The organism is Clostridium sp. NSJ-49, assembly GCF_014287725.1.
Classification (GTDB): Bacteria; Bacillota; Clostridia; order Clostridiales; family Clostridiaceae; genus Clostridium; species Clostridium disporicum_B.
The window spans coordinates 1-40,994 of record NZ_JACOOP010000033.1 but is presented as its reverse complement, the minus strand read 5'-3'; the positions used below and the strand labels follow the sequence as shown (position 1 = coordinate 40,994).

General features: G+C 29.0%; 56 protein-coding genes, 1 tRNA gene and 1 pseudogene. 54 read left to right on the top strand and 4 right to left on the bottom strand.

The genetic code is table 11. The annotated features are described in order from the left end of the window. The 43 genes from H8S10_RS12110 to H8S10_RS11900 all read left to right on the top strand — a co-directional run. Positions 1-357 (top strand): single-stranded DNA-binding protein (locus H8S10_RS12110; RefSeq protein WP_186839043.1); only part of this gene is annotated, 357 nt, incomplete at its 5' end. Between the two features lie 24 nt (positions 358-381). Further along, positions 382-669, top strand: coding sequence for a hypothetical protein (locus H8S10_RS12105; RefSeq protein ID WP_186839042.1), 288 nt, complete (start codon positions 382-384; stop codon positions 667-669). A gap of 156 nt (positions 670-825) precedes the next feature. Continuing rightward, positions 826-2,433, top strand: a complete 1,608-nt coding sequence (locus tag H8S10_RS12100; RefSeq protein ID WP_186839041.1) for an oligosaccharide flippase family protein — start codon at positions 826-828, stop codon at positions 2,431-2,433. A 295-nt stretch (positions 2,434-2,728) separates the two neighbouring features. Continuing rightward, positions 2,729-3,244: a transcriptional regulator gene (locus H8S10_RS12095; RefSeq protein WP_186839040.1), complete on the top strand. Its 516-nt coding sequence runs from the start codon at positions 2,729-2,731 to the stop codon at positions 3,242-3,244. A gap of 145 nt (positions 3,245-3,389) precedes the next feature. Further along, positions 3,390-3,463: transfer RNA gene (locus H8S10_RS12090), tRNA-Asn, on the top strand. A gap of 340 nt (positions 3,464-3,803) precedes the next feature. After that, entirely contained in the window at positions 3,804-4,013 is a 210-nt protein-coding gene (locus H8S10_RS12085) for a hypothetical protein (RefSeq protein WP_186839039.1), read from the top strand. Between the two features lie 36 nt (positions 4,014-4,049). Next, positions 4,050-4,721 (top strand): phage terminase small subunit, encoded by a 672-nt coding sequence (gene terS / locus H8S10_RS12080; protein WP_186839038.1) that lies wholly within the window; start codon positions 4,050-4,052, stop codon positions 4,719-4,721. Positions 4,722-4,887: 166 nt separating this feature from the next. After that, positions 4,888-6,102 (top strand): PBSX family phage terminase large subunit, encoded by a 1,215-nt coding sequence (locus H8S10_RS12075; protein ID WP_186839037.1) that lies wholly within the window; start codon positions 4,888-4,890, stop codon positions 6,100-6,102. Positions 6,103-6,226: 124 nt separating this feature from the next. Next, complete coding sequence (locus H8S10_RS12070; protein WP_186839036.1) at positions 6,227-7,648, top strand: phage portal protein; 1,422 nt, start codon at positions 6,227-6,229, stop codon at positions 7,646-7,648. After that, complete coding sequence (locus H8S10_RS12065) at positions 7,638-8,663, top strand: minor capsid protein (protein ID WP_186839035.1); 1,026 nt, start codon at positions 7,638-7,640, stop codon at positions 8,661-8,663. Before H8S10_RS12070 ends, H8S10_RS12065 begins: the two co-directional genes overlap by 11 nt. 125 nt (positions 8,664-8,788) lie before the next feature. Continuing rightward, complete coding sequence (locus H8S10_RS12060; protein WP_186839034.1) at positions 8,789-9,328, top strand: phage scaffolding protein; 540 nt, start codon at positions 8,789-8,791, stop codon at positions 9,326-9,328. Between the two features lie 25 nt (positions 9,329-9,353). Beyond that, complete coding sequence (locus H8S10_RS12055; protein ID WP_186839033.1) at positions 9,354-10,343, top strand: major capsid protein; 990 nt, start codon at positions 9,354-9,356, stop codon at positions 10,341-10,343. Positions 10,344-10,355: 12 nt separating this feature from the next. Continuing rightward, entirely contained in the window at positions 10,356-10,682 is a 327-nt protein-coding gene (locus H8S10_RS12050; RefSeq protein ID WP_186839032.1) for a Rho termination factor N-terminal domain-containing protein, read from the top strand. Next, positions 10,682-11,008, top strand: coding sequence for a phage head-tail connector protein (locus H8S10_RS12045; RefSeq protein WP_186839031.1), 327 nt, complete (start codon positions 10,682-10,684; stop codon positions 11,006-11,008). Before H8S10_RS12050 ends, H8S10_RS12045 begins: the two co-directional genes overlap by 1 nt. Positions 11,009-11,019: 11 nt before the next feature. Further along, positions 11,020-11,355, top strand: coding sequence for an ABC transporter ATP-binding protein (locus H8S10_RS12040; protein ID WP_186839030.1), 336 nt, complete (start codon positions 11,020-11,022; stop codon positions 11,353-11,355). Beyond that, complete coding sequence (locus H8S10_RS12035) at positions 11,355-11,840, top strand: HK97 gp10 family phage protein (protein ID WP_186839029.1); 486 nt, start codon at positions 11,355-11,357, stop codon at positions 11,838-11,840. Before H8S10_RS12040 ends, H8S10_RS12035 begins: the two co-directional genes overlap by 1 nt. Continuing rightward, positions 11,830-12,237, top strand: a complete 408-nt coding sequence (locus tag H8S10_RS12030) for a DUF6838 family protein (protein ID WP_186839028.1) — start codon at positions 11,830-11,832, stop codon at positions 12,235-12,237. Before H8S10_RS12035 ends, H8S10_RS12030 begins: the two co-directional genes overlap by 11 nt. Before the next feature lie 5 nt (positions 12,238-12,242). After that, positions 12,243-13,535 carry a phage tail sheath family protein gene (locus H8S10_RS12025; protein WP_186839027.1) on the top strand — a complete coding sequence of 431 codons (1,293 nt, stop codon included), beginning with the start codon at positions 12,243-12,245 and terminating at the stop codon, positions 13,533-13,535. 13 nt (positions 13,536-13,548) lie between these two features. Beyond that, positions 13,549-14,025 carry a phage tail tube protein gene (locus tag H8S10_RS12020; RefSeq protein ID WP_186839026.1) on the top strand — a complete coding sequence of 159 codons (477 nt, stop codon included), beginning with the start codon at positions 13,549-13,551 and terminating at the stop codon, positions 14,023-14,025. 18 nt (positions 14,026-14,043) lie between these two features. Continuing rightward, the gene (locus H8S10_RS12015) at positions 14,044-14,451 is read left to right on the top strand and encodes a phage portal protein (protein WP_186839025.1); all 408 of its coding nucleotides are present in this window, start codon (positions 14,044-14,046) and stop codon (positions 14,449-14,451) included. Between the two features lie 200 nt (positions 14,452-14,651). Next, complete coding sequence (locus H8S10_RS12010; RefSeq protein ID WP_186839024.1) at positions 14,652-16,514, top strand: tape measure protein; 1,863 nt, start codon at positions 14,652-14,654, stop codon at positions 16,512-16,514. A 1-nt stretch (position 16,515) separates the two neighbouring features. After that, positions 16,516-17,181 (top strand): LysM peptidoglycan-binding domain-containing protein, encoded by a 666-nt coding sequence (locus H8S10_RS12005; RefSeq protein ID WP_207731877.1) that lies wholly within the window; start codon positions 16,516-16,518, stop codon positions 17,179-17,181. Between the two features lie 12 nt (positions 17,182-17,193). Further along, on the top strand, positions 17,194-18,153 hold the full coding sequence (locus tag H8S10_RS12000; RefSeq protein ID WP_186839023.1) for a hypothetical protein: 960 nt from the start codon (positions 17,194-17,196) through the stop codon (positions 18,151-18,153). After that, positions 18,150-18,404 carry a DUF2577 family protein gene (locus tag H8S10_RS11995; RefSeq protein ID WP_186839022.1) on the top strand — a complete coding sequence of 85 codons (255 nt, stop codon included), beginning with the start codon at positions 18,150-18,152 and terminating at the stop codon, positions 18,402-18,404. Before H8S10_RS12000 ends, H8S10_RS11995 begins: the two co-directional genes overlap by 4 nt. Positions 18,405-18,415: 11 nt before the next feature. Then, the gene (locus tag H8S10_RS11990; RefSeq protein ID WP_186839021.1) at positions 18,416-18,826 is read left to right on the top strand and encodes a DUF2634 domain-containing protein; all 411 of its coding nucleotides are present in this window, start codon (positions 18,416-18,418) and stop codon (positions 18,824-18,826) included. After that, on the top strand, positions 18,823-19,893 hold the full coding sequence (locus H8S10_RS11985) for a baseplate J/gp47 family protein (protein ID WP_186839020.1): 1,071 nt from the start codon (positions 18,823-18,825) through the stop codon (positions 19,891-19,893). Before H8S10_RS11990 ends, H8S10_RS11985 begins: the two co-directional genes overlap by 4 nt. Then, positions 19,890-20,693: a putative phage tail protein gene (locus tag H8S10_RS11980; protein ID WP_186839019.1), complete on the top strand. Its 804-nt coding sequence runs from the start codon at positions 19,890-19,892 to the stop codon at positions 20,691-20,693. Before H8S10_RS11985 ends, H8S10_RS11980 begins: the two co-directional genes overlap by 4 nt. Next, the gene (locus H8S10_RS11975; RefSeq protein WP_186839018.1) at positions 20,690-20,944 is read left to right on the top strand and encodes a hypothetical protein; all 255 of its coding nucleotides are present in this window, start codon (positions 20,690-20,692) and stop codon (positions 20,942-20,944) included. The genes H8S10_RS11980 and H8S10_RS11975 overlap by 4 nt, the downstream gene beginning before the upstream one ends. A 12-nt stretch (positions 20,945-20,956) precedes the next feature. Further along, the gene (locus tag H8S10_RS11970) at positions 20,957-21,883 is read left to right on the top strand and encodes an Ig-like domain-containing protein (protein WP_186839017.1); all 927 of its coding nucleotides are present in this window, start codon (positions 20,957-20,959) and stop codon (positions 21,881-21,883) included. 14 nt (positions 21,884-21,897) lie between these two features. Beyond that, complete coding sequence (locus tag H8S10_RS11965; protein ID WP_186839016.1) at positions 21,898-22,572, top strand: hypothetical protein; 675 nt, start codon at positions 21,898-21,900, stop codon at positions 22,570-22,572. Positions 22,573-22,585: 13 nt separating this feature from the next. Next, positions 22,586-22,963, top strand: a complete 378-nt coding sequence (locus H8S10_RS11960) for a hypothetical protein (RefSeq protein WP_186839015.1) — start codon at positions 22,586-22,588, stop codon at positions 22,961-22,963. Position 22,964: 1 nt separating this feature from the next. Next, positions 22,965-23,102 carry an XkdX family protein gene (locus H8S10_RS11955; protein ID WP_186839014.1) on the top strand — a complete coding sequence of 46 codons (138 nt, stop codon included), beginning with the start codon at positions 22,965-22,967 and terminating at the stop codon, positions 23,100-23,102. 79 nt (positions 23,103-23,181) lie between these two features. Continuing rightward, on the top strand, positions 23,182-23,601 hold the full coding sequence (locus H8S10_RS11950) for a phage holin family protein (protein WP_186839013.1): 420 nt from the start codon (positions 23,182-23,184) through the stop codon (positions 23,599-23,601). A gap of 64 nt (positions 23,602-23,665) precedes the next feature. Continuing rightward, a complete protein-coding gene (locus tag H8S10_RS11945) occupies positions 23,666-24,649 on the top strand; it encodes an N-acetylmuramoyl-L-alanine amidase (RefSeq protein ID WP_186839012.1) in 984 nt (327 codons plus the stop codon). A gap of 276 nt (positions 24,650-24,925) precedes the next feature. After that, complete coding sequence (locus H8S10_RS11940; protein WP_186839011.1) at positions 24,926-25,576, top strand: type II toxin-antitoxin system antitoxin SocA domain-containing protein; 651 nt, start codon at positions 24,926-24,928, stop codon at positions 25,574-25,576. After that, positions 25,573-26,043, top strand: a complete 471-nt coding sequence (locus tag H8S10_RS11935; protein WP_186839010.1) for a hypothetical protein — start codon at positions 25,573-25,575, stop codon at positions 26,041-26,043. Before H8S10_RS11940 ends, H8S10_RS11935 begins: the two co-directional genes overlap by 4 nt. 296 nt (positions 26,044-26,339) lie before the next feature. Beyond that, positions 26,340-26,459 carry an LPXTG cell wall anchor domain-containing protein gene (locus H8S10_RS11930; protein ID WP_186839009.1) on the top strand — a complete coding sequence of 40 codons (120 nt, stop codon included), beginning with the start codon at positions 26,340-26,342 and terminating at the stop codon, positions 26,457-26,459. A 58-nt stretch (positions 26,460-26,517) separates the two neighbouring features. Continuing rightward, positions 26,518-26,826: a hypothetical protein gene (locus tag H8S10_RS11925; protein ID WP_186839008.1), complete on the top strand. Its 309-nt coding sequence runs from the start codon at positions 26,518-26,520 to the stop codon at positions 26,824-26,826. Between the two features lie 90 nt (positions 26,827-26,916). Next, entirely contained in the window at positions 26,917-27,198 is a 282-nt protein-coding gene (locus tag H8S10_RS11920) for a 50S ribosomal protein L7/L12 (RefSeq protein WP_186839007.1), read from the top strand. Between the two features lie 98 nt (positions 27,199-27,296). Beyond that, on the top strand, positions 27,297-27,794 hold the full coding sequence (locus tag H8S10_RS11915; protein ID WP_186839006.1) for a YcxB family protein: 498 nt from the start codon (positions 27,297-27,299) through the stop codon (positions 27,792-27,794). 114 nt (positions 27,795-27,908) lie between these two features. Further along, positions 27,909-28,100: a hypothetical protein gene (locus tag H8S10_RS11910; RefSeq protein WP_186839005.1), complete on the top strand. Its 192-nt coding sequence runs from the start codon at positions 27,909-27,911 to the stop codon at positions 28,098-28,100. Positions 28,101-28,125: 25 nt separating this feature from the next. Beyond that, the gene (locus H8S10_RS11905) at positions 28,126-28,308 is read left to right on the top strand and encodes a hypothetical protein (protein WP_186839004.1); all 183 of its coding nucleotides are present in this window, start codon (positions 28,126-28,128) and stop codon (positions 28,306-28,308) included. An 86-nt stretch (positions 28,309-28,394) separates the two neighbouring features. After that, on the top strand, positions 28,395-28,781 hold the full coding sequence (locus tag H8S10_RS11900) for a hypothetical protein (RefSeq protein WP_186839003.1): 387 nt from the start codon (positions 28,395-28,397) through the stop codon (positions 28,779-28,781). A gap of 242 nt (positions 28,782-29,023) precedes the next feature. Here H8S10_RS11900 and H8S10_RS11895 read toward each other — a convergent pair whose 3' ends face one another. Then, complete coding sequence (locus tag H8S10_RS11895) at positions 29,024-29,182, bottom strand: hypothetical protein (protein WP_186839002.1); 159 nt, start codon at positions 29,180-29,182, stop codon at positions 29,024-29,026. A gap of 69 nt (positions 29,183-29,251) precedes the next feature. Between H8S10_RS11895 and H8S10_RS18130 the strand changes: the two are divergent. Then, positions 29,252-29,350: pseudogene (locus H8S10_RS18130) on the top strand (arsenate reductase ArsC); the annotation flags it as partial. A gap of 110 nt (positions 29,351-29,460) precedes the next feature. Here H8S10_RS18130 and H8S10_RS11890 read toward each other — a convergent pair. The 3 genes from H8S10_RS11890 to H8S10_RS11880 form a co-directional block, all read right to left on the bottom strand. Then, the gene (locus H8S10_RS11890) at positions 29,461-30,042 is read right to left on the bottom strand and encodes a histidine phosphatase family protein (protein WP_186839001.1); all 582 of its coding nucleotides are present in this window, start codon (positions 30,040-30,042) and stop codon (positions 29,461-29,463) included. 125 nt (positions 30,043-30,167) lie between these two features. Next, positions 30,168-30,788, bottom strand: coding sequence for a flavodoxin family protein (locus tag H8S10_RS11885; protein ID WP_055263783.1), 621 nt, complete (start codon positions 30,786-30,788; stop codon positions 30,168-30,170). A gap of 12 nt (positions 30,789-30,800) precedes the next feature. Next, positions 30,801-31,646, bottom strand: a complete 846-nt coding sequence (locus H8S10_RS11880) for an aldo/keto reductase (protein WP_186839000.1) — start codon at positions 31,644-31,646, stop codon at positions 30,801-30,803. Between the two features lie 119 nt (positions 31,647-31,765). Between H8S10_RS11880 and H8S10_RS11875 the strand changes: the two genes are divergently transcribed. From H8S10_RS11875 to H8S10_RS11830, 10 genes are all read left to right on the top strand, one after another. Beyond that, a complete protein-coding gene (locus tag H8S10_RS11875) occupies positions 31,766-32,164 on the top strand; it encodes a MerR family transcriptional regulator (RefSeq protein ID WP_055263779.1) in 399 nt (132 codons plus the stop codon). Positions 32,165-32,648: 484 nt separating this feature from the next. Beyond that, on the top strand, positions 32,649-33,011 hold the full coding sequence (locus H8S10_RS11870; protein ID WP_186838999.1) for a GntR family transcriptional regulator: 363 nt from the start codon (positions 32,649-32,651) through the stop codon (positions 33,009-33,011). Between the two features lie 3 nt (positions 33,012-33,014). Then, complete coding sequence (locus H8S10_RS11865; protein ID WP_186838998.1) at positions 33,015-33,896, top strand: ABC transporter ATP-binding protein; 882 nt, start codon at positions 33,015-33,017, stop codon at positions 33,894-33,896. Beyond that, complete coding sequence (locus tag H8S10_RS11860; RefSeq protein ID WP_186838997.1) at positions 33,886-34,653, top strand: hypothetical protein; 768 nt, start codon at positions 33,886-33,888, stop codon at positions 34,651-34,653. The genes H8S10_RS11865 and H8S10_RS11860 overlap by 11 nt, the downstream gene beginning before the upstream one ends. Before the next feature lie 3 nt (positions 34,654-34,656). Further along, positions 34,657-35,382, top strand: coding sequence for a hypothetical protein (locus tag H8S10_RS11855; protein ID WP_055263759.1), 726 nt, complete (start codon positions 34,657-34,659; stop codon positions 35,380-35,382). 227 nt (positions 35,383-35,609) lie between these two features. After that, on the top strand, positions 35,610-37,037 hold the full coding sequence (locus H8S10_RS11850) for a 6-phospho-beta-glucosidase (protein WP_186838996.1): 1,428 nt from the start codon (positions 35,610-35,612) through the stop codon (positions 37,035-37,037). Positions 37,038-37,316: 279 nt separating this feature from the next. Next, positions 37,317-37,886, top strand: coding sequence for an NAD(P)H-dependent oxidoreductase (locus H8S10_RS11845; protein WP_055263755.1), 570 nt, complete (start codon positions 37,317-37,319; stop codon positions 37,884-37,886). Between the two features lies 1 nt (position 37,887). Next, positions 37,888-38,547 (top strand): hypothetical protein, encoded by a 660-nt coding sequence (locus H8S10_RS11840; RefSeq protein WP_186838995.1) that lies wholly within the window; start codon positions 37,888-37,890, stop codon positions 38,545-38,547. Positions 38,548-38,765: 218 nt separating this feature from the next. Continuing rightward, positions 38,766-39,374 carry a TetR/AcrR family transcriptional regulator gene (locus H8S10_RS11835; RefSeq protein WP_055263751.1) on the top strand — a complete coding sequence of 203 codons (609 nt, stop codon included), beginning with the start codon at positions 38,766-38,768 and terminating at the stop codon, positions 39,372-39,374. Positions 39,375-39,388: 14 nt separating this feature from the next. Continuing rightward, positions 39,389-40,621 carry a cation:proton antiporter gene (locus H8S10_RS11830; protein ID WP_186838994.1) on the top strand — a complete coding sequence of 411 codons (1,233 nt, stop codon included), beginning with the start codon at positions 39,389-39,391 and terminating at the stop codon, positions 40,619-40,621. Positions 40,622-40,994: the final 373 nt, after the last annotated feature.

The window sequence follows — 40,994 nt, the reverse complement described above, 5'->3', positions numbered from 1 at the left end:
GCAGTTACAACAATAACTTTAGCAGTTGAAAATTATAACAGTAAAACTCAAGAAAAAACAGCAGATTTTATACCAGTAGTATTATGGGGAAAACAAGCGGAGAATACAGCTCAATATACACTTAAAGGTAGTCAAGTTGCAATAAGTGGGAGAATATCAGTTAGGACCTATGATGCAAAGGATGGAACTAAGAGATATGTCACAGAAGTAGTGGCTGATATGTTTAATGGAGTAAAGTTTCTTTCAAAAAATAATAATAGTAACTCAAATACTTCTGTTGAAAATAATGATGTTTTTGGGGGAATGAATTTTGATGAATATAATATGGCAGTAGATGATGGGGATATGCCATTTTAATTAATGAATAAAGAAGGGAATTAAATGAGCAATACTTTAAACACTGAATTAATATTAGATAGAGAAATTCTTGAACACGTAAGAAATAAAAAGTCAAAGAATAGTAGAGATTATGAAGCGATTGTTGATTTAACATACTTTATATCAATTATTAAATGGAATAAAGAAACTATAGCCAGTAAAGAGATATGCGAGAAGATACGAAGCGGTTATTATGATGAAGTTTACAAAATAAAGATAGAAAAAGTTACTGCAGATAATAAATGCAATTTAAAATTGAGCGAAGATAATATGCAATATAGTTTTTTCTAAGAGTAATTATTTGATGATATTGCGAACTAAATAATAAAGTTTGTTCTTTGAAAATTGAATAGTACGGTATTTGAAAAATATGCTATAATTAATTCAGAATTGTATTATTTTGTATAGAAAAATAATAAAATAACTATATTTAGTATCGAGGTATTTATGAAAGAAAATTCTGTTGGACGAGGCGTTATAATTCTAGCTATATCAAGTATTATATTGAAACTATTATCAGCCTTATATATGCCAATTCTATCTCAGATTCTAACTGATGATGGAATAGCAATATATACTGTTGGGTATGATGTTTTTGTATTTATATTTGCATTAACTAGTTTAGGTATTCAACCTGCAATAACAAAGTTAGTATCAGAGGAAAGGGCAATAGGCTCAGACAGGGATGTATTTAACATTCTTCTAATATCAAAAAAATTTTTATTACTTTATGGAGGTATAGCAAGTATAGTATTTGCTATATTAGCAAACCCACTTTCTAGATTATTTAATAGTAAAGATTCAATTATGGTATTTGTTTTCCTTTCTCCAGCAATTTTTTTAGCATCAATATTGGCTGCATATAGAGGTTTTTTTCAGGGATATAATGATATGATTACACTTAGTGTATCTAATATTATTGAACAGTTATTTAATGTTATATTTAGCTTGTTTTTTGCTTTTCAACTTATAAACATATCTACCTCATGGGGAAGTACAGGTGGAACGATTGGAACAACTTTAGGGGCTATTGGAGCTATAGAATATATTAGATATATATTGAATAAAAAATATAGATTTAAAGATATTTCTAGAAATAATATAGAGCAGAAATGTAAAAGAAAGTTACATCAGAATAAAATTTTTAAAAGGCTACTTATAAGTGCATTACCTTTTATATTAATTGCGGCTATACAAAATATATCTGCCATTATTGATGTATTTACAGTAAGGACTTTTATTAAAACTGATATAAATATAAAAACAGCTACACTAAAATATTATACAACTATAATAAATGTACCACTTGTTATAATTACTTCGTTAGGTGTAGGAATTTTTCCAAAGATAATTAAAAGTTTTATTGAAAAAAATAAAAGAGAATTAGCGGTTCAAACAGCTTATTGCTATAAATTAACATATATTATTACTATTCCTTCGGTATGTGGCTTAATGATTTTGGGTAAGGATATATTTAAACTAGTGTTTAATAGAGATTTTGGGTGTGAAATCTTAGTAGTAGGAGCAGTTGCATTAATTTTTATGGCATTATCAACAATTCAAAATATAGTTCTTCAAGGAATAAATAAATTTAAATTTATTATAAAATTAGGATTTGTATCATTAATTATAAAAACTTTAATTAATATATTTTTCATTAGAATAGATAACATAAATGTTATTGGAGCTGTTATTGGAAGTATAGTATCATTAGCTATTATTACAGCCTGTAACCATATTGGGCTACAAGAATATTTCAATATTAAAATACCTATTTTAAACCAAAGTAAAACTCCATTAATTGCATCAATAATAATGAGTATTACTTTATTAATATTAAGATATATATTTATAGCTGAATTTATTTCTAATAATTATACAAGAATAAATATATGCATAGTAACATTTAGTTTAATTGCTATAGCTGGTATCATATATCTTCTATCTCTCTTATTATTAGGAGGTATTAGTAAATATGAACTAGATACACTATCTCCAGTTATATATAGAAGACTTCCAGTTAAATTTAAAAATAGGATAGTTAAAACAATCTAATAAGACTATATTTATTTTAAAATTTAATTCGCAGCTTTAAACTATTACGAATTTAAAATTAAATATAAGTTTTAAAAAATACCGTATTATTCAAAAAGAATATGCGGTATTTTTTAGTGCGCAATTCAAATATATAACGTAATAAAGGAGATGTATATTGTGTCATATACTGAAAGAGCTACTTTGATATTTTTAGTGGCTGATATATTAGTAACTATACTTAGTATGTTTATTACAGTAACGATAGGGAAAAGGTTAGGTGGATTAAAATAAAAAACAATTAGTGAGGGATAATATGAGAAAAGATGAATTTAAGAAAACAGAAGGAAAGTTATATAGATATTATGAAAGTAAGAAACATCTATTTGGATTAAATGAAAAGATAGCGAGATTAGAATATCATAAGGAAGTTATTGAGTATGATATAAGAAATACTAACATAAGAATAGATCCTTATCAAAATGGAGCAGGAATAAATGAAAGAGTACAAACATCATCTAATGGGACAAGTTATGCAGAACAGGAAATGATAAAAGAAATAGAAAGATTGGAAAGAGAAAGAGTAAAGATAGTTAAGCAAATATTAAAAACTAAAGCTAAGAAAAGGGAGTTAGAAAGTTATATAAGCAATATGGATTTTAATATAAATATGCTCAATGAAGAAAGTAAGAGATTCCTAGAACTGAAGTATAGTGATAAGGCTAAAGTAATAGCAATAGCACAAAAGATGAATATGGCAGTAGCAACAGTATATAGAATCAGAGAAGAGATAGTAGAAAATGTAGCTAACTTTATGAATATCATAAAATAGTGAGAAGGTTTTGAGAAAAATATGAGAATTTTTTACTAGAAGCAAGGTTTATAATTATATTGTGAGAAACGTGGACAGGGTTTTTCATTGTGTCAAGACCTCCAATATTATATTGCACCTAGGGGTAAAAGCCTAGGTGTTACATGGAGATATAGTTCAGTGGTAGAACAATAGGCTGTTAACCTATATATGTAAGTTCAATTCTTACTATCTCCGCCATAAGCAAACTATGATCCTTATATGGCAGTAGGTAGTATAAGGGGAGTGAAGCAATAAAATTAATCTATTGGCAGGCGGTAAGACCTTACCTACAGGCACATAGTCGGATAGATGGATGAAAGAATATTAATCTTTCTGGGGCTTGTTTGTGCAAGCGAGGTTAAGTTAATTACCTTCGAGATTATGGGATTAACTTAATGAATAGGTGTTGAGTGTGATAACCGTTGCTGATGCAGAATACACTAAAATCTTATTTCATAAATTCTCAATACCCTTTTATGAAAAAGCACTTAGCAGAAATGTTAGGTGCTTTTTATTATACACAAAGTGAGGTGATAACATGAGTAATGTAAAGAAAAGACAATATGTATTCCTAAGCAACTGGGAAGGACAAGAACTAAAATGTGCTTGTTTATTTCATAATCCTTTATGCAAGAACCATAAGAAGTGCGAAGAGATAGAACTTACTCTATCACCTTATGAAGATTTAGAGAGTTGTATGAGGGAGAGAAAGTATCAAAGAGTAAATGGAGCTTTAAGACAGAAATAAATATAAATTTACAAAACGAATAAGTGAGGTGGTGGTATGGCAAGAGCACCTAATGAAAATTTAGAAAAGGCTTATAAATTATATAAAAAAGGGCTTAAATTGGTTGAGATATCTAAGGAACTCGATATTCCACCTGGGACCATTAGAAGATGGAAAAGCACTTACAAATGGAATAATGAACGTTCGGAAAAGGATAGAGAGCGTTCGAATAAAAAAGGTGGTCAACCAAATAATAAAAATGCTGAAAAGCATGGTTTTTTTTCTAAATATTTACCAGAAGATACTTTGGATATTATTCAAGATATAGAAATAAAAAATCCACTGGATATATTATGGGATAATATTAAATTGCAATATGCAGCAATAATAAGAGCTCAAAGAATAATGTATGTTAAATCTATTGATGATAAAACTATTGAAAAAATAGGGGAATGTAACGGAGATTCATCATATGGAGAGAAGTGGGAAGTACAACAAGCTTGGGATAAGCAAGCTAACTTCTTAAATGCACAATCAAGAGCGATGAAAACATTAGAAGGTATGATTAAGCAATATGATGAAATGATTAATAAGAATTGGAATCTGGTAACGGAAGAACAGAAAGCAAGAATTGAAGTATTGAAATCTAAAATAGTTAACAATGAAAAATCTAAAGAAGATAAGATTGATGAGTACTTTGCTAAATTAGAAAATACAATTAAAGAATAAACACGAATTACGTTAAATTTTCATTTTACGAAATTGAAAAAAGTGACGAAGTTAAGCCATTTACATAAGGTTAAAGTATTTAAATTAATATAAATGGGTTTAATACAACTAAACTTTAATTAAAAAATTAAATATTTCGTGTTAAGTAGGGGAAGTTTAATAAAAAATGTTAAGTGATTTATATCATAAAAAGCAAATAGAAGTAATGAAGTTTGCTATGAGTAATGATTATTTTATGTTGATTAATCATGGAGCAAAGAGAACAGGAAAGACAATATTAGATAATGATTTATTTTTATATGAGCTTAGAAGAGTAAGAAAAATAGCAGATAAATTGAATATTCCATTACCACAATATATACTTGCTGGAGCTGATCTAGGAGCAATTCAAAGAAATGTATTGAATGAACTTACTAATAAGTACAATATTGAATTTAAGTTTGATAAACATAATAGATTTATTTTATTTGGAGTTCAAGTTTGCTGCTTTGGGCACTCAAAGACAAATGATTTAGGAAGAATTAGAGGGATGACTTCATTTGGTGCATATATCAATGAGGGTACTATGGCAAATGAAGAAGTTTTTAATGAAATCAAGGCGAGATGTTCAGGGGAAGGAGCAAGAATATTAATTGATACAAACCCAGACCAACCAGAACATTGGTTAAAAGTTAATTTTATAGATAAAGCAGATGGTAAGGTTATTCAAGAGTTTCATTACGAACTAGACGATAATACATTCTTAAGTGAAAGATATAGGGGAAATATAAAGGCTTCAACACCTTCTGGAATGTTTTATGATAGAGATATTAAAGGGTTATGGGTATCAGCAGAAGGAATTGTATATAAGGACTTTAGAAAAGATACGCACTATATAAGCAAAGAAGATCTAGAGAATATTAAACTTGTAAAATATTTTGCTGGAGTTGACTGGGGATATGAACATTATGGATCTATAGTAGTAATCGGAAAAGATGACAAAAACAATTTATATGTACTTAAAGAATATTCAGCACAACATGAAGAGATTGATTATTGGGTAAATGTAGGAAAAGAAATCAAAGAAAAGTATGGAAATATAATATTTTATTGTGATACTGCAAGGCCTGAACATATAAAAAGATTTAAAAGAGAAGGACTAAGAGCTGTAAATGCAGATAAAGCAGTATTAAGTGGAATAGAGGTTATTGCTAAAGGCTTTAAAACTAATACATTAAAGATTGTAGAAAGTGAAGTTAATTTATTTAAGAAAGAAGCGTTCATGTATGCGTGGAATAAAAATACTGGAGAACCAATAAAATTGTGGGATGACGTGTTAGATGCAATTCGATATGCAATATACACAGAGAGTAGAGATGGTGGATTAAGAGTGTTAAAGTAGAAAAATGTTTTGACTATTAGTTTTGACTAAGGCAAAGTGTTGAATTTTACTAGGCGTAAAAAATATAGTCAAAATATATGACTAATGACTGGAAAGATAAACTTAATTTTAGAAAGGAGTATGTATGTTTAATATAATAAAACCAAAAGAAAAACCTATGACACATGAAGAAATAATGCATGTATTCATACAGGAATTTGAAACTAGTAACAAAAGAGAAAACATGAAAACTGGAGAACGGTATTATAACAATGATACTGATATAAATAGAAGAAAGTTATATAGGTTTGTTGATGGTAAAAAGGTTGAAGATGATACAAGACCTAATAATAAATTAACTCATGGTTTTTCAAAGATTATAGTAGATGAAAAAGTAAATTATCTATTGGGTAAGTCTCCTATAATTACTGCTGATGATAAAACATTTCAAAAGAAGTTAATAGAGCTATTAGATGATGAATTTGATGATACATTACAAGAAATAGGTGTTGAAGCATCAAACAAAGGAATAGCTTGGTTACAGCCTTATATAGACAAAGAAGGGGAATTAAAGTTTTTAAAGCATGATAGTGAGAAGATAATACCTATATGGAAAGATAATGCTCACAAATCATTAGAAGCTATAATAAGGGTTTATTATATTGAAACATATGAAGGTAGAGAGAGAACAGATGTAAAGAAAGTTGAATATTGGACTGATAAAGATGTAACTTATTACACATATTATAATGGGCAATTGATACCAGATGTAGAAGCTCCAGGAGAAGGAGAATCAATAGGGCACTTTTTAATTAATAATGGCACAACATATAGTAGTTGGGGTAAAGTTCCTTTCATACCATTTAAGAATAATAGCAGAGAATTAAATGACTTAACTTATACAAAATCATTAATAGATGATTACGATAAAAATACCTCCGATACATCTAATGCACTAGATGATATTGCGAGGTTTATTTATGTCTTAAAAGGCTATAATGGAACAAATTTAGATGAGTTTTTAAATAATTTAAAATTATATAAAACCATTTTGACTGATGCAGATGGTGGAGTAGATAAATTAAGTCCTGATATAAATATTGAAGCGGTAGAAAAACACTTGGATAGACTAAAAAAAGATATACATATATTTGGCCAGGCTGTAGATATGGATACAGATAAATTCGGTAATAGTCCAAGTGGAATTGCTTTATTATTCTTATATAGTGCATTAGATTTAAAGTGTGATCAGATGGAAAGAAAGTTCAAAGGTGCATTTAAATTAATATTTTGGTTTATAGCTAAATATTTAAAAATTACTGGACAAGGTTCTTATGATCATAAGACTGCAAAGGTAACTTTTATAAGAAGTATGATAGTGAATGAAACTGATGCGATAACAAACGTAAGGAACTCTAAAGGTATAGTATCAGATAAGACATTATTAGAGCATCATCCATTTGTAGGAGATGTAGAAGAAGAGTTACAGAGAATAAAAGAACAAAATGATTATGAAGAGTCTTTAGATTTTGGTAATAATGCTGGAAGTGATGTAGATGAAGAATAATGATTACTGGATACAAAGACAAGAAGCTAAATACTTAGATGCGGAAAGAGAATTAGGAAAATTTTATACTGAATTAATCAAGTCATTTCAGAAAGCTAAGAAAGATATTCATAGCGTTGTTAATGATTTTTATATTAGATATGCTAATAATAATGAGTTAACTTATGATGCAGCTATGATGGAGTTAAGCTTTAAAGAGTTGAAGAATTTAAAAGAAGAATTAAATATATTCAAAAAGATGGCTATTGAGTCTATAGGAGAGTTTAATCTTGAGTTGGATAATATGTCTATAAAGGCAAGAATAACACGATACAAAGCCCTAGAGTGGCAAATAAACGCTATTCTAACAAATCTATATGATATAGACTACAAATCATATGGGAGTAAAAAGTTTATAGATATATATAAGGACCAATACTATAAGACAATTTTTAATATAGAACAGTTTAGAGGATTTCATCAAGAATTTGCACAAGTAAATATTAGAGCAGTAGAGGAATTGATAAATTATCCTTTTAGTGGTGCATCATATAGTGATAGACTTTGGAAACAAAAAGATCATATGTTAGAAAAACTTAAAGAATCTATAATGAATATGATTATAAAAGGAACTAATCCATCAGAGCTTTCAGAAGAATTTGCTAAGATATTTGATAGGAAGCAATATGAAGCTTATAGATTATTGCAAATGGAGGGTGCTTTTATAATTGAGCAAGCTACTCTAAAAGGTTATGAAGAAGATGGAATAGATGAATATGAGATACTATCAACTTTGGATTTAAAAACTTCACCAATGTGCAGAGAGCAAGATGGAAAGGTATATAAAACTAAAGATGCAGTAACAGGAGTTAATTCTCCTCCATTTCATTGGTATTGTAGAACAACAACTATTCCACATATTGAAGATGATAAAGGGGAAAGAGTTGCAAGAGATTCTAAAAGTAGTAAGAGTTATAAAGTGCCTTCATCAATGAAATATAAAGAATGGTATGAAAAATATATAATTAATAGTTAAAGTCGTAGTGAACTACGGCTTTTTATTATACCTAAAATTGGTCAGTAGATTAGACCTAAAACAGTCAATTCGTGGTGGATAGTAACACACCTAAAACTACTTAGTGCGAAAGGAGATATTTAATTATGAAAACAGAATTTTTAAAAGAGCTTGGGTTAAGTGATGAACAAATTAAATCTATAATGGCTGAAAATGGGAAGGATATAGCGGCTGAAAAGAAAAAGACTGAAACTGTTAATAGTGAGTTAGAAGGTGTTAAAACTCAACTAACAGAAGCTAATAATACCATAACAGACCTTAAAAAGAATAACGGAGATAATGAAGCATTGCAGACTAAGGTTAAAGAGTACGAAAAGGCTATTGAAACTCATAAAGCAGAAAATATTAAGCTTAAAAGAGATAACGCAGTAAAAATTGCTTTAAAAGATGCTGGATGTACTGATTCGGACTATTTTATGTTTAAATTCAAAGATAAAATTGAATTCGATGAAAATAATAGTCCAAAAAATTTAGAATCAATAATTAAAACAGAAAGAGACAATAAGTCTATTATGTTTACTAACACAGTAGCTGGTAACACACCACTAGATGGTGCAAGTGATCCAAAGCCAAAAGAGGTAACAGATTTAAAAAGTGCATTGGTTCAAAGATACGATAATAATTAAAAATAAAAAGGATAGGTGATTTAAAATGGCAATTACATTAAAAGAAGCAAAAGTAGGTATGGCCGATAAGGTAGACCAACAGGTAGTAGATGAGTTTAGAAGAGGTTCTTTATTACTAGATACCCTTATGTTTGATGATGCAGTATCACCAGGAACAGGTGGTTCAACTTTAACATATGGATATGTAAGGTTAAAGACACCGGCAAGTGCTGGATTCAGAGCTATAAATGGAGAATATACACCACAAGAAGCAAAAAGAGAAAAGGATAGTGTAGACCTTAAAATATTCGGGGGATCATTCCAAATTGATAGAGTATTAGCAAATTCATCAGGAGCAGTAGATGAGGTTGATTTCCAACTAAAAGAAAAGATTAAAGCAGCAACAAACTTATTCCATTATTCAGTAATTAATGGTAATAGCACTACTGATGAAAAACAATTTGATGGATTAGATAAATTATTAGTTGGTTCTAGTACAGAGTTCAATAAAGAATCACATATAGATTTATCAACAAGTGATGCTTTAGATAATAATTATAAGGAATTCTTAGATTTATTAGATGCATTTATATCAGAACTTGATGGTAAGCCAACAATGTTAATGGGGAACTCTAAATTAATGACTAAGATTAGATCAGTAGCAAGAAGAGCTGGTTACTTAACGCAAAGCGAAGATGCATTTGGAAGAAAAGTATACTCTTATGATGGTATTCCACTAGTTGATTTAGAATATTATGTGAAGGATGATACCACTGTTCCTGTAGTTCCAATAGTTGATACAAGACAGCCAAATGGAAGCGATACAGTAACAGGATTAACAGATTTATATGCAGTTCAAGTAGCTATTAACGGATTCCATGGGGTAACGGTAAAAGGTGACAAGATAATTAAGACATTTTTACCGGATTTAAATGCACCAGGAGCAGTTAAGACTGGAGAAGTTGAAATGGTAGCAGCAGTAGCATTAAAGAACTCTAGAAAGGCTGGGGTATTTAGAAATATAAAAGTAAAGTAGGAGGAGTATTTTATGAAATGTAAAATAACTACTCCATCAAAGGGGTATACTGGCATTATTGCTGGTATACCTTTTGTTAATGGAGAAGCTGAAACAGAAGATAGATGGTTAATTAGTTGGTTTACTGAAAAAGGTTATAAGGTTGAAGAGATTAAGGAAGATGCCTTAAATCAAGATAACCAACAAGATGAGAATAGCCAAGAGAATCAATGTGAAAACAAAATTGCTTTATCAGAGTTAAATATAAAAGAGTTAAAGGAATTAGCCAAAGAGAAAGGGATACAGGGTTATTCTTCACTTAATAAGGCAGAACTTATACAGGTCTTGGAGGAGCAATAATGAAAGAAGAGATAAAATTAGTACTTGGAATTGAAGATACCTCCAAAGATGCTTTGATAGATTATTATATTAAATCAGTAACCCATGATATAAAGAATTATTGCAAATTAAATAGTATTCCTGAAGCGCTAGAAATGTTTATTCAGAAAAAAGTAATAAGTATACTAAAGTTTGAACTAAATAAACATAAAGGTCTTAAAAGCATTTTAGAAGGAGATACAAAATTAGAATTTGCTATAGAGGGAAATGGTGAAGAAAGTAAAATCTATTCACTAAATGATAATGATAGAAAAGAATTGAGAAACTTTAGAAAAATAAAGTTCTAAGGGGGGATAATATGTCAGTATTTGATATACTCCATAAAGATAAAATGACGATATCTAGATATGAGAAAGTCAAAAAAGATGGAATAACTAGATTTGAAGATGTTGAAAAATACACCAATATAGCTTGCAGATTATCAAAAGAAAAATTAAGTAATATGGGTGATGGAAATATTCCAGTAGTTACTATAGCTCATAAGATATTCACAGATCCAAGTATTGATATTAAGAAAGGTGATAAAATAGTTCTCACTGAAAAAAGTGGGATAGTATATAAGTTTATAGCTGGAGAAAGTTTCCCTTATGATTCACATTTAGAGGTATCTGTAAAGAAAGAAGAGACTGCTTAATGGGGAAAAATTATTACAGTAACAAAGCTGCTATAGATAGATATAGAAAAGAGTTAGAAAAACTTTTAGGGGATGTATCAGAAGTTGATAAGAAGGTATTAAACAAAGCTGTTAATATAGGATTAGCCGAGGCAAAAAGACTGACTCCAGTGGGGGTATATCCTAAAGAAGTTAATTTCACAACAAAGGATGGTGAGAATGTTAGCTTTAGAATAACTAGAGCTAAGGTTGGAGGTCATATGCGTAGAAGTTGGAGTACTAGCAGAATTAAGAAAAGCGCCGATGGAATAACAAAGGAACTGTTTAATACTGCTGAATATGCTCCATATGTTAACTATGGGCACAGAATAGTAATAAGAGGTATAACTAAAGGTTTTGTTCCAGGTAAACATATATTAGAACGTGCAATTAATAAAACTGAAAAAGCAATGATAAGTGAATTTAAGAAAGCTATAAAAGAGGTGAAAGATAAGTATGATTGTTGATATTAATAAAGCTATAGTACGTAAGCTATTAAGCTTGTATCCTGATATAACAATATATGATGAGAAGGTACCTCAACAATTTGAAACACCATCTTTTTTTATATCTACGTATGATCAAGATTATAATAAAAGAATTAACGATAAATATAATTCAACTGTTAACTATGATATTTCTTATTTTCCCAATACAGATTATAAAAATAATGAAATGTATGAGGTAAGAAGAATATTATTAAGGGAGCTTAGGGATTTAGAAGATTTTAGAGCAATTAATATTAAAAGTAATATAACTGATGAGGTTCTTCATATTATGTTTGATGTTAAATACTCGGAAATTAAATCTAAAGATGAAATTAAAATGCAAAATATTAAAGTGAATGAAAACTTAAAGGAGTGATGTAGATGGCTGGAACATGGCAAACAGAAAACAAAGAACTTCCAGGAGCATATATAAATATTTTTGGTAAAACTCCTATTTTTATAAATTTAACAGAGAGAGGAATTGTTGCATTACCGATAGAGTTAGGTTGGGGAGTTAAAGGGCAGGTTTACGAGGTTAAACCAGGAGATGATACTTTAAAATTATTAGGTGCTAATATTAATGAAATTGTTGAATTAAGAGAAGTTTTAAAAGGTGCTTCTAAGGTGCTTGTATGTAAGGTTAATGAAGGAACAAAGGCAACTATAGAGTTAACTTCAGGCGTAACTGCTACAGCAGTGTGTGAAGGAACAAAAGGTAATAAGATTACTGTTATTACTAAAACAGTAGATGGGGATCATATTATAGCTACTTATTTTAATAATTCAAAAGTTGATGAACAAACTATAAAATCATATAGTGACTTTATAAGTAATGGATTTATAGAAATAAAAGGAAGTGGAGAAGTAACTCAAGGAACTAAACAGTTACAGGGTGGTACAGATACATCTACTTCAGCAACTAACTATTCAGATGCATTAAATATACTTAGAACTTATAATTTTAATGTATTAACATATGGTGGAGCAGATTCAGAAGTTAAGTCTAATATAGAAGCTTTTATTAAGGATATGAGAGAGAATGAAGGAGTTAAGATTCAAGCTGTAATGAGTGATTACTCGGCTGACTATGAAGGAATTATAGTAGTCGATAATGGAGTTATATTAAGTGACGGTTCTAAATTAACACCTGGTCAAACAGCTTATTGGGTAGCTGGTATAACTGCTGGAGCTAATATGAATCAAAGTAATACTGGGAAAGTATATACTGGTGCTATTGATGTTAGTCCAAGATATACTAAATCTCAGATGGAAGAGAAATCTAAGGCTGGAAAAGTTATATTTAAAGTAGATAATAACCAAAGAGTAACGTTAGTATATGACATTAACTCTTTGGTTACTTTTTTACCAGATAAAAAGAAATCATTCAGAAAAAATAGAGTTATAAGAACATTAGATAATATTGCAAATGATGTTGCTGTAGTTTGGGAATATAACTATATGGGCAAAATCGATAATAATGTAGATGGTAGAAGTTTATATAGAGCAGCTTTAGTTGAATACTTTAAGACACTTCAAGGTATTAATGCTATAGAAAATTTCAAACCAGAAGATGTCGTTGTTGAAGCAGGAAAAGAATCAGATGCTATTGTAGTTAATATAGCTATTCAACCAGTAGATTCAGCAGAAAAATTATATATGACTATTAATGTATAAGGAGGAGTAATTTATGGCAGACAAGCATGTTAGATTAGAGGACACCATAAGTTCAAAAGAAGGTAAAGCCTTTATAACTGTAGATGGGCAAAATAGAGAGTTATTTGAAATATCATCTATAAGTGCTAAGTTAGATTTAATAATTCAGTCTAAGGCTATGTTAGGGCATAGAATGACACAACATAAAGTTGTAGGAGCAGAAGGAACAGGCTCTATGACAATGTACTTTATGAATTCTGAAATGTTAAGAATGGCTATAGAGTATATTAAAAATGGTAAAATGCCTGAAATAAAGCTACAAATAAAAAATGAAGATAATCAATCTACGGTAGGGAAACAAGAGGTTATTTTATTAGGAGTTGTTTTAAATTCAATTCCAGTAGCATCAATAGATGATTCTTCTGATGATCCAATAACAGTAGATACAGATTTTACATTTGATGATATAGAAGGTTTAAGCTATTTTGATTTACCTTCAAATTATAGATAAGAAAGAGAGTGAATATATATGGAAAGAAGTTTAGCAGCATTTTTAAAACCAGCACAAATTGAAAATGAGATGATAGTAGTATCAAATAGATTTAAAGAGGACGGTAAAGCGGTAGAGTGGGAAATTAGAGCAATTACGTCTGAAGAGAACACAAATATAATGAAAAAGAACACTAGAAGAGATAAAAAGACTAAGCAAGAAATATTCGATAGGAATGGATATATGAATGATCTAGTTGCTGCAGCGGTAGTTTATCCAGACTTAAAAAATGCAGAATTACAAAAGGCATATGGGGTTATGGGAGAGGCTAATCTATTATCTAAGATGCTTTTAGTTGGTGAGTTTATGACTTTATCGGAAGCAGTACAAAAACTTAGTGGACTAGATGTAGAAGATGAGGATAGAATTGAAGAAATAAAAAACTAATATCGGAGGGCAATAGTGATTATGCAATAGCACACTTTGCCCTCCAAAAACTTAGAATATTACCTTCACAATTATTCAGCTTGTCTAAAGAAGAACAGACTTTTATATATGCTTCAATACTTCATAGAGTAGAAACAGAGAAAAAGGAACAAGACAAAATGAAGAAACTTAATACAAAAGGGAAAAGGAGGTAATAGTCTATGGCTACTTTAAAAAGTACATTTGTATTACAAGATAGATATTCAAGGGTCGTTGATTCTATTATGAGGACTACAAGAAATGCAGAAGCAGCTATGATGGGAGCATCTGCGAAAGCTGATAACTTAGGACAATCATTCGATAAGATGAGTAATAAAGCTAGTAGTGGAGCTGGTGGAATAAAAAAGCTACTTGGAGCATTAGGTGGATTTATGGCAGTTAAAAAGGCTATAGATTTAACTGATGAGTATACCAATACAGTTGCAAGATTATCTCTGATTAATGATGGATTGCAGACACAAAAAGAATTGCAAGATCAAATATATTTATCAGCTCAGAGGTCAAGAGGGGAATATATAACTACAGCTCAAACAGTAGCTAAATTAGGTATGATGGCTGGAGAGGCTTTTGGTAGTACTGATGAAATAGTTAAGTTTACTGAATTAATTAATAAATCATTTAAAGTTGGTGGAGCTAGTAAGACAGAACAATCAGCTGGTATGTATCAATTAGCGCAAGCTATGGCATCAGGCAGATTACAAGGTGATGAGTTTAGGAGTATTAGTGAAAATGCACCTATGATTGGAAAAGCATTGCAACAATATTTAGGTGTAGGAGCAGCTAAATTAAAAGAGATGAGTTCGCAAGGATTAATTACTGCTGATGTAATTAAAGGTGCTATGTTTGGAATGGGTGACGAAATAAACACTATGTTTGCAAAAATGCCTATGACCTTTGCTGATGCAGGAACACAAATTAAAAATCATGCTATAAAAGCTTTTGAAGGTGTAATGGAGAAGTTAAGTGAGATTAATAATTCTGATTTTATGAGTACTTTAGTAAATGTTGTTACTACAGGAATTGATATTTTAGCAGTAGCTTTTTTAGGGTTGGCTAATATAGTTCAATTTATGACTAATATAATCGTTCAAAATTGGGATTTAATATCTGCTATATTAATAGCTGCTGCATTAATGTACTTACCGTTACTGATTGCAAGAATGTGGGATTTATTTACTACAATAGCTGCTCAAGTTATTGTATGGGCTATCTTTCATTGGCAGGTAGTATTAATATTTGCAGCAATTGCATTATTAATTTATATCCTAATTAAGTTAGGAGTAACTGCAGGTGATATAGTTGGATTTATAGCCGGAGGATTTATGTGGTTATTAGCGGTTATTGGTAATATTGGAATTGGAATTGCAAATGGGGTGATTTGGTTAGCTGAATCAATTATAAATATATTTAATGCGTGTGTAACAGGGGTTCAAAATGCGTTCATGTCAATGGGAGTAGCTATATTAAATATAATATCAGAAGTTGCTAAAAAGATTGAGTGGTTAGTAAATCTTATTCCAGGAGTAGAAGTAACTATTTCAGCTGGACTGGATAATATGGCATCTAATCTACAATCTAAAATAGAGGCTAATGTTGCAAAGGAAGTTGAGTTTGATAGGCTCGATTACCTAGATGCGGGAGCTGCTTTTGATAAGGGTAATACCTGGGGGAATAATCTTGTTAGTGGAATAGGTGACTTATTTAGTGGAATGACTCCAAGTGCTAGTGGTGGTGGATTCGGTAGTATGGGAGACTTAGGAGATTATATGTCTAATGGAGCGTTGCCTGTAACTAATGGAAATGGATCAGGTGGTTCTTTAAATGTATCTATAGATAAAGAAGATTTAAAATATTTAAAAGATATAGCTGAAAGGGATTATCGAGCAGAATATACACAAGCTACATTAGCACCAAATATTCAAATAACATTTGGTGATGTTAAAGAAACAGCCGATGTAAATCAAATCGAAAAAGTTCTTGATAAAATAATCAAAGAACAAATTGCAGTAGTATCGGAGGGATAGTATGAGTTATGCAATATTTTTTAGGGATGAAGAAGAAAAATTAACAATAAGACTTCCTATGAATCCGGAAGAAGTAAACCAAAGTAGAGAAATCGAAACAGAAGAGTTCTCTGTTTTAAAATTAGGGAAGATTGTTGCTCCAGGTGATAATGGATTATTAACTATAGAATTTGAAGCACAGTTTCCAAGTAAAGTATCAAGGTTAGTTGAAACACCTAATGACTTTAAAAATGCTGATTATTATAAAAATAAGTTTGATACCTGGATGAGTAATAAAAAAGCTGTTAGATTTATATGCTCTAATGGAATTAGTAAGGATTTATCTTTACTTGTATTAATAACTAATTTAGATATTAAAGAAGTTGCTGGAGAAGAAGGGGATTATTATATTAAGTTTTCCTTGGTGGAATATAAACCTTATTCTTTAAAGGTATTAGAAAATAATCCATCTATAGTATATAAACCACCTACACCACCAAGGCCAGCTAATCCACCTAAACCACCTTATAAAATGTATACAATAGTTTCAGGAGATTGTTTATGGAATATAGCTAAAAGATTCTTAGGTAATGGAGCTAGGTATATGGAAATATACAATATTAATAGGCCACCATTAGGTGGGAATCCTAACTTGATATATCCTGGGCAACAGATAAAAATACCATAAAGGAGAGGTTGTATGACTTTAGAATATGAATTTTTAATACAAGATAGTGAAACACAAAAAATATATGACCTTTCTTCTGTTGTTGATGGTGATATTAATTATATTTCAGAGATGCAAAATGGAGCTGCTAAATTAACATTTAATTATATTGATAAGCATATGTTTCCTAATGGATCTGTAGCTAGATTTAAGTATAACAAAAGTGATATTTTTTATGGCTATATATTTAATGTTTCAAATAATAAAGGTAAGATAGCAGTTACTGCATATGATTCGTTAAGATATTTCAAATATAAAGATACTAAAATACTTAATGGATATAGTGTGGAGAAATTAATTAGAGAAATAACAGTAGATAGACCCACACTAAGGGTAGGAACACTTAGACCTACCTATTATACTTTATCCGATAGAATAGAGGATAATAAAACTTATTTAGATATGATTTATGATGGCTTATCAGATGTTTTATTAGGTACTGGAAGAAAGTATATATTTAGTGATAATTTTGGTTCTCTTCAATTACTAGAAGCAACGGAAATGAGGCTTCCAGTTGTTTTAGGAGATGAAAGTTATGCTTTAGATTATACATATGAAAAAAGTATAGATGGCGAAACTTACAATAGGATTAAGTTAGCACAGGATAATAAAACAACTGGAACTAGAGAAAATTACATTGTTCAAGATGGTAAGAGTATGGCTAAATGGGGAATTTTACAGTATTACGAAAAAGTAAATGAAAATATGAATTCAGCACAGATAAAAGAAAAGGCTGAAAAACTTTTAAAATATTATAATCAGGAAGAGAAAAAATTCACTTTACCTTGTCTTGGTGACACGAGAGTGAGAGGCGGAAGTGGAGTATATATAGATATAGCTGAATTAGGATTGAAACAGTGGGCAATAGTAGAGAAGGTTAATCATAAGTTTAAAGGCTCAATACACACTATGGATTTGGAGTTGATTTTATGATAGCTAATACAATAAAAGAAATAGTAAGTAATTATATAAATTATGCGAATTTATCTGATGTAGTATTTGGGACAGTTGTAGCAAGTAATCCTATTAAGGTAAAATTGGATACTTCGTTAAATTTACAAATTGGAGAACCGTTTATTATTGTTACTGATAAGTTTAAAAAAGAACCTTTAGAGGTAGGAGCTAAAATAGTCTTAATAAAAGCAAAAGGTGGACAGAAATTCGTCATACTAGACAAGTTATAAGGAGGATTAAGATGATTCCACAAAATAATTTTGATGAAGTAATAGATAAAATCAATAGTGAATCTAATAACTTTCCTAGTAAAACTTATGGAATAGATTTTGCAAATAAAAAGGTTGTTGGATTTATAGATAACTTAGAAGCAGTTAAACAATCAATATACTCTATTTTAAATACTGAAAGATATGAACACTTAATATTTAGTTATGATTATGGGGTAGAACTTCAGGAACTTATAGGTGAGGATAGTATTTTTGTTAAAGCTGATATTCATAGAAGAGTAGAAGAAGCTTTAATGCAAGATGATAGAATTATTTCATTAGATAATCCAGTTATAACTACTGAAGGTGATTGCTTGTATTATACCTGTACAGTTAATACTATTTATGGGGAGCTAGATATTCAGAAGGGGGTGACATATTGAGTTATTTAAAATCAGACTCATATACTTATGCAAGTATATTATCGGATATGCTATCACGAATTCCTAAAGATATAGATAAAAGAGAAGGAAGCATTATATATAATGCTTTAGCTCCAGCAGCATTAAAATTAGCAGAGGCCTATATGATAATGGATAATAATATCGACCTTGTATTTTTAGATACTGCTGCAGGAGAGTATCTTGATAGAAGATGTGAAGAACATGGAATAAGTAGAAGAAATGCAACACCATCTACAAGAAAAGGAACTTTTAAAAATTCAGAAAGTGAATTAATAGATATTCCAATAGGTAGTAGATTTAGAATTGAAGATACTACTTATATAGCTGTAGAAAAGATTACTATAGGCGTTTATCAATTAAAATGTGAACAATCTGGAATAATAGGAAATACTTATAATGGAATACTATTACCTTTAGATAATATCCCTAATTTAGCTTTGGCTACGTTAGAGGATATTTTAATTTATGGAGAAGATATTGAGACTGATGATGAACTTAGAATAAGAACTAAAATTACTATAACTAATACAGAATCAGATGGAAATATTAATCAATATTTAAAATGGGCTAGTGAATTTGAGGGAGTGGGAAGAGCTAAAGTATTTTCTATGGCTAATGGATCTAATACTGTGAAGGTAAGTATAACAGATTCTAAGAATCAAGTAGCTACATCGGAATTGATAAAGAAGTTTCAAGATTATTTAGATCCTGAATCAAGTGGACTTGGTAACGGTAAAGCACCAATAGGAGCTAAGGTAACTGTAGTTACAGGAACTAAAGTAACTATTAATGTATCAGGCACAGTCAAACTTAATCCTGGATATAGTCAAGTAGAAGGTGCATCAGGTGCTATTGAGAACTATCTTTCATCAATAGCTTATGCAAAAGATACAGTAAGTTATATAAGATTAGCTAGTGAAATATTAAACATTCCTTCAGTATCGGATGTAAGTACTTTAACAATTAACGGAGGGAACGTAGATTTACCTTTAGGAAATGAGGATATACCTATGATTGGTTCTGTGACCTTGGAGGTGGGTAGATGATAACTAGTGCAAATTATAGCATTGATGGTAAGTCTTATAATTTAAATAAAGAGCAAGGTAATACATGGTCAGATGTAAATCAAGCTCCTAATGAAGCGGGATTATATCCGATAGGAATATCTGTATCTAATGAAGTTGGTCAAACTTCTTATATTGATAATACTTCATCTAAATTTAATCTTAATCTAAGGGTTAGTGAAGATGTTAAAAATGACATAAGTCTTATAGAATATCTTCCGGAATATTTACAAGATATTAAAGAATTTAAGTTAATAATGGAAGCTGAATCGCAAAAGTTTAATGAGTTATATTTTACAAAAGATAAAACTCTAGATATGCAGTTTGTAGATTATATGGATATAGAAGCTATAACAAGGTATGAAACATTTTTAGGTATAGTTGGAGAAGGAACATTAGAGCAAAGAAGATCATACATAAGAGCTCTTTATAGTAAAGGTGATAAGCTTAGTGAAAATTCAATTAAAGCAGTAGTTAAATCAATAACTGGAGGTAAAGCTTTAGTTAAGTTCTTTGGAGGAGATGAGGCTTTAAATCCTAATCCAGGACAAGGAACTTTAAGGGTTCAAGTATTATCACCAGATATGAATATTAACTATAAGTTTGACGATATTATAAGGGCAATAGCTCCATATATGCCAGCTCATATAAAATTAAACATAATTAAATACTTTGCGACATGGGAGGATATTTCAGAAGCCTATACTGATTGGCAAGCTATTAAAGAAGCTTCAAGTTGGCAAGAACTATACAATTATATACCTCCAGAGATACAAATATGATAAGGATAAAAGAAGTAGAAATTATATCTAATACAAGCTGGCTAGATATGATGATGTTCAATAGTTGGAATAGCATTTATAGGAATTTCCCACATTGGAAATTCTACTTCTCTAATATAGCAATTGTTAACACTCCAATAACAATAAAAGTGACAGTTGAAGAAGCTGACTGGGGAAATGTTAAAGGAGAGGTTAAAGATTGGAATGGAATTAAAGCTTTCAAGAATTGGCAAGCAGTAAAAGATTTTTAAAGGAGGGTAATAATGGCGGTAAAAACGGTAAGAGCACAAATAAATGGAATATGGACAAACTTAACTCTAAATTCTTCTACTGGAAAGTATGAAGCAACTATAGCAGCACCAGCAATAACTAGTTTTAATCTTTCAGGAGGATTTTATCCAGTAGTAGTGGAAGCCACAGATTTAGCTGGAAATGTAACCACTAAAAATAGTTCAGATTCAGTTTTAGGAGAATCTTTGAGATTAAGAGTTAAAGAAATAACTCCACCAACTATAGCAATAACAGGTCCAAGCACAGGATCATATGTAACTAATAGTGCAACTCCTATAACATTCCAATTAAGAGATGAAACTAATGGTTCTGGTATAGCATTAAGCACATTGAAATTTAATATAGATGGAACTATTTTAACCAATACTTCACCAGGAATGGTATTAACAGCTGTAACAGGAGGATATAACGGAACATATACACCACCTTCAGCACTTAGAGATGGAGTACATAGTGTAACAATTAATGTATCAGATAATGATGGAAATGCTGCTACAGCAAAAAGTATAAGCTTCACAGTAGATACAGTACCACCAACATTAACAGTAACAAATCCATCAGCAAGTACAACTTATACAAATCAAACATCATTAACAATCACAGGAACTACAGCAGATGTTACAAGTGGACCTATAAAACTTGATATAACAGTAGGAAGTACTGTGTATTCAAATGTAACGGTAAATGCAGATGGAAGTTTCTCTAAAGTTGTTAAATTATCAAATGGAAGTAATTTAATTAAAATAAAGGCCACTGATAAGGCTGGTAAGTATACAGAAGTTACAAGAACAGCAATTTTAGATACAGTTGCACCAACAATAAATAAAGTAACAATTACGCCTAATCCAGTAAATGTTAATCAAAGCTTCAAAATAGAAATAGAAGCATTAGATGTATAAGGAGGAATTATTGAATGCAAACTACAAAAAATTATAAATTTAAAAAGCCAGAATTAACAGATAGCCCACCTGACATAACAGTTATGAATTTTAACTGGGATACTATTGATGAAAAATTATTTGCAGTTATACAAGCTTGGGAAAATTTTAAGGCTAATGGTGGAGAAATTGGTGGAGATATTATAATTCCTAGAGGGAAACAAATTAAATCTGAGGCAAATGGGATTGTAAATGCTTTGATTTGGCAAGGAACAGAAGGTGTTGATAGTGGAGCTGTAATGGTCGGAAGCACACTACAAAGAACAGAAATAGTATCTGAGGTTAAACCTACGACTTGGTATAACGGAACTAGGAAAAACATTATAGATTCAAGTGATTATATTTCTTCTAAAGATGCTAATGGTTATACTAAACTTCCTAATGGAATAATTATACAATGGTTATATGCTGGAGGGAGCATTAGTCAAGGGAAAGGAGTAATAGAAGGGAATTTGCCGATAACATTTCCTAATAATTATCTAAGTATATTTGCGAATGTAACTTATATAGATAATGATTCTACTTATAATAATTTGTTTAATTGTAATGCTAAATTTGTAAATAAAGGTTATTTTAATGTAAATATTAAAAATCTAGAATCTAATAGTGGGAGTTTTGCAAATTGCTATGTGTTAGCAATAGGATATTAAAGGGGTGATAAATTTGAATAAATACTACTTAAGAATAGAAAATGATAAATTTGGATTCGTTGTTGAAGGAATACACGAAATAGACGAAACAACAGATTACGCAGTAACCCAAGAAGAATACAATAAATTCTTTGAGCTACAAAGTGAAGGAAAGCAATTTAGAGTTAAAGCTGATGCTACTGGAGTTACTCTATTTGATTTGATAGAGGAATACACACCAAAACCATTACCCCCAGCGCCACCAAGCGAAGCGGAATTATTAAAACAAAGAATAGAATTATTAGAAAATGAAAATGCAGATCTATTATTAGATAGTGTAAATAAAGATATTAGACTAGAGCAGAACGAAAATGATATAGCAGATTTACTTTTAGTAGTTGGAGGTATGTAAGATGAATTGGTTTGAAAAAATTAAAAGATATTATGATAAAGGTATTTATACAAATGGAGAGGTTAAGGTATTTGTTAAGGGTAATAAAATAACAGAAGAACAGTATAAAGAGATAACTGGAGAGGAATATTTAGTGTAAAAAAGCTTAGGGAACTAGGCTTTTTATTATTTTAAAAACTCCAAAAGCTTGGAGATATAAGAAAAAGGAAGGTGTAAAAATGGAAAACATATTAAATTATTTTAAAGTAATTGTAGCAACAATAGGAACAGGATTAACGTGGTTATTTGGGAGTTGGGACACTGCATTAGTAGTCTTAATTGCATTTATGGTACTAGATTATATTACAGGATTACTAAGAGCATGGATAAATAAGGAGGTATCTAGTGATGTAGGACTTAAAGGAATAGCGAGGAAAACTGTAATATTTATAGTATTAATAGTTGCTGTGTTATTAGATAGGCTATTAAATACAGGTACGTGGGTATTTAGGACGTTAATTTGTTACTTCTACATAGCTAATGAGGGAATTAGTTTATTAGAAAATTGTGCTGGATTAGGCTTACCTATACCAGATAAATTAAAAGACGCATTAGCGCAGCTTAAAGATGGAGAAAAGAAGGAATTAAATAAACAGTAATTCTGAGGGCCAGTAGGCTCTCTTTTTTATTAAAAAATAAATTAAAAGAAAGAAGGAATGAAAAATGAGTAAAACATTAAGAATATTATTAATAGCAGGACACGGAGCAGGAGATCCAGGAGCAGTTGGATATGGAACTGAAGCAACTGAAACAAGAAGGGTACTTAATGAGGTAAAAGCCCTGTTTGGTGGATATGATGTGATAGTTGATGTTTATCCTACAAATAGAAATGCTTATGCTGATATAGGAAATGGAAGTCTACAAGTTAACTTTGCTAATTATGATTATGTATTTGAAATACATTTTAATTCTGCTGCTAATCCAGAAGCTACAGGAGTAGAAATTTGGGTGACACCTTCCGAGCAAGGAATTACAGTTGAACAAGCTATAGTTAATAAAGTAGCCGCATTAGGTTATTCAAATAGAGGAGTAAAGAGAGAGGATTTTAGAGTAATAAGAACTGCAAAAAATAAAGGTACAAGTGCAGCGTTAATAGAAACTTGCTTTATATCTAATCAAGGTGATATGAATAGATATAATGGTAATTTCACTAAAGTTTGTAATGCTATGGTGGAAGGTATTGCTGAAGGATTTGGTATAAGTAAAAAAGATGGCTATGTAAAACCAACTCCACAACCACCACAATCTACAGAAAAACCAAAGGTAAATTACTATGTTAGAACATCAGAAGGCAAGCAATTAGGGGCATTTAACGTATTAGAATATGCTAAGAATATGGCTACTTCAAATAAAGCTATTGTATACGATAAAAATGGAAATGTAGTTATTTCTTATGTATCTAATGAAAAAAGATATGCTGAAAATGGAACATTCTATTTTGATACTGCTGTAACTGTTAGAACTGCTCCAGAAGAAAATGCAAAGACAAATGTAGTTTATTATCCAGGGGAACACGTAATTTATCATCATGTTATAGTAAATAAGAATGGTTTTAATTGGATTGAATATGCAAGAAATAATGGAACTACTGGGTATTTAAAAGTAAAAGATTTAAGTACTGGTGAAAGTTATGGATATGCTAAATAATTAAATAAGTGCAATTGTAAAAGGCTAGGGTTCCGTAATTGGAGCTCTAGCCTTTTTTTATTTGAGTCAATATAGAGAACGTATTTTTATAATTCATATATATTTCCCGTATATTTTGGGAAATTAATTGAGCAATAATAAAAAAATATTACTAAAATGTTAAAAAAAATTACAAAATGTAATAAAAAGTTGTCAAAAGTGGCATAAAAAATATTGAATATTTCCCGTCTTATGGTAAAATTTAGTTAACAATAGGTTTGGTAAGGGGAGGTAATTATGTGTAAAGCGACTAGTGTAGTTAAATGGTTTAATGATAATGGCCTTAATTTAGAAAACTCGCTTTCAGGCAATATAAAGTTAAATAAACTTTTAGTTTTTGCTCAATTATTGAATATAGTCAGTAGTGGAGAAAAGCTTTTTGATGAAGATATATATGCTTTTAAACAAGGGTTAGTGGTAGAAGAAATAAGATTACAATATAAAAACTATAGAACTTTTACTAAATCCTTAACAAAAACAACATATAATTTTGATAAATCAGAAGTAGATATTTTGGATAAAACAATGAAAATATTTAGTCATTTAGACTCTAATATACTATCTGATTTAACACATCAATTTAAATTTTGGAAGGATAATTACGAACATTCAAGATATAATAATTATCACTACAAAGAAGATTCAATTATAAAATTTGAATCTATATTAAAAGAATACAAAAATGATATTGCTAAAATAAAAACATTGTTAGATGTAGAAATCGATGAAGGATTAATACCTATACAATTAGAAAATAGCACATTTTATTATGATCCAAGTGAAACTAAAATCAAAGAAGATATAATAAGTGAGTTGAAAAAGTACCCGGCCGATGAAGAATCATATTCGTTTTATTTTGATGAAACACAAGGGCTTGTAGTATATTGATTGAATTAGGTCAGGCTTTAAATTTAAAAATAGGGTATGCTGATGGCGGGGGAGCAAATAAGAATAGACCTTATTTAATTATAAAGAAAAATGAAAATTTAGTTTATGCTTTAAATGTTAGTTCTATAAAAGGGAAGTCTCATAAAGTTTTATACGATAGCAATATAGTTATAAATAGATATAATCCACCATTTAGGATGAAAAGTATGGTAAAAATGGATTCTCTTTATATTATTCCTACTGTTGAAGGATTAGAAAATTGTTTATTTGCTGAAGGTAAAAAACTGAATAGTTATGACTTAGATTATATAATAAAATTCTTTGAAGACTATAGAACAGATAATACTATAGTAGAAAAATTAGTAAGCAAAGATGAACTTTTAATAAATAATTCCCCAAAGATAGAAAGAACAATTGAAGATTTAGCAAAAGAAGAAGTTGCGACTAGTGAGAGTGATGATAAATAAAAAGGTAGCTTAATTGCTACTTTTATTTTTTTTGTAATTAAAAAGCTCCGTTGTATTACGGAGTTTTTCCTTAAGCGGATTGTACGGAGAGCTAAACTTAAAAGCTTAGCTAGATTCACCTTTATAATTATAGACATTAGCACTAAATAGTATATTTATATAAATTATAAAGTTAATTGGGAGATATTATTAAATGATTAATAAAATTCGAATTTGAAGTTCAATATCAATATATTTACAAAATATGATATAATTAACGTATAAATTTATATACTTAAATTAAGGAGAGGATTTTTATGGAAAGTGTAACAGGAGAATTAGTAGCTATTAAAATTTCACCGTTATTTGTTGGAATAGGAATAATCTTTGTTATAGGATTAGGGTTATTATTATATATGAAAAAAAGAAATAAGTAATAGTAGTAAATTACTGCTTAAAAACATAATTAAATAATTAGTATTTGAGGGTGATGTTATGAGAATATGTCCAGAGTGTAAGAAAAAGTTAGGGTTTGAGGAAATTTTTAAATCTTTATTTGATAAAAATAATTGTATTAAATGTAGTAACTGTAGTACAGACTTAACAATTAGAATTAAAGGAATAGCAAATGGAATTTCAGTTTTTTTGGGTATAATGACAGGTATATATTTATATAGGGTGTTAAACTATACATTTGGAACATTATTTAGTTTTATATTGACACTAACAATAGTATGGATAGTAGAAATACTATTAATAGTTCTTATAACTAGTATTATAGGTTTCAAAAAAAGAGATGAATAATATTAAAATATTACGTATTTGTATTGTTAAGCGATTTAGTTGATTATTAAATTGCTCAATAAATAAGAATTTGCAGTGGAGGTGAAATTTGTGGAATATGGGATATTAATTTTAATGTTTATTAGCATAAGCTTACTTTATATGAAAATAACTGAATTAAAGAAACAAGTTAAATCTCAACAGATACAGATTGATAACTTGTGTAAAGAAACTGGAAATCAGAAATTAGCTACATATTTTATTTCTGATGAAGAAAAAGAATATATAGTTCATCTGAAAAACAGTGGAAAAGAAGTTGAAGCTGTTAAAAAGTTAAGAGAAGTTACTTCTATGGATTTAGTAGAGGCAAAGAAATATATTGATACACTATAAATTTCAATTTATTGTTAAGTTAATTCGGAATCTTAAATTATAACGAGTAACTGTATTAAATAATTCGCAAGTTAATTTGATTAAATGAGGGGGATAATATGTTTGAAACAACTGGAATACTAAATGAAGAGGTTTTAAAGATACTAAAAAAATATTCAATATCACCAAGGTTTAAAAAATTTTTGGGAACATTCATGATTATATCTGCTATATTTTCTATAATATGCATTCCTGTATCATTAAAGACTTCTATGTTTTTTGCATTTATGGTTTTGGTATTTATTTTAGAATATTTTTTAGCTATAAATATTTTTTACAAAAAAAGCCTTTCTATAATGAAGGAAAGTACAGGAGTAAATGAATATTGTTATAAAGTGTTTTTTGATGAAACTGGGGCAGTAGTAAATAATCTAAGTATTGGCGCAACAGTTCAATTAAAATATGACGCATTTGTAAGGATAGAAGAAATTAATAATATGTACGTTCTTTTCACTAAAGCCAATCAATATATTATAGTATTTAAGGATTGCTTAGATAATAAACAGGTAAATGATTTCAAAACGTTTATTAAAGAAAGATGTAAAAATATAAAATAATATTTTCCTTAGGCTGATAGTTATATAATTTATTAAGTTAACTATTTAGAATAATATTAAAATATCACGTATTTGTATTATTTATGCCTAATTAAATAAGGAGGTTATAATAAAATGATTGCTAGTAATCAAGCGATACTTAGATACTTACTTGCTATTGTTATCTTTGGTGCATTTATTGCAATGATTGTTTATTTTTTCATTGGTTTAAAAAATAAAAACTATGCGAAGGCAAAAATATTTGCAATTATTTATGTATGTTCAAATGCATTGCGACTTCTATTAGAGCATTTTAATCTGTATTGATTTAAGACTATTAGGGGGAAGAATAATGAAGTTAATTGCATTATCAATACTAGGTGGAATTATAGGAGTTTTAATAATATTACCTTTTATTCTTACCGGTAGTAGAGTAGATGAGAGTTTTATTATGATTTTATGGATGATAGGATTTTTTAGTCCAGGACTTTATTCTTTAGATAAGTTAATTAAAAAGTTAAAAGATATAAAGTGATTTTATATAGTTAAATTAATTCCAGGTAACTAGTATTATTAGACGAGTTCATTTACCTAGTGTTGATTGAGTTTATAGGAGAAGTTATGAAGAGAATAAATTTACAAAATCATAAAGTAATATCATTAATACTATTATTGGGATGGATTTTCTTAAGCGGTCTTTCTATTTTTCCAATTAAATTATCTTCATTAGATTTTGGAAGGTTATTTCTAGCAATTAGTTGGTATGGGCTTATAAGTATATGCTTTACTGGACTTTTTGGGAAAGAGCATACAATAAGAGTATTCATATTAATATTAGTATTTACGGCTTTAGGTTTACTGTGTCGTTATTTATTAAACTATGGAGAAGTTTCAAACTCGGTAGACTTTACAATTATTAATGTTTTAGTTTATATAAGTATAGTTCCATTATTTTGTATTGGGATATATTGGTGTATAAATAAACTAGGACATGTAGAGAAAAAATAGAATTTTACATTTCATAATCTTAAGAATTTATTCGTAATACCGTATTATTCAGAAAGAATATGCGGTATTTTTTTATTTTAAAATTCAAAAAGCCCTGTAGTAACACAGAGCTTTAAGGTAATATTATATTGTACTCTAAGCTGAGTAGCTTAGGGAGTAGTATAATAATGAAAAATAACAAAAAACATTTAAGATTATATCCATAAGTAAAATATTTATTCACTAGGCATAAAAAATTAAAATTATTTACCTAAGTTCTTCTTAGCTTCTTCATACTGCTGCTCTGTAAAAGGAGTATTATTTCGCTTTAACATTTCTACATACTTATCTAAGTCTACAATTCTTTCTCCTAGTCTTGTTTTAAACGGATTATTTATATCAGGTAGTTTTAATTCAAACATCATAGAACCTCCAATATTAATGTTTTTATTATAGCACATTACAATATAATTATTACTAATATACCCTTACCAACAGGAAAGTCAGATGAAGAGTTTATAAAGATAGCAAAAACTATTGAAGCTAAAGTTAAAGACTTAGCAGAAAGAATTAAAAATAATAAACTATAAATAATATAAAGGTATTCACAGTAAAAATGATATAGTAAAAGCCGGAAAAAATGAACTAACAAAGTCTATTTGATAGAGTATAGTTCAATTTGCCGGCTTTTTAATTAGCATTATTTTAATTTGCTAAAGTCATGATTAATTATTTCTAATAATTTAAATTTATCATTTTCAAATTCAAATTTTAATATACAACAGTTGCCAAGCCTTTCTTTTTGGTCAACATCGCTAGTATGAGCCCAGTATCTCATAAATTGACGGCAAGCAGCTCCGTGAGAAACAGCTAAAACAGTATTATGGTCATCATTTTTCATAATAGAGTGGAGTGTTTCAGCAACTCTATTTCTTAATTCAAATTCATCCTCACCACCATATTTAACAAAAAAATCTCCATAAGGTAATGGTGGATTTAAGTCTTCACTTTCTCCTTCAAATGTACCAAAATTCCATTCTTTAAGACCTTTTACTCTTTTATATGGAGTGTTAGAAACGTATTCCAAAGTGTCGCAAGCTCTTTCAGATGTAGATGAGTAGGCATGATCAAAAGTTATATTATTTGCTTTGAAATATTCTCCGGCTATGGTAGCTTGTCTAATTCCAAGGCTAGTTAATGGAGAATCACACCATCCCTGGACTTTTCGTCTAACATTAAAAAGTGTTTGCCCATGTCTCATTAAGTACAATATTTTTTTCATAAATTCATCCCCGTTTTAATATATTATAGTTTAATTTATATTTAGAAAGACCATTAAATGAATTACCTTATTCAATACTAATGAATAAGGTAATTATATTAATTTTAGATAATTGTCTAGATTCTCTATCTAATAAAATTTGTAAATATGTGAGCTTCTTTTTCTGGTAATCCAAATTGTTCTTTGCCTAATTGAATACTTTTCATTAAAAATGCCATATTTTTACCTAATGTACGCATTGTTTGCATTCCTTCTAAGTCTTTTTTTACTTCTTCAGCAGAATTACCATGTACCATATTCCAATACTGACTTGATGCAATTGGCATACCTGAGATAGTAAAATATTTATTAATTTCATCAAATGTAGCAGTACTTCCACCTCTACGGCAACTTACTACAGCAGCTCCTACTTTCATTCTTTTATCAATGGACATGCTACTATAAAACAGACGGTCAATAAAAGAAATAAGCGTTCCATTTGCTGAAGCATAATATACAGGCGAACCTATTACTATACCATCACATTCATTTAATTTTGGAGCGACTTCATTAACTATGTCATTAAATACACATTTACCTTTTGTCCTACATTGACGACATGCGATACAACCTCTAATATCTTTATTTCCTACATGAACGATATCTGTTTCAATACCTTCTTGATTTAAGGTTTTAGAGACTTCTTCTAATGCTGTATAAGTACATCCTTTAGCATTTGGACTTCCATTTATCAGTAATACTTTCATTTATATTTCCTCCTATCTAACTAGACTTGCTAACATTTCTACAGATGATGCTTCTTGATGATTAAAGAAAGAGCTTTCTTTTTTATCTAAACAAGATATTTTATTCATATCATCTTCATTTAATTCGAAATTGAAAATATCAATATTTTGTAACATTCTTTCTTTATTAACTGTTTTAGATAGTGGAACAATTCCTCTTTGAAGTAACCATCTTAGAATAATTTGAGCTACAGATTTATTGTATTTATCTCCAATAGCTTTCAATTCTGGATTAGTAAACATTCCATTTCTTCCTTCAGCAAATGGTGCCCATGCCTGCAACTGAACTCCATACTTTTCATTAACTTTTTGTGCTTCTATTTGTTGATGAAATGGGTTGACCTCAATTTGATTAACGGCTGGTACTATTTCGTTAAATAAGGATAAGTCAACTAAACGGTCAGGATAAAAGTTCGATACTCCTATAGCTTTTATTTTTCCTTCCTTGTATAGATCCTGCATAGCTCTATATGTTCCATAATAATCATTTAAGGGTTGATGAATAAGTACTAAATCTAAATAGTCTAATTTCATTTTATTTAAAGATTCTTCAATAGATTTCTTTGCTTTTTCATATCCAGCATTACTAATCCATACTTTAGTTGTTATAAACAAATCTTCTCTAGGTACAGATGATTCCCTAATAGCTTCTCCTACTGCTTCCTCATTACCATAAGCTTGAGCAGTATCAATTAAACGATAGCCCACATCAATAGCATCTTTTACCACTCTTACACATTCTTCTTTTTCAGGAATTTGAAAAACTCCAAAACCAACTGATGGCATTTTAATTTCATTATTTAAAGTTACATAGTTCATTATTTATCACTCCTTGAATTTTAACAATATTTGCCTTACAATTTAATAGTGTAGCACTCGGTAGCAACTACCGTGCAATAGTTTTTTGTAAATATTTTATAGTTTTGGAGGAAAATTTTATGTACACAATGAAAGAGGTTAGTAAGCAAGTTGGGATATCATACGAAACATTAAAGTATTATTGTAAAGAAGGCTTAGTGCCTAATGTGAAAAGAGATAAAAATAATTATCGTATTTTTGATGAAAAAAATGTTGCATGGTTAAAGGGACTACAATGTTTAAAGAAATGTGGTATGAGTATTAAAGATATGAAATTATATATGAATTATTGCTTACAAGGACCGTCTACAATTCCAGAAAGAAAAGAGATGCTTAATAAATCAAAAGAAGCGTTATTAAATCAAATTAAAGAAATTAATGAGTGTATTAATTTTATTGATAATAAACAAGCTTTCTATGACGGTGTACTTACTGGAAAAATAGAATATGAAAGTAATTTAATTGATGTAGAAGATTAGTAAGAAGATTATTTGAATTGTAAGTCAAAGGTAAGAAAAATGTAAGTGAAAATATTAAAAATAAATATTTATGTCACATAATTGACATAAATAAAGAGTATTATAAATCTTGTAGTAATTAATAAATTATTATGTCCCCTAAATAAAAAACCTTTTGTAAAATTTTAATATTGAAAATAACCTAGAGCTTAATCCCCCAAAAAAAGCTCTAGGTCTTTTTTTGTTTAAAAACTTTATATATTTATTCTACGTTATTAATAAAGAAATAATTGAATTTATTACAAGTTGTAAAGAGCTTCACTAAATATCTAAATTTTATAAAGTGAACTAAGAAGAATGTCTAAAGATGAAATATGATTTATTAAAAGAAATATAAGTAAAATATTTACAATGAAGTAAGTTAGTACTATAGTTAATTATATAAGCAATGAACTAATTAACTATAGTTGAATATATTAAATTATAAAGGTATAGGAGGCGACGTATGAATTTAGAGTTTACTAATGATGTACCTATATATATCCAGATTGCACAGGCTATTGAAGATAATATATTAAAAGATATTTTTAAAGAAAATGAGATGATTCCATCAACTACAGAGATATCTGTAAAGTATAAAATTAATCCAGCAACTGTTGGAAAAGGATTTAATATTCTTGTTGATGAAGGAATTATTTATAAAAAGAGAGGTATAGGTATGTTTGTAGCAGCGGGTAGCAAAGACTTACTTATGAATAAAAGAAAAGAGAGATTTTTTAAGGATTACATTGTAGCTTTAATTGAAGAGGCAAAAAAACTTAATATCTCTAAAGAAGATATTATAAAGATGATTGAGAGAGAGGAATAAGATATGGCAAAGATAGAAATAAAAAATTTAAGAAAAAAATATGATGATAATTTAGTGCTAGATGATATTTCGCTTACTTTTGAAGAAAATAAAATTTATGGGGTGTTAGGCAGAAATGGAGCTGGGAAAACTACTCTTTTAAATATAATTACAAATAGAGTTTTTCAAGATGATGGAACTGTAGAAGTTGATGGTGAAAATATTCGTGAAAATGATAAAGCTTTAGAAAAAATATACTTTATGACAGAGAGAAACCTTTTTCCAGAAGGCTATAAGGTAAAGGATATATTTAAATATACAAAAGAGTTTTATCCAAACTTTAATATGTCATATGCTTTAGAGCTTTCTAAAAAGTTTGACCTTGATATAAGTAAAAAGATAAAGAGTCTTTCAACAGGTTATAGTTCGATAGCTAAGATTATAACTGCTATGGCATCAAATGCAGAGATTGTAATTTACGATGAGCCGGTCCTTGGGTTAGATGCAAATCATAGAGAATTATTTTATAAGGAGCTAATGAAGGATTATATTGAAAATCCGAAGACTATAATATTATCAACTCACATTATTGAGGAGGTTTCTAGCCTTTTAGAAAATGTAGTTATATTAAATGATAGAAAGATAGTTAATACAGAAGAATCAGAAGAATTATTAAACAAGGTTTATACAGTATCAGGTTTAGGTCAAAATGTTGATAAATATATTGAAGCTAAAGAGATTGTAAATATTGAATCATTAAGCAATTATAAATCTGCTACAGTTCTAGGTGAGATTAATAGCAAAGATAAGGAGTTAGCAGAAAATCTAGGTTTAGAATTTTCAAAGGTAGAGCTTCAAAAATTATTCATATACTTGACTAATAAGGGGGAGAGTCATGGTGAATAAGAGCTTTAAAATAGCTAAAATGAATATAAATGATATGGTAAAGCCTATAATAATATTTTATTTAATTATAATAGCTGTAGTAACTTTTACAACAGTACAAAATATTACTAATTTTAATGATAACTTTCATATAGTAAATTCAGGATTGGAGCTAGCAACTGTAATATTTCTTTTTGTATGTGGATTAAATTCTTTTAAAGAAAATTTTTATTTTGCACAAAGTAATAATATATCAAGAAAATCATTTATTATTGGTGTTATAGAATCAATATTTCCAATAGCTGTGGTGATGGCTGTAATTGATGTGATGATAAATAGGATTACCAATATCTTTGTTCAAATGCCTACTATTTATGATATATTATATACTTCAACTGGAGCTGATAGAGTAGGGATATATAATGAATGGATTCAAGGTAATAGTTTTTTAACAATAATAAATACATTTCTTTTATTGCTAGCGTTATACTGCTTTGCTTATGTATTAGGTGTAGTGATAAATATGATATATTTTAGATGTAATACAATTATGAAGGTTGTAGTATCAATAATTCCAATAGCATTGTTAAATATAGCTGGAGTTATAGAGTTAAACAATAGATATTTTTTCCCTTCAGTATATGAAGGTATAAGAAAAGTTTTTGGAATAGAAACAAATAATGTTTATCTAGCTTTTTTAAGTTTAATATTAATTGTAATGGTATTAACAGGAATATCATTTTTATTAATTAAAAAAGCTGAAGTTAAGGGGAAATAGTCTATGGATAAAAGTTTAAGGGTAGCAAAGTTTAATATAATAGACATGAGAAAAAGAATTATATATTTTTATCTTATAATATCAATAGTACTAATGTTTTTTATAAATATAGGGCAATATGGAGAGATTCTTTTACCGGTAATAATGGACGTATTAACTTTTATATTTTTACTTTCTTGTGCATCAGATACATTAAAAAATAAATTTAAGTTTGCACAAGCTAATAATATATCAAGAAGTACTTTTATAAAAGGAACTATAATTTCTATATTTCCTATATCAGCGCTTATGGCAGTAATAGATTTTGCTATAAATAGAACAATGAATTTATTTATCAAAGCACCTACATTTTATGATCTTTACTTTACAACCTTTGAAAAGTTTACAGATGTAGAAGGAAGAATTATTTGGATGCAGGATGGTGGCTTGAATGCAATTATAGGATCAGTGTTGTTTTCATTTATGATTTATAGTTTAGCTTCTGTTATAGGGTTAATAATAGGTGTTATTAATTTAAAAACTAGTGAAAGGACTCAGCTTATATGGTCAGTACTTTCAGTAGGATTGTGGATAGTATGGTTTAATATAGATGATAGGTTTCTTATTTTGGATAAGATTAGACCATCTACAGATAATAGGGTATTTTTGGTGTTGTTGATTTATATATTAGTATTTGGTGTATGTATTTTTGGTTCGTTTAAGATGATTAGAAAGGCTACAGTAAAATAAATAAGCTTATGGAACACTACCTAGTAAGTCTATACTTGTTAGGTAGTGAATTTTTTATTTTCTTTTTATGAACTATAGTTTTCGTAAAGTGAACAAATAATAGCAAAATAGTTTAAATATTTTCAAAATTTGAAATTATTTTTTCTGTTATAGAAATATAATAAAAAGTGAGTAAAGGTATGAAATGTTTATTATATTAGAATGTGGAGCTTTTAGGAGGAGAAAAAATGGGTTTTAGAAAAGATTTTTTATGGGGTGGAGCAACAGCTGCAAACCAATGTGAAGGTGGATATAATGAAGGTGGAAGAGGACTTGCAAATGTAGACGTTTCTCCAGTAGGAAAAGATAGATTTGCGGTAATAGCAGGTAAAATGAAGATGTTTGATTTTGATGATGAACATTTCTATCCTGCAAAAGAAGCAATAGACATGTATCACCGTTTTAGAGAAGATATAAAATTATTTGGAGAAATGGGATTTAAAACATATCGTTGTTCAATAGCTTGGTCAAGAATATTCCCAAATGGAGATGAAACTGAGCCAAATGAAGAAGGTTTAAGATTCTATGAAGAATTATTTAAAGAGTGTCATAAGTATGGAATAGAACCATTAGTTACTATAACTCACTTTGATTGTCCAATGCACTTAATTACAGAATACGGTGCATGGAGAAACAGAAAGTTAGTAGGCTTCTACGAAAACTTATGTAATGTAATCTTTAGAAGATATAAAGGACTAGTAAAATACTGGTTAACATTTAATGAAATTAATATGATTTTACATGCTCCATTTATGGGTGCTGGTCTTTACTTTGAAGAAGGAGAAGACGAAGAAAAGATTAAGTATCAAGCAGCTCACCATGAATTAGTAGCAAGTGCTATTGCAACTAAGATTGCTCATGAAGTAGACCCTAACAACAAGGTTGGTTGTATGCTTGCAGCTGGACAAACTTATCCATATTCTTGTAATCCAAATGATGTTTGGAAGGGAATGAATGCAGATAGAGAAAATTATTTCTTTATAGATGTTCAATCAAGAGGACAATATCCTGCATATGCATTAAAGGAAATGGAAAGAAAGGGTACAATGCCAGTAATGGAAGAAGGAGATTTAGAGTTACTTAAGAACCATACTGTAGACTTTATTTCATTCTCATACTATTCAAGCAGATGTGCAAGTGCAGACCCAGAAGTTAATAAAACAACTGAAGGAAATATTTTCGCTTCATTAAAGAACCCATACTTAGATGCAAGTGAATGGGGATGGCAAATAGATCCACTAGGATTAAGAATAACAATGAATACATTATATGATCGTTACCAAAAGCCATTATTCATAGTTGAAAATGGATTAGGCGCAGTAGATACTCCAGATGAAAATGGATATGTAGAAGATGATTATAGAATAGATTACTTAAGAGCACACATAAAAGCAATGAGAGATGCAGTTGTAGAAGATGGTGTTGATTTACTAGGATATACAACATGGGGACCAATTGACTTAGTAAGTGCTGGAACAGGTGAAATGAAAAAACGTTACGGATTTATATATGTAGATAGAGATAATGAAGGTAACGGAACATTAAAACGTAGTAAAAAGAAGAGCTTTGATTGGTATAAGAAGGTTATAGCATCAAATGGTGAAGATTTAGAATAATTAAGAATTAAAAATTTATTATAATAAAAAGTCAGCTTTGCTGGCTTTTTTATTATATAAGTGTTAATCTAATATTAATTTAATCATAATAAGTATTTAAAAATATTATTAAAATAGGAATTATATAGGGTAGATATTAAATATAATTATTATAATGCGCAAAATTTATACTTATTTAAATGATGGGGTATTAAATAATTTGGTTAAAAGGAGGGGTAAAGCCTAAATTACTTATAGTTATGTTAAAAAATAACATAGAATAGGTTTTGGAGGATGTTTATGAGAAGTATTTTAATAATAGTAGATACTGATGATAGAGATAAAGAATTGAGAGATGAAATAGTAAAAAAAATTGATAATCATGTAGAGGGTAAGGTTGAAAAGTATTTTTTATATTTAGACGATATGAATTTAAATCCATGTGTAGGATGTTTTAATTGTTGGGTAAAAACTCCTGGTAAATGTATTATAAATGATGATAATGAGCTTAAGAATAGATTGTTTATAGAATGTGATTACATAGTTTTAGTTTCAAGAATATTGTATGGAATGTATTCTCCATCATTTAAAGTTATTCTTGATAGAATGATACCTAATATTTCACCGTTTTTTCAATTAGCTAATGGAGAGATGCATCATAAAAAAAGATATAAAAAGGATTTTAAGATGTTTGTAATAGGATATTCTACTAAATTATATACTGGAGAAGCTAGTACTTTTAAAGAATTGTTTAATAGAAATATGATTAATTTTCATTGTAAAGAAAATGAATTTTTAATCCTTGAAGATAGTAATAACATACAAAATAAAATTACTACTAGATTAGATAATTTGTGTGGGGTGAATTAAGATGAATATCGTATTGATTAATGGAAGTCCTAAAGGAGAAAAATCTTGTAGTAAATACTTACTGGAAGTAGTTAAAAGTTACTTTGATAAAGAAAATAATGTTTATGAAATTTCTATAGCAGATAAAAGAATAAAAGATGTAGATAAATTTCATGTATTAACTAATTGCGATAATATAGTAATTGCTTTTCCTCTTTATGTAGATTGTCTTCCATCTACAGTAATTAAATTTTTAGAGGGATTTGAAAAATACACAAAAGAAAATAATATAAAATGTGATTCTAGGATATACGGTATTGTTAATTGCGGCTTTTATGAAGGTAAACAGAATAGGCAAGCACTTAAGATACTTAGAAACTTTACAAATCACATAGAAAAATTAAGATATGGTGGGGGAATAGGCATTGGAACAGGTCCGTTTATTGGAAATAGTTCTAGTATTCCATGGCAGGCTAAGATTAAATCATCGATAAAGGAAGTTTTAGACAAGCTTATTGATGTTATAAATAGTGGAGAATCTATGGGTAAGGATTTGTACGCAGAAGCGAATATGAATAAGGTACTTTATATGCAAGCAGGAAACTTGGGATGGATAAGTTCAGGATTTAAAAACAAGGTATATACAACAAGTTTTAACAAGAAGCCATATAAAATTAAATAATTGGATTATAATATTAAAAAAACTGTTAAATATTATAGTAGTAATATTTTAAAGATGTATTATTTTGATACATCTTTTATTTTTTTGAGAAAATTCTATTAAATGTGGTACATATTGAAATTATAAAGTGTAATATGGTACAAGATGATTATTGACCAAGTGGTCAGTTGGTGGTACTATTTAAAATGATGAAAGTAATAATATAAAGGGGTTTAGATATGAGTGATAAAGAACTTCAAAATGCAGAGGTTAAAGATAAAATAATAAAAGCAGCTATAGAAGAATTTGCTGAAAATGGATATAAGGCAGCATCTACAAATAGTATTTGTAAAAAGGCTAAAGTATCAAAAGGGTTAATTTATTATTATTTTAAATCAAAAGAAGAAATTTACTTACATGCACTTAAGTTTGCTATAGATAGATTTAAAGAAAATGTAAATATTGAAATAGATGATAAAGATAAGTGTGGGATAGATTATATAAGCAGATATTTTGATATTAAATTCAAATTCTTTAGGGAGAACCCCCTTTATTCAATGCTTATAGTAAATTCTGTACTTTATTATAACATTGAGGAAGCTATTAAATTAAGTGAAGAATTTCAAGAGTATAATAATAATCTTATATACAAAATCATTAAAAATATAGATATAAATCCTAAATTTGATAGAGAAAAAGCCTTTGAGTTAATAATGATTATAGGTGAAAAGTTAGAAGAAAAGCATATGAGAAATATTGGGGATAAAGATAAAGATACAGTAATAGAAGAGTTTAGAAAAGACCATAAAATAATGATAGAAATGGTCTTTGAAGGTATAGATAAATAAATGGAGGAGTAAAAATGATAAAAGGAATTATTTTATTAACAGTATTTGTTGTAATAGCATTTTTTGTAGGGAAGCTAGTTACTAAAGTTAAACTACCATCTATTCTTGGATGGTTATTAACAGGTATGATTATAGGACCTCACGCATTAAATTGGATGACACAAGGATTGCTAGACTCAAATTGGTTTCATATTTTAAGTAACGTTGGAGAAGTAACTGCAGGTATGTTAATTGGTACGGAATTAATATTGAGAGAAATTAAAAAGTCAGGAAAACAGATAGTAACTATTACTATATTTGAAGGGTTGATTACATTTATAATAGTAGCAATTGCATTTTTCTTTGTTGAAGATATTCCAATGTCAATTGCATTAATATTTGGAGGAATTGCATTAGCAACAGCTCCGGCACCATCTTTATCAATAGTTAGAGAGTACAAGGCAAATGGACCAGTTGCAAAAACTTTAATACCACTTGCAGCGTTAGATGACATATTAGCAGTAATAGTATTCTTTTTAGTTATTGGTGGAGTTTCAAGTATGTATACTGGTGGAAGAATCCAAATACTTCCTATATTAATGATGGTAATTTTACCGATGGTAGTAGGTGGAATAACTGGATATGTAAGTGGTAAAATTCTACGTAAGAGCTGTGATAAAAAAGAAACTATTATAAAGAATATGCTGCTTATAATTGTTACAGCTATGATTGGTAGATTTGTAAGTCAAAATATATTAGAAATTAATTTATTATTAGTAGGTATAGCATTTTCAGCTGTTATTGCAAATATGGTTTCAGAAGAGAGATTAAAAGAAATAATGGGAGCTATGAATCCTATTATTGGAGTGGCATTAATGCTTATGATAGTAGCATTAGGAGCGCCACTAGATTATCATCTAATATTAGGAGCTGGAGCACTTACTGCTGTATATATAATAGCTCGTGCTATAGGTAAAATATTAGGTGCATACCTTGGTGGTAAAATATCAAAGGCTGACAAGAATGTATGTAAGTATTTAGGGCTTTCATTACTTCCTCATTCAGGAGTATCACTTTTATTTACAGGAATAGCAGTAACAACTTTATTACCAATAGCACCTGAGTATGCAACTATGATTCAAGGAACAATTGCAGCAGCGGCAGTAATAAATGAAATTATTGCAGTATTTTTAGCAAAGCAAGCATTTAAGATGGCTGGAGAAATTAAATCAGAAAAACAAATTCCTGACTCAAAAGTAGTAAGTTAATAAATTAGATAAGTTAAGTAAATAAGAAGTAAAAAAAAGTGGATTCAATTAGAATCCACTTTTTATTTTTTTATGTAAATGAAACTCCATAATTTTTTATTAATATTATAGTATGCTCTTTAAGCGGAGCATCTAAAAATATGCATATTATTAGTAAGCTATATAGAGATGAGCATAATTGATCTTTTAAAAAGTGAATATTAATTAGAGATGAAAAAATAGGAAAATTAGGATTATTAGTAATAAAGTGACCTAAAAAAGGGCAGACTATCCTTATGAGGATAATAAAATGTAAAATATTAGGTTGTTAAAGAGCTAACTAGCTCGTTTAAGCTTGCTTAGAGAACAAATCTTATCTTCCTTTTTATTAACA

Excerpts from the sequence above, each read along its gene's own strand:
- H8S10_RS12105 (WP_186839042.1), top strand. The coding sequence starts at position 382 with ATGAGCAATACTTTAAACACTGAATTAATATTAGATAGAGAAATTCTT.
- H8S10_RS12100 (WP_186839041.1), top strand. The coding sequence starts at position 826 with ATGAAAGAAAATTCTGTTGGACGAGGCGTTATAATTCTAGCTATATCA.
- H8S10_RS12095 (WP_186839040.1), top strand. The coding sequence starts at position 2,729 with ATGAGAAAAGATGAATTTAAGAAAACAGAAGGAAAGTTATATAGATAT.
- H8S10_RS12085 (WP_186839039.1), top strand. The coding sequence starts at position 3,804 with ATGAGTAATGTAAAGAAAAGACAATATGTATTCCTAAGCAACTGGGAA.
- terS (WP_186839038.1), top strand. The coding sequence starts at position 4,050 with ATGGCAAGAGCACCTAATGAAAATTTAGAAAAGGCTTATAAATTATAT.
- H8S10_RS12075 (WP_186839037.1), top strand. The coding sequence starts at position 4,888 with ATGTTAAGTGATTTATATCATAAAAAGCAAATAGAAGTAATGAAGTTT.
- H8S10_RS12070 (WP_186839036.1), top strand. The coding sequence starts at position 6,227 with ATGTTTAATATAATAAAACCAAAAGAAAAACCTATGACACATGAAGAA.
- H8S10_RS12065 (WP_186839035.1), top strand. The coding sequence starts at position 7,638 with ATGAAGAATAATGATTACTGGATACAAAGACAAGAAGCTAAATACTTA.
- H8S10_RS12060 (WP_186839034.1), top strand. The coding sequence starts at position 8,789 with ATGAAAACAGAATTTTTAAAAGAGCTTGGGTTAAGTGATGAACAAATT.
- H8S10_RS12055 (WP_186839033.1), top strand. The coding sequence starts at position 9,354 with ATGGCAATTACATTAAAAGAAGCAAAAGTAGGTATGGCCGATAAGGTA.
- H8S10_RS12050 (WP_186839032.1), top strand. The coding sequence starts at position 10,356 with ATGAAATGTAAAATAACTACTCCATCAAAGGGGTATACTGGCATTATT.
- H8S10_RS12045 (WP_186839031.1), top strand. The coding sequence starts at position 10,682 with ATGAAAGAAGAGATAAAATTAGTACTTGGAATTGAAGATACCTCCAAA.
- H8S10_RS12040 (WP_186839030.1), top strand. The coding sequence starts at position 11,020 with ATGTCAGTATTTGATATACTCCATAAAGATAAAATGACGATATCTAGA.
- H8S10_RS12035 (WP_186839029.1), top strand. The coding sequence starts at position 11,355 with ATGGGGAAAAATTATTACAGTAACAAAGCTGCTATAGATAGATATAGA.
- H8S10_RS12030 (WP_186839028.1), top strand. The coding sequence starts at position 11,830 with ATGATTGTTGATATTAATAAAGCTATAGTACGTAAGCTATTAAGCTTG.
- H8S10_RS12025 (WP_186839027.1), top strand. The coding sequence starts at position 12,243 with ATGGCTGGAACATGGCAAACAGAAAACAAAGAACTTCCAGGAGCATAT.
- H8S10_RS12020 (WP_186839026.1), top strand. The coding sequence starts at position 13,549 with ATGGCAGACAAGCATGTTAGATTAGAGGACACCATAAGTTCAAAAGAA.
- H8S10_RS12015 (WP_186839025.1), top strand. The coding sequence starts at position 14,044 with ATGGAAAGAAGTTTAGCAGCATTTTTAAAACCAGCACAAATTGAAAAT.
- H8S10_RS12010 (WP_186839024.1), top strand. The coding sequence starts at position 14,652 with ATGGCTACTTTAAAAAGTACATTTGTATTACAAGATAGATATTCAAGG.
- H8S10_RS12005 (WP_207731877.1), top strand. The coding sequence starts at position 16,516 with ATGAGTTATGCAATATTTTTTAGGGATGAAGAAGAAAAATTAACAATA.
- H8S10_RS12000 (WP_186839023.1), top strand. The coding sequence starts at position 17,194 with ATGACTTTAGAATATGAATTTTTAATACAAGATAGTGAAACACAAAAA.
- H8S10_RS11995 (WP_186839022.1), top strand. The coding sequence starts at position 18,150 with ATGATAGCTAATACAATAAAAGAAATAGTAAGTAATTATATAAATTAT.
- H8S10_RS11990 (WP_186839021.1), top strand. The coding sequence starts at position 18,416 with ATGATTCCACAAAATAATTTTGATGAAGTAATAGATAAAATCAATAGT.
- H8S10_RS11980 (WP_186839019.1), top strand. The coding sequence starts at position 19,890 with ATGATAACTAGTGCAAATTATAGCATTGATGGTAAGTCTTATAATTTA.
- H8S10_RS11975 (WP_186839018.1), top strand. The coding sequence starts at position 20,690 with ATGATAAGGATAAAAGAAGTAGAAATTATATCTAATACAAGCTGGCTA.
- H8S10_RS11970 (WP_186839017.1), top strand. The coding sequence starts at position 20,957 with ATGGCGGTAAAAACGGTAAGAGCACAAATAAATGGAATATGGACAAAC.
- H8S10_RS11965 (WP_186839016.1), top strand. The coding sequence starts at position 21,898 with ATGCAAACTACAAAAAATTATAAATTTAAAAAGCCAGAATTAACAGAT.
- H8S10_RS11955 (WP_186839014.1), top strand. The coding sequence starts at position 22,965 with ATGAATTGGTTTGAAAAAATTAAAAGATATTATGATAAAGGTATTTAT.
- H8S10_RS11950 (WP_186839013.1), top strand. The coding sequence starts at position 23,182 with ATGGAAAACATATTAAATTATTTTAAAGTAATTGTAGCAACAATAGGA.
- H8S10_RS11945 (WP_186839012.1), top strand. The coding sequence starts at position 23,666 with ATGAGTAAAACATTAAGAATATTATTAATAGCAGGACACGGAGCAGGA.
- H8S10_RS11940 (WP_186839011.1), top strand. The coding sequence starts at position 24,926 with ATGTGTAAAGCGACTAGTGTAGTTAAATGGTTTAATGATAATGGCCTT.
- H8S10_RS11930 (WP_186839009.1), top strand. The coding sequence starts at position 26,340 with ATGGAAAGTGTAACAGGAGAATTAGTAGCTATTAAAATTTCACCGTTA.
- H8S10_RS11925 (WP_186839008.1), top strand. The coding sequence starts at position 26,518 with ATGAGAATATGTCCAGAGTGTAAGAAAAAGTTAGGGTTTGAGGAAATT.
- H8S10_RS11915 (WP_186839006.1), top strand. The coding sequence starts at position 27,297 with ATGTTTGAAACAACTGGAATACTAAATGAAGAGGTTTTAAAGATACTA.
- H8S10_RS11910 (WP_186839005.1), top strand. The coding sequence starts at position 27,909 with ATGATTGCTAGTAATCAAGCGATACTTAGATACTTACTTGCTATTGTT.
- H8S10_RS11905 (WP_186839004.1), top strand. The coding sequence starts at position 28,126 with ATGAAGTTAATTGCATTATCAATACTAGGTGGAATTATAGGAGTTTTA.
- H8S10_RS11900 (WP_186839003.1), top strand. The coding sequence starts at position 28,395 with ATGAAGAGAATAAATTTACAAAATCATAAAGTAATATCATTAATACTA.
- H8S10_RS11895 (WP_186839002.1), bottom strand. The coding sequence starts at position 29,182 with ATGTTTGAATTAAAACTACCTGATATAAATAATCCGTTTAAAACAAGA.
- H8S10_RS11890 (WP_186839001.1), bottom strand. The coding sequence starts at position 30,042 with ATGAAAAAAATATTGTACTTAATGAGACATGGGCAAACACTTTTTAAT.
- H8S10_RS11885 (WP_055263783.1), bottom strand. The coding sequence starts at position 30,788 with ATGAAAGTATTACTGATAAATGGAAGTCCAAATGCTAAAGGATGTACT.
- H8S10_RS11880 (WP_186839000.1), bottom strand. The coding sequence starts at position 31,646 with ATGAACTATGTAACTTTAAATAATGAAATTAAAATGCCATCAGTTGGT.
- H8S10_RS11875 (WP_055263779.1), top strand. The coding sequence starts at position 31,766 with ATGTACACAATGAAAGAGGTTAGTAAGCAAGTTGGGATATCATACGAA.
- H8S10_RS11870 (WP_186838999.1), top strand. The coding sequence starts at position 32,649 with ATGAATTTAGAGTTTACTAATGATGTACCTATATATATCCAGATTGCA.
- H8S10_RS11865 (WP_186838998.1), top strand. The coding sequence starts at position 33,015 with ATGGCAAAGATAGAAATAAAAAATTTAAGAAAAAAATATGATGATAAT.
- H8S10_RS11860 (WP_186838997.1), top strand. The coding sequence starts at position 33,886 with ATGGTGAATAAGAGCTTTAAAATAGCTAAAATGAATATAAATGATATG.
- H8S10_RS11855 (WP_055263759.1), top strand. The coding sequence starts at position 34,657 with ATGGATAAAAGTTTAAGGGTAGCAAAGTTTAATATAATAGACATGAGA.
- H8S10_RS11850 (WP_186838996.1), top strand. The coding sequence starts at position 35,610 with ATGGGTTTTAGAAAAGATTTTTTATGGGGTGGAGCAACAGCTGCAAAC.
- H8S10_RS11845 (WP_055263755.1), top strand. The coding sequence starts at position 37,317 with ATGAGAAGTATTTTAATAATAGTAGATACTGATGATAGAGATAAAGAA.
- H8S10_RS11840 (WP_186838995.1), top strand. The coding sequence starts at position 37,888 with ATGAATATCGTATTGATTAATGGAAGTCCTAAAGGAGAAAAATCTTGT.
- H8S10_RS11835 (WP_055263751.1), top strand. The coding sequence starts at position 38,766 with ATGAGTGATAAAGAACTTCAAAATGCAGAGGTTAAAGATAAAATAATA.
- H8S10_RS11830 (WP_186838994.1), top strand. The coding sequence starts at position 39,389 with ATGATAAAAGGAATTATTTTATTAACAGTATTTGTTGTAATAGCATTT.